The 56,905-nt window shown below is 70.3% G+C and carries 49 protein-coding genes and 5 tRNA genes (1 of these 54 cut by a window edge); 16 read left to right on the top strand and 38 right to left on the bottom strand.

The genetic code is table 11. The features are described 5' to 3' along the window. The 9 genes from mutM to ACFU9P_RS15770 all read right to left on the bottom strand — a co-directional run. Window positions 1–686: the 5' portion of a bifunctional DNA-formamidopyrimidine glycosylase/DNA-(apurinic or apyrimidinic site) lyase gene (gene mutM / locus ACFU9P_RS15810; RefSeq protein ID WP_384080780.1), read on the bottom strand. The gene continues 175 nt to the left of window position 1, outside the view; only the first 686 of its 861 coding nucleotides appear in the window; its start codon is at window positions 684–686; the stop codon falls past the left edge of the window. Window positions 687–786: 100 nt separating this feature from the next. Then, window positions 787–1,695, bottom strand: a complete 909-nt coding sequence (gene rnc, locus ACFU9P_RS15805) for a ribonuclease III (protein ID WP_384080777.1) — start codon at window positions 1,693–1,695, stop codon at window positions 787–789. A 19-nt stretch (window positions 1,696–1,714) separates the two neighbouring features. Next, the gene (rpmF, locus tag ACFU9P_RS15800; protein ID WP_030753522.1) at window positions 1,715–1,888 is read right to left on the bottom strand and encodes a 50S ribosomal protein L32; all 174 of its coding nucleotides are present in this window, start codon (window positions 1,886–1,888) and stop codon (window positions 1,715–1,717) included. 2 nt (window positions 1,889–1,890) lie between these two features. After that, on the bottom strand, window positions 1,891–2,529 hold the full coding sequence (locus tag ACFU9P_RS15795) for a DUF177 domain-containing protein (protein WP_376372024.1): 639 nt from the start codon (window positions 2,527–2,529) through the stop codon (window positions 1,891–1,893). A 209-nt stretch (window positions 2,530–2,738) separates the two neighbouring features. After that, entirely contained in the window at window positions 2,739–3,920 is a 1,182-nt protein-coding gene (locus tag ACFU9P_RS15790; RefSeq protein ID WP_384080774.1) for an ATP synthase F0 subunit B, read from the bottom strand. Between the two features lie 98 nt (window positions 3,921–4,018). Next, window positions 4,019–4,498, bottom strand: coding sequence for a pantetheine-phosphate adenylyltransferase (gene coaD, locus ACFU9P_RS15785; RefSeq protein WP_198533724.1), 480 nt, complete (start codon window positions 4,496–4,498; stop codon window positions 4,019–4,021). 26 nt (window positions 4,499–4,524) lie between these two features. Beyond that, window positions 4,525–5,109, bottom strand: a complete 585-nt coding sequence (gene rsmD, locus ACFU9P_RS15780) for a 16S rRNA (guanine(966)-N(2))-methyltransferase RsmD (RefSeq protein ID WP_384080772.1) — start codon at window positions 5,107–5,109, stop codon at window positions 4,525–4,527. 174 nt (window positions 5,110–5,283) lie between these two features. Beyond that, a complete protein-coding gene (recG, locus tag ACFU9P_RS15775; RefSeq protein WP_384080769.1) occupies window positions 5,284–7,509 on the bottom strand; it encodes an ATP-dependent DNA helicase RecG in 2,226 nt (741 codons plus the stop codon). 82 nt (window positions 7,510–7,591) lie between these two features. After that, a complete protein-coding gene (locus ACFU9P_RS15770) occupies window positions 7,592–9,256 on the bottom strand; it encodes a DAK2 domain-containing protein (RefSeq protein ID WP_384080766.1) in 1,665 nt (554 codons plus the stop codon). 268 nt (window positions 9,257–9,524) lie between these two features. Between ACFU9P_RS15770 and rpmB the strand changes: the two genes are divergently transcribed. Next, complete coding sequence (rpmB, locus tag ACFU9P_RS15765) at window positions 9,525–9,710, top strand: 50S ribosomal protein L28 (RefSeq protein ID WP_078877327.1); 186 nt, start codon at window positions 9,525–9,527, stop codon at window positions 9,708–9,710. 134 nt (window positions 9,711–9,844) lie between these two features. On the opposite strand, the gene thiD is transcribed toward rpmB, so the two are convergent. Together thiD and ACFU9P_RS15755 are read right to left on the bottom strand one after the other, a co-directional pair. Beyond that, window positions 9,845–10,678: a bifunctional hydroxymethylpyrimidine kinase/phosphomethylpyrimidine kinase gene (gene thiD, locus ACFU9P_RS15760; protein WP_384080762.1), complete on the bottom strand. Its 834-nt coding sequence runs from the start codon at window positions 10,676–10,678 to the stop codon at window positions 9,845–9,847. Between the two features lie 103 nt (window positions 10,679–10,781). Continuing rightward, entirely contained in the window at window positions 10,782–11,753 is a 972-nt protein-coding gene (locus ACFU9P_RS15755) for a thiamine-phosphate kinase (RefSeq protein WP_376371400.1), read from the bottom strand. A 185-nt stretch (window positions 11,754–11,938) separates the two neighbouring features. Here ACFU9P_RS15755 and ACFU9P_RS15750 point away from each other — a divergent pair, with 185 nt between their 5' ends. Further along, complete coding sequence (locus ACFU9P_RS15750; protein WP_046495896.1) at window positions 11,939–12,172, top strand: Lrp/AsnC family transcriptional regulator; 234 nt, start codon at window positions 11,939–11,941, stop codon at window positions 12,170–12,172. 20 nt (window positions 12,173–12,192) lie between these two features. Continuing rightward, on the top strand, window positions 12,193–12,675 hold the full coding sequence (locus tag ACFU9P_RS15745; protein ID WP_384080757.1) for a DUF3515 domain-containing protein: 483 nt from the start codon (window positions 12,193–12,195) through the stop codon (window positions 12,673–12,675). A 29-nt stretch (window positions 12,676–12,704) separates the two neighbouring features. On the opposite strand, the gene ACFU9P_RS15740 is transcribed toward ACFU9P_RS15745, so the two are convergent. The 3 genes from ACFU9P_RS15740 to ACFU9P_RS15730 all read right to left on the bottom strand — a co-directional run bounded on the left by ACFU9P_RS15740 (window position 12,705) and on the right by ACFU9P_RS15730 (window position 15,718). Continuing rightward, the gene (locus ACFU9P_RS15740; RefSeq protein ID WP_376371405.1) at window positions 12,705–13,877 is read right to left on the bottom strand and encodes a D-alanine--D-alanine ligase family protein; all 1,173 of its coding nucleotides are present in this window, start codon (window positions 13,875–13,877) and stop codon (window positions 12,705–12,707) included. 90 nt (window positions 13,878–13,967) lie between these two features. Then, entirely contained in the window at window positions 13,968–14,969 is a 1,002-nt protein-coding gene (locus tag ACFU9P_RS15735; protein WP_384080753.1) for an NAD(P)H-dependent glycerol-3-phosphate dehydrogenase, read from the bottom strand. Then, on the bottom strand, window positions 14,966–15,718 hold the full coding sequence (locus ACFU9P_RS15730) for a lysophospholipid acyltransferase family protein (RefSeq protein ID WP_376371410.1): 753 nt from the start codon (window positions 15,716–15,718) through the stop codon (window positions 14,966–14,968). Before ACFU9P_RS15730 ends, ACFU9P_RS15735 begins: the two co-directional genes overlap by 4 nt. Window positions 15,719–15,875: 157 nt before the next feature. Here ACFU9P_RS15730 and cofC point away from each other — a divergent pair, with 157 nt between their 5' ends. Both cofC and ACFU9P_RS15720 read left to right on the top strand, forming a co-directional pair. Beyond that, a complete protein-coding gene (cofC, locus tag ACFU9P_RS15725) occupies window positions 15,876–16,565 on the top strand; it encodes a 2-phospho-L-lactate guanylyltransferase (protein ID WP_384080749.1) in 690 nt (229 codons plus the stop codon). A 63-nt stretch (window positions 16,566–16,628) separates the two neighbouring features. Beyond that, on the top strand, window positions 16,629–16,832 hold the full coding sequence (locus tag ACFU9P_RS15720; RefSeq protein WP_376371415.1) for a hypothetical protein: 204 nt from the start codon (window positions 16,629–16,631) through the stop codon (window positions 16,830–16,832). Between the two features lie 102 nt (window positions 16,833–16,934). On the opposite strand, the gene ACFU9P_RS15715 is transcribed toward ACFU9P_RS15720, so the two are convergent. From ACFU9P_RS15715 to leuC, 4 genes are all read right to left on the bottom strand, one after another. Further along, a complete protein-coding gene (locus tag ACFU9P_RS15715) occupies window positions 16,935–17,585 on the bottom strand; it encodes an HU family DNA-binding protein (protein ID WP_046495910.1) in 651 nt (216 codons plus the stop codon). Between the two features lie 143 nt (window positions 17,586–17,728). Further along, window positions 17,729–17,956, bottom strand: a complete 228-nt coding sequence (locus tag ACFU9P_RS15710; protein WP_376371419.1) for a hypothetical protein — start codon at window positions 17,954–17,956, stop codon at window positions 17,729–17,731. 114 nt (window positions 17,957–18,070) lie between these two features. After that, complete coding sequence (gene leuD / locus ACFU9P_RS15705) at window positions 18,071–18,679, bottom strand: 3-isopropylmalate dehydratase small subunit (RefSeq protein WP_376371422.1); 609 nt, start codon at window positions 18,677–18,679, stop codon at window positions 18,071–18,073. Between the two features lie 2 nt (window positions 18,680–18,681). Continuing rightward, entirely contained in the window at window positions 18,682–20,121 is a 1,440-nt protein-coding gene (leuC, locus tag ACFU9P_RS15700) for a 3-isopropylmalate dehydratase large subunit (RefSeq protein WP_376371425.1), read from the bottom strand. Window positions 20,122–20,303: 182 nt separating this feature from the next. Here leuC and ndgR point away from each other — a divergent pair, with 182 nt between their 5' ends. Beyond that, entirely contained in the window at window positions 20,304–21,020 is a 717-nt protein-coding gene (gene ndgR, locus ACFU9P_RS15695; RefSeq protein WP_058942291.1) for an IclR family transcriptional regulator NdgR, read from the top strand. A gap of 140 nt (window positions 21,021–21,160) precedes the next feature. Here the strand turns inward: ndgR and ACFU9P_RS15690 are convergent. The 9 genes from ACFU9P_RS15690 to ACFU9P_RS15650 all read right to left on the bottom strand — a co-directional run bounded on the left by ACFU9P_RS15690 (window position 21,161) and on the right by ACFU9P_RS15650 (window position 25,051). Beyond that, window positions 21,161–21,233 (bottom strand) — tRNA-Glu (locus ACFU9P_RS15690). 16 nt (window positions 21,234–21,249) lie between these two features. Beyond that, window positions 21,250–21,321, bottom strand: a tRNA-Gln gene (locus tag ACFU9P_RS15685). 26 nt (window positions 21,322–21,347) lie between these two features. After that, window positions 21,348–21,420, bottom strand: a tRNA-Glu gene (locus ACFU9P_RS15680). A 61-nt stretch (window positions 21,421–21,481) separates the two neighbouring features. Then, a tRNA-Glu gene (locus ACFU9P_RS15675) sits at window positions 21,482–21,554 on the bottom strand. Between the two features lie 19 nt (window positions 21,555–21,573). Further along, window positions 21,574–21,645: transfer RNA gene (locus tag ACFU9P_RS15670), tRNA-Gln, on the bottom strand. An 86-nt stretch (window positions 21,646–21,731) separates the two neighbouring features. After that, on the bottom strand, window positions 21,732–22,454 hold the full coding sequence (locus ACFU9P_RS15665) for an HAD family hydrolase (RefSeq protein ID WP_384080743.1): 723 nt from the start codon (window positions 22,452–22,454) through the stop codon (window positions 21,732–21,734). Between the two features lie 31 nt (window positions 22,455–22,485). Continuing rightward, entirely contained in the window at window positions 22,486–23,958 is a 1,473-nt protein-coding gene (gltX, locus tag ACFU9P_RS15660; RefSeq protein ID WP_384080740.1) for a glutamate--tRNA ligase, read from the bottom strand. Continuing rightward, window positions 23,951–24,733, bottom strand: a complete 783-nt coding sequence (locus tag ACFU9P_RS15655) for a fumarylacetoacetate hydrolase family protein (protein ID WP_376371434.1) — start codon at window positions 24,731–24,733, stop codon at window positions 23,951–23,953. Before ACFU9P_RS15655 ends, gltX begins: the two co-directional genes overlap by 8 nt. Window positions 24,734–24,877: 144 nt before the next feature. Further along, window positions 24,878–25,051, bottom strand: coding sequence for a hypothetical protein (locus tag ACFU9P_RS15650; RefSeq protein WP_376371437.1), 174 nt, complete (start codon window positions 25,049–25,051; stop codon window positions 24,878–24,880). A gap of 572 nt (window positions 25,052–25,623) precedes the next feature. Here ACFU9P_RS15650 and ACFU9P_RS15645 point away from each other — a divergent pair. The 8 genes from ACFU9P_RS15645 to ACFU9P_RS15610 all read left to right on the top strand — a co-directional run bounded on the left by ACFU9P_RS15645 (window position 25,624) and on the right by ACFU9P_RS15610 (window position 36,166). After that, window positions 25,624–29,331, top strand: a complete 3,708-nt coding sequence (locus tag ACFU9P_RS15645; protein WP_376371440.1) for a nitrate- and nitrite sensing domain-containing protein — start codon at window positions 25,624–25,626, stop codon at window positions 29,329–29,331. Window positions 29,332–29,340: 9 nt separating this feature from the next. Then, a complete protein-coding gene (locus ACFU9P_RS15640) occupies window positions 29,341–29,754 on the top strand; it encodes a roadblock/LC7 domain-containing protein (RefSeq protein ID WP_030351794.1) in 414 nt (137 codons plus the stop codon). Window positions 29,755–29,864: 110 nt separating this feature from the next. Further along, a complete protein-coding gene (locus ACFU9P_RS15635) occupies window positions 29,865–30,269 on the top strand; it encodes a DUF742 domain-containing protein (RefSeq protein ID WP_376371442.1) in 405 nt (134 codons plus the stop codon). Further along, window positions 30,250–30,831 (top strand): ATP/GTP-binding protein, encoded by a 582-nt coding sequence (locus ACFU9P_RS15630; protein WP_189282429.1) that lies wholly within the window; start codon window positions 30,250–30,252, stop codon window positions 30,829–30,831. Before ACFU9P_RS15635 ends, ACFU9P_RS15630 begins: the two co-directional genes overlap by 20 nt. A 340-nt stretch (window positions 30,832–31,171) precedes the next feature. Then, a complete protein-coding gene (locus ACFU9P_RS15625; RefSeq protein WP_384080735.1) occupies window positions 31,172–34,462 on the top strand; it encodes a nitrate- and nitrite sensing domain-containing protein in 3,291 nt (1,096 codons plus the stop codon). A gap of 10 nt (window positions 34,463–34,472) precedes the next feature. Next, complete coding sequence (locus tag ACFU9P_RS15620; RefSeq protein WP_026057603.1) at window positions 34,473–34,886, top strand: roadblock/LC7 domain-containing protein; 414 nt, start codon at window positions 34,473–34,475, stop codon at window positions 34,884–34,886. 100 nt (window positions 34,887–34,986) lie between these two features. Then, on the top strand, window positions 34,987–35,604 hold the full coding sequence (locus ACFU9P_RS15615) for a DUF742 domain-containing protein (RefSeq protein WP_376371447.1): 618 nt from the start codon (window positions 34,987–34,989) through the stop codon (window positions 35,602–35,604). Further along, window positions 35,585–36,166, top strand: coding sequence for an ATP/GTP-binding protein (locus ACFU9P_RS15610; RefSeq protein WP_031229389.1), 582 nt, complete (start codon window positions 35,585–35,587; stop codon window positions 36,164–36,166). Before ACFU9P_RS15615 ends, ACFU9P_RS15610 begins: the two co-directional genes overlap by 20 nt. Window positions 36,167–36,294: 128 nt before the next feature. Here the strand turns inward: ACFU9P_RS15610 and ACFU9P_RS15605 are convergent, their stop codons facing one another. From ACFU9P_RS15605 to ACFU9P_RS15590, 4 genes are all read right to left on the bottom strand, one after another. After that, a complete protein-coding gene (locus ACFU9P_RS15605) occupies window positions 36,295–36,498 on the bottom strand; it encodes an acyl-CoA carboxylase subunit epsilon (protein WP_066949407.1) in 204 nt (67 codons plus the stop codon). 47 nt (window positions 36,499–36,545) lie between these two features. Beyond that, window positions 36,546–38,129: an acyl-CoA carboxylase subunit beta gene (locus ACFU9P_RS15600; RefSeq protein WP_376371450.1), complete on the bottom strand. Its 1,584-nt coding sequence runs from the start codon at window positions 38,127–38,129 to the stop codon at window positions 36,546–36,548. Window positions 38,130–38,280: 151 nt separating this feature from the next. Beyond that, window positions 38,281–40,557: a polysaccharide lyase 8 family protein gene (locus ACFU9P_RS15595; RefSeq protein ID WP_384081031.1), complete on the bottom strand. Its 2,277-nt coding sequence runs from the start codon at window positions 40,555–40,557 to the stop codon at window positions 38,281–38,283. 178 nt (window positions 40,558–40,735) lie between these two features. Continuing rightward, window positions 40,736–41,245 carry a hypothetical protein gene (locus ACFU9P_RS15590; protein WP_046500436.1) on the bottom strand — a complete coding sequence of 170 codons (510 nt, stop codon included), beginning with the start codon at window positions 41,243–41,245 and terminating at the stop codon, window positions 40,736–40,738. Window positions 41,246–41,450: 205 nt separating this feature from the next. Between ACFU9P_RS15590 and ACFU9P_RS15585 the strand changes: the two genes are divergently transcribed. Continuing rightward, entirely contained in the window at window positions 41,451–42,074 is a 624-nt protein-coding gene (locus ACFU9P_RS15585) for a YceI family protein (protein WP_384080730.1), read from the top strand. A gap of 115 nt (window positions 42,075–42,189) precedes the next feature. Here the strand turns inward: ACFU9P_RS15585 and ACFU9P_RS15580 are convergent, their stop codons facing one another. The 5 genes from ACFU9P_RS15580 to ACFU9P_RS15560 all read right to left on the bottom strand — a co-directional run bounded on the left by ACFU9P_RS15580 (window position 42,190) and on the right by ACFU9P_RS15560 (window position 51,335). After that, window positions 42,190–43,539 (bottom strand): hypothetical protein, encoded by a 1,350-nt coding sequence (locus tag ACFU9P_RS15580; RefSeq protein ID WP_384080728.1) that lies wholly within the window; start codon window positions 43,537–43,539, stop codon window positions 42,190–42,192. Between the two features lie 169 nt (window positions 43,540–43,708). Further along, window positions 43,709–46,795, bottom strand: a complete 3,087-nt coding sequence (locus ACFU9P_RS15575; RefSeq protein WP_384080725.1) for a glycoside hydrolase family 3 N-terminal domain-containing protein — start codon at window positions 46,793–46,795, stop codon at window positions 43,709–43,711. Window positions 46,796–46,877: 82 nt separating this feature from the next. Then, on the bottom strand, window positions 46,878–48,761 hold the full coding sequence (locus tag ACFU9P_RS15570; RefSeq protein WP_384080722.1) for a discoidin domain-containing protein: 1,884 nt from the start codon (window positions 48,759–48,761) through the stop codon (window positions 46,878–46,880). Between the two features lie 146 nt (window positions 48,762–48,907). Continuing rightward, window positions 48,908–50,323 (bottom strand): GH1 family beta-glucosidase, encoded by a 1,416-nt coding sequence (locus ACFU9P_RS15565; RefSeq protein ID WP_384080719.1) that lies wholly within the window; start codon window positions 50,321–50,323, stop codon window positions 48,908–48,910. A gap of 34 nt (window positions 50,324–50,357) precedes the next feature. Next, window positions 50,358–51,335, bottom strand: a complete 978-nt coding sequence (locus ACFU9P_RS15560) for a LacI family DNA-binding transcriptional regulator (RefSeq protein WP_376371465.1) — start codon at window positions 51,333–51,335, stop codon at window positions 50,358–50,360. Between the two features lie 304 nt (window positions 51,336–51,639). On the opposite strand from ACFU9P_RS15560, the gene ACFU9P_RS15555 reads away from it, so the two are divergent. Further along, complete coding sequence (locus tag ACFU9P_RS15555; protein WP_376371468.1) at window positions 51,640–53,538, top strand: ricin-type beta-trefoil lectin domain protein; 1,899 nt, start codon at window positions 51,640–51,642, stop codon at window positions 53,536–53,538. Between the two features lie 45 nt (window positions 53,539–53,583). On the opposite strand, the gene cimA is transcribed toward ACFU9P_RS15555, so the two are convergent. Continuing rightward, complete coding sequence (cimA, locus tag ACFU9P_RS15550) at window positions 53,584–55,191, bottom strand: citramalate synthase (RefSeq protein ID WP_384080715.1); 1,608 nt, start codon at window positions 55,189–55,191, stop codon at window positions 53,584–53,586. A 396-nt stretch (window positions 55,192–55,587) separates the two neighbouring features. Then, window positions 55,588–56,676: a branched-chain amino acid aminotransferase gene (locus tag ACFU9P_RS15545; RefSeq protein WP_384080712.1), complete on the bottom strand. Its 1,089-nt coding sequence runs from the start codon at window positions 56,674–56,676 to the stop codon at window positions 55,588–55,590. Window positions 56,677–56,905: the final 229 nt, after the last annotated feature.

Genomic DNA, 56,905 nt, shown 5'->3' with positions numbered 1-56,905 from the left:
CTGTCGAAGCTGGTGCCGCCGGCCGCGAGCGCCTCGTTCATCACCTCGCGGATCCGTGCGAGCAGCTCGACGGAGCGGGGCCGGGCCAGGGTCGCGGTGAGCCGCTCGTAATGCAGCTTCGCGCGCCAGAGCGCCTCGTCCGCGTAGATATTGCCGACGCCGCTGATCAGCGACTGGTCGAGCAGTGCGCGCTTGACGGTGGTACGGCGCTGCCGCAGCGCGGTGTGGAAGGCGTCGTCGTCGAAGGCCGGGTCGAGCGGGTCCCTGGCGATATGTGCGATGACATCGGGCAGGCCGTCCGGGGTGGTGTCGTGGAGCGAGAGACCGCCGAAGGTGCGCTGGTCGACGAAGCGCAGCTCCGTACCGAGGCTGTCGGCGAAGCGGAGCCGGATCCGCAGATGCTTCTCGTCGGGGGCGTCCTCAGGTCGGACGAGAAGCTGGCCGCTCATCCCGAGATGCCCCAGGATCGCGGTGTCCGAGTCGGCGAGAGGCAGCCACAGGTATTTGCCCCGGCGGCGGGCCGTACCGATGGTGTGGCCCTTGAGGCGGGCCGCGAAGTCCTCGCCGCCCGCGAGATGGCGCCGGACCGCGCGCGGGTGCAGCACCTCGGTCTCGGCGACGGTCCTGCCGCCGACCCAGCGCTCCAGTCCACGCCGGACGACTTCGACCTCGGGCAGCTCGGGCAAGGGGACTCCTCGGACTCCTCAAAAGTACGGCGGCGGTACGGCGTACGCCCCTCGCGCCGGACGACGGTGCGAGGGGCGTACGGGAAGGGAGCGCGGCCGGTCAGGCGGCCGGGTCGGCGGGTGCCTCGTCCGGCGGTGCCGGCTGCGAAGGGGTGTCGGCGGCCCCTCCACTACCGGAACCCCCGGCACCTTCACCGGGCCCGGCCTCTTCACCGGGCCCGGCGGCGGTGGCGTCGGTCCCGGCTTCGGCGGCCGCATGCTCCGCCGCCGCCCGGTCGTCCGCCGCGGTCCTGATCGCCCGCCACGCGGACTCCGCCGCCTGCTGCTCCGCTTCCTTCTTGCTGCGGCCGGTGCCGGTGCCGTACGAGACACCACCGACGCGGGCGGCAGCAGTGAAGGTCTTCTCGTGGTCGGGACCCGTTTCCGTGACGAGATACTCGGGAACTCCGAGGCTCTCCGCCGCGGTCAGCTCCTGGAGACTGGTCTTCCAGTCCAGGCCGGCCCCGAGGTTGGAGGACTTCTCGATCAGCGGGTCGAAGAGCCGGTGTACCAGCTCGGACGCCGCGTCGAGGCCCTGGTCGAGATAGACCGCGCCGATCACCGCTTCCAGGGTGTCGGCGAGGATGGACGCCTTGTCCCGGCCGCCCGTGCCCTCTTCGCCCCGGCCAAGCCGGATGAAGGAGCCGAGTTCCAGGCCGCGGCCCACTTCCGCCAGCGCACGTGAGTTGACCACCGCGGCCCGGAGCTTGGCCAGTTGGCCTTCCGGCAGATCGGGGTGGGTGCGGTACAGCGTGTCCGTGACCACCAGTCCGAGCACCGAATCCCCGAGGAATTCGAGCCGCTCGTTGGTGGGCAGACCGCCGTTCTCGTACGCGTACGAACGATGGGTCAGCGCACGGACCAGAAGGGCGGTCTCGAGCTGATACCCGAGCCGCCCTTCCAGAAGCGTGTGGGACGAGGCCGAACTGACATTGTCTGGCTGCTTCTTGTCAGGGGACAGTTCAGACATCGAGCCTCTCACCAGCCGCTCAGACCTCGAGGACCTGGCGCTTGTTATAGGTGCCGCAGCTCGGGCACGCGATGTGCTGAAGCTTCGGCTCCTGGCAGCGCTCGCACGCAACCAGGGTGGGGACCGCAGCCTTCCACTGCGACCGGCGGTGGCGCGTGTTGCTGCGCGACATCTTCCGCTTCGGAACAGCCACGGCTACTTCTCCTGCTTCTCGTCGGCGCCCGAACCGGCGCCGCCCATGTTGTCCTTCTCGCCGTCCTTGACGGTCTCGGCGAGTCCCTGCAGTGCCGCCCAACGGATGTCGACGGCGTCATGGTGGTGGCCCGGGCTCTCGTCCAGCCTGATCCCGCACTCGGAACACAGGCCGGCGCAGTCCTCCCGGCACACCGGCTGCATCGGCAGTGCGAGTACCACCGCGTCACGCAGCACCGGTTCGAGGTCGAACAGTCCGTCCTCGATGAAGAGCCTGTCCTCGTCGTCCTCGGCGTCGTCGTCCGGTTCCGCACGGGTGCGGCCCCGGTCATCGGCGTCGTGGTACGAGAACAGCTCCTGGAAGTCCGCCGCCACCTCCTGGCGCAGCGGCTCCAGACACCTTACGCACTCCCCCTCGACGGCCGCACGGGCGGTGCCCGTCGCGAGCACTCCCTCCATGACGGATTCGAGGCGGAGGTCCAGCTCCACGGGCGCGCCCTCGGGCGCTCCGATCACCCCCGCGATACCGAAGTCCTTGGGGGCGGGTGCCGAGCGGGTCAGCTTCTGGAGCGCACCGGGGCGCCGCCCCAGCTCGTGTGTGTCGAACACGAGGGGGTTGCGGTGGTCGAGGCGCGCGTTCAGGACTTTTCCCGCTTTCGGATCGTTGAGGGGGCCGCTGCGTCGCGGAAGCGAAACGGGCAGCCTGGGCCGCGGTCTTACACGCGACCGAAGAGCCAGGGTACTGGACCGGCCGCCATAGGCCCAATCCGGTCCTCCCGGCACATCGGGCCCCGCATCAGGTCCCGTGACCGCCGGAGCCGGCCCCGGGTGAGCCCTCGGCCGGCGCCGGGTCAGCGACCCTGCTCGTACCGGCGGAGCTGCTCCATGTCGATCATGCTGGTGTCGAAGAAGCTGGTCTCGTCGAGGGAGCCCTGCTGGCCGGCGGGCGCGGGCAGCGCCGGAAGTTCCGGCTGGGGCGCGGCCGGCTGCTGCCAGGCGTAGTTCGGGTCATAGTTCGGGTCGTACCCCTGGCCCTGCGGCTGGCCCTGACCGTAGTCCTGCTGCTGGTACGCGTACGGGTCCTGCTGGTAGCCGTAGGCGTCCTGCTGCTGGTAGCCGCCGTAGCCCGCGTCGGCTGCGGCGTACGCGGGGTCCTGGTACCCCGTCTCGGCGTACCCGGTGGCGGCGGGCTGCGCGTAGGCGGGCGCGGGATCCGCGTACGGCTGCTGCGCCGGTACGGGCGGGACCTCGGCCGGGACCACGGGGGCGGCGGGGGTGGCGGGGATGTCCGCGAGGCCCGCGAGATAGTCCTCGTCGCTGCCGCGCCCCTGCGGGCCCGCCGCGTCCTGCGCCGCCATGTGCGCCCCGAGGTCGTCCGAGGCGGTACGGCCGTGCAGCTTCTGGCGGCCCCGTCCGACGGCTTCGAGGGTCTTGGACAGCACGGCCTCGAAGGCGCCGAGCTTGGCGTCCACATAGTCGTCGGCGCGCCGGATCAGGGTGTCGGGGTCGGCGCTGTACTCGGGGGCGTCATCGGCGTCGTCCGCGTCACCGCCGTCGGGCGAGCCGTATCCGTGCGCGTCGGCGCCCGGGCCGCGGCCGAGCAGCTTCTCCCGGCCCCGGTCGACGGAGCCGATGGTCTTGGTGAGGACGACCTCGAAGTTGGCGAGCTTGGAGTCGACGTAGTCGTCCGCCTCGGCACGGATCTCCTCGGCCTCCCTGCGGGCCTCGTCGAGGATCCTGGCCGCCTCGTCCTGGGACTGGCGGGCGACCGCGGTGTCGGAGACGAGCGCGGTGCGCTGGGCGTGCGCCGCCCCGATGATGCGCTCGGCCTCCTGCCTGGCCTGCTCGGCGAGCTGCTCATGGCCGCCGAGCAGCTCCTGGGCCTGGGCCAGCGACTGCGGGAGCGCTTCCCGTACCTCTTCGAGCATCGCGAGCAGCTCGGCGCGGTTCACCACACAGGACGCCGACATGGGCATGGAGCGGGCGCTGCCCACCGTGTCGACGATCTCGTCGAGCTTCTTCTGCACGTCCACCGGTGCTCGCCACTCTCTCAGACTGGTTGGAAGACGGACGCATCGACTGTAAGGCCACGGCGATCCCGTCCGACACCGGGTGACGCGCAGTCAGCCCCTCACCGCTTGCCGAGGCGTTCCATCAGGGCCGTGTGGACGGCCGGGGGCAGCAGGTGGGAGACGTCTCCGCCCCAGGTCGCAACCTCTTTGACCAGGGAGGACGACAGGAAACTGTAGGTCGGGTTGGTGGGGACGAACAGGGTCTCCACACCGGACAGGCCGTTGTTCATCTGGGCCATCTGCAGCTCGTAGTCGAAGTCGCTGACGGCCCGCAGCCCCTTCACGATGGCGGGGATGTCGCGCTCCTTGCAGAAGTCGACCAGCAGACCATGGAAGGCCTCGACCTCGACATTGCCGAATTCGGCGGTGACCTCACGGATCAGCGCGATCCGCTCCTCGATGGTGAACAGGCCCTTCTTGGACTGGTTGATCATTACCGCGACGTGTACGACGTCGTACAGCTTGGAGGCGCGGGCGATGATGTCGAGATGTCCATTGGTGATGGGGTCGAAGGACCCCGGACAGACGGCGCGGCGCAACTGAACTCCCTCGCTCTCCGGTCCGGTCATGGTGCGGCTTCGCACGCTGAGGCGGCGCGACCGTACCAAAGCGTTCCCTCGCCGTAGCGACGGGACCGCAGTGGCGTGAAACCCTCCGGCCAGCCGAACTCCCCACTCCTGGTGCTCCGTTCCACGGTGGCGACGGCATCGCCGCTGAGCCACCCCCTCGTGCGGAGTGTGAGCAGGATCTCCCGAAGATCGTCGTCGGTGACGGCGTACGGCGGATCGAGGAACACCAGGTCGTACGGGGTGTCCGGAGCGGGTCCCTGGACGATCTGCTCCGCCCTGCCCGTACGGACCTCCGCGCCGGGCAGTCCCAGCACCCGTACGTTCTCCCGGACCGTACGGGCGGCACGGCTGTCCGCCTCGACGAGGAGGGCGTGGGAGGCGCCGCGCGAGAGCGCCTCCAGGCCGACGGCGCCCGAGCCGGCGTACAGGTCGGCGATCCGGACGGAGTCGAGGGTGCCGAGGAGCGACTGCCAGGTGGAGAAGAGGCCCTCGCGCGCCCGGTCGGAGGTGGGGCGGGTGCCGTTGCCGGGCGGTACGGCGAGGCGGCGTCCGCCGGCGGCACCGGCGATCACGCGGGTCATGGGTGTCGGGTCCTCGGGTCGTGGGCGGGAGGTCCGGGGGATCCGGGAGATGGAGGTCCGGAGGATCCGGGGGATCAGGTACGTCCAGGAAGTCTCGCCCCCACGATATGACGTACGCACCGACCGGGCCCGGCCGGTTCTCACATGGCCGGTCGGCCCAGGACCCAGCCCTTGTCAGCCCTTGTCGAGGAACTGCTCGCGTTCCGTGTCCAGCAGCGCCTCCAGTGCCGTACGCAGCTCGGGCGAGTCCGTCAGCTCCGGGTCCCGGACGACCACCGCGGTGGCCTCTTCGCGGGCCGCCGCGATGACCTCCTCGTCGTCTATGACCGCGAGCATCCGCAGCGACGAACGCGCCCCGGACTGGGCCTGGCCGAGGACATCGCCCTCGCGCCGTTGTTCGAGGTCGATACGGGACAACTCGAAGCCGTCGAGCGTGTCGGCGACCGCGCGGAGCCTGGCCCGGGCGGGGCTCGCCTCCGGCATGTCGGTCACCAGCAGGCAGAGGCCGGGCGCCGAGCCCCGGCCGACCCGGCCGCGGAGCTGATGGAGCTGGGAGACACCGAACCGGTCCGCGTCCATGATCACCATCGCGGTGGCATTGGGGACGTTCACCCCGACCTCGATGACCGTGGTCGCGACCAGGACGTCCACCTCACCCGCGGCGAAGCGGCGCATCACGGCGTCCTTGTCGTCCGGCTGCATCCTGCCGTGCAGAACCTCGATACGGAGACCGGCCAGCGGCCCCCTGGTGAGCTGCTCGGCGACCTCGACCACGGCCAGCGGCGGCCGCTTCTCCGCGTCCTCGGCGGCGGCCTTCTTCGCCTTCTGGGTCTTCTGGGCCTTGTCGCTCTCCTCCTCGTCGTCGCCAATGCGCGGGCAGACCACGTACGCCTGATGGCCCTTGCCGACCTCCTCGCGCACCCGCTCCCAGGCGCGCGCGAGGAAGTGCGGCTTGTCCTGGGCGGGCACCACATGGCTGGCGATCGGGGAGCGCCCGGCCGGGAGCTGGTCCAGTACGGAGGTCTCCAGATCGCCGAAGACCGTCATCGCGACCGTACGGGGAATGGGGGTGGCGGTCATGACCAGCAGATGCGGCGGCTGCTTGCCCTTGGAGCGCAGCGCGTCGCGCTGCTCCACACCGAAGCGGTGCTGCTCGTCCACCACGACCAGCCCCAGATCGTGGAACCGCACCTTGTCCTCGATCAGGGCATGCGTGCCGATCACGATCCCGGCCTCGCCGGTGACCAGGTCGAGCAGTGCCTGGCGGCGCGCGGCGGCGCCCATGGAGCCGGTGAGCAGCACGATCTTGGTGGCGTGCTCGGCGCCGCCGAGCATCCCGCCCTGGGCCAGCTCGCCCATCATCTCGGTGATCGAGCGGTGGTGCTGCTGGGCGAGGACCTCGGTGGGCGCCAGCATGGCGGCCTGGCCGCCCGCGTCGACGACCGTGAGCATCGCCCGCAGCGCGACCAGGGTCTTGCCGGAGCCGACCTCGCCCTGGAGCAGCCGGTGCATGGGGTGTTCGGTGGCGAGATCCGCGAAGATCTCGCCGGTGACCTTGCGCTGGCCGTCGGTGAGGGTGAAGGGCAGCCGCGCGTCGAACGCGTCGAGCACCCCGTCCGCCACCGGCTTGCGGGCCACCGCGGGCAACTGCGCGTCGGCGAACCGGCGCCGGGCGAGGGCGACCTGGAGGACGAAGGCCTCGTCCCACTTCAGCCGCTGGCGGGCGTCCTCGATGTCCGCCTTGGTGTCGGGCCGGTGGACCTTGAGCAGCGCCTCGGGCAGCGGGACGAAGCCCCTGCCCTCGCGCAGCGCGGGCGGCAGCGGGTCGACGGCCTCGGCGGCCCTGGGCAGTACCGCGTCGACCGCCTTGGTGATCTTCCAGGACTCCAGCCCCTTGCAGGCCGGATAGATCGGGATGAGCTTGCCCGCGAAGTCGTCCACGGCGCTCGCCGCGTCCGCCACGGTGTCCGCGCCCTCCCGGCCCAGCGGCACATAGGTGGGGTGCGCGAGCTGGAGCTTGCGGTTGAAGACCGAGACCTTGCCGGCGAACATCCCCCGGCTGCCGGGCGGGAGTTCCTTGTGCGGCTTGTGGATTCCCCTGCCGAAGAAGACGAGTTGGAGCCGGCCGCTGCCGTCGGTGAGGGTGATCTCCAGCCGCTGGCCCCGGCCCTGGTTGAACGTCAGGATCCGCGAGTCGGCGACCTGCGCGACCACCGTGACGTCCTCGTCCAGCGGCAGATCGGCGAGCGTGGTGAGCTGGCCGCGCTCCTCGTACCGCCGGGGGTAGTGGTGCAGCAGGTCGCCGACCGTATGCAGGCCGAGCTGCTCGGCCATCACCTTCGCGGTGGCGGGGCCGAGCGACTTCTTGAGGGGTTCATCCAGCGCGGACACGCGTTCCATTGCACACCACACCACTGACATGCGTCGCACACCCCAGCATTCCCGCAGGTCACAGCCGTGCCGCAGCGGGCGCCCGCAGGTGCTACTCGACGCCGACCAGCAGGGGTACGGACTGCCGGCCGCCCCGGTAGACCACCGTGTCGACGGCCAGATACCCGTCCCGTACGTACTCCTCCAGGCGGTCGGCGAGCGCGTCCGGCACATCCTCGCCGAGCACCAGGGTCACCAGTTCGCCGCCGGCCGCCAGCATCCGGGAGAGCACCGCCTCGGCGGTGGCGGCGAGACCGGCGCCGATCACCGCCACATCGCCGTCGATCAGTCCGAGGACATCGCCGGCCTGGCAGATCCCGGCCATGGTCCAGGACTGCCGTTCGGCGACGGCCAGTTCGGCGTAGCGGGTGGCCCCGGCGGCGGTGGTCATCGCGACCACGTCCTCGTCGAAGCGGCGCTCGGGCTGGTGCACGGCGAGCGCGGCGAGGCCCTGGACGGCGGCCCGGGTGGGGATGAGGGCGACCCGTACCCCGTCGGCACGCGCCTGCTCCGCGGCGGCGGCCGCGGTGTGGTGGAGCCCGGTGTCGTTCGGCAGCAGCACCACCTCGCGGGCGTGCGCGCGCCGGATCGCCTCGACCAGCTCGCCGCTGGCGGGCGGCTCCCCGGGGCGCGCGAGCACGGTCGTCGCGCCGGCGTCCGCGCACAGCCCCGCGAGCCCCTCCCCCGGGACGACCGCGACGACGGCCCGCTGGGTCCGCGCGGTCCGCTCCTCGGCGGCGGCGCCGAAGTGGCTGATGCGGATCCGGTACGGGCGGCCCGCCTCCACCCCGGCCTCCACCGCGGCGCCCGCGTCATCGACATGGACATGGACGTTCCACAGCCCGTCGCCGCCGCCGATGACCAGGGAGTCGCCCAGCCGGTCGAGCCGGTCCCGCAGCCGGGCCACGGCGCTGTCGTCCGCCTCCAGCAGATAGATCACCTCGAAAGACGGCCCTTCGTCGGCCGGGCAGGGGGTGACCGCAGTGACCGTGGCGGGCGCGGCGTGCTCTTCGGAACGGCGCTTCCGCAGTGGGAAGGCGGCCGGTGCCTCGCCTGTGACCGACTGCACGAGCGCGCCCAGGACCGCGAGCAGTCCGCTCCCGCCCGCGTCGACGACACCGGCGCGCGCGAGTACGGCGAGCTGGTCCGGGGTCGCGTCGAGGGCGGCGCGCGCTCCGGCGTACGCGGCTCGTACGGTGGCAGCCCCATCGCCGGGCGCCCCGTCCCGCGCCCCTCGCTCCGCCACCGCCGCTTCAGCCGCCTCCGCCGCCGCGGAGGCCACGCTGAGCATGGTGCCCTCGACGGGATGGGCGACGGCCGCGCGGGCCAGCCCGGCGGCCCGCCGCAGCGCCGCCGCGATCCGGTCCCCGGCGGGGCTCCCGTCCGGCGCCGGGGCGGTCAGCACCTCGGCCATCCCGCGCAGCAACTGCGCCAGGATCGTCCCCGAATTCCCCTTCGCCCCGATCAGCGCGCCATGGGCCATGGCCCGTACGGCATCGGCCGGTCCCGGCACGGTCGCACCGGTCTCGTGCGCCGCGAAGACCGCCTCGACCGCCTGCGCCGCGGACTCCACGGTCAGATAGAGATTGGTGCCGGTGTCACCGTCCGCGACCGGATAGACATTGATCGCGTCGATCTCCTCGCGCTCCCGGCCGAGGGCCTCCAGCGCCAGTGAGCACCAGTTCCGCACCTCTGCGGCATCGAGGGTCTGCGGCACCTGATGGTCCTCCTTGAGCGGCCTGGAAGCGGGCTGCACGCAGGGTAGCCCGCGTGCGGCGGGCGGGAGCCCGGGCGGCGGTACGGATCGGGGCCGGTCGGGGCCATGGTAGTTTCGTGGTGCTGAGGCAGGCGTTGTATGCTGCTTCGGTTGCCCGGCGAGAGTCGGGCCATTCCCCCGGCAACGCCACATCGGTCACTGATTCCGAGTCACTGATTCCGGCCGCCGGATATCTCTGTACGTGCATCTGAAGTCTTTGGAGTGACCCGTGGCTGCCAACTGCGACGTCTGCGGCAAGGGGCCGGGCTTCGGCAACAGCATTTCGCACTCGCACCGCCGTACGTCCCGTCGCTGGAACCCGAACATCCAGCGTGTGCGTGCCGTGGTCGGTCGGACGCCGAAGCGGCTCAACGTCTGCACCTCGTGCATCAAGGCCGGCAAGGTCTCGCGCTGACGCCCGCGTCGTAGCGCAGCCCCTGCGGTTGCCTTGAAAAGCCGGTCCACCTCGGTGGACCGGCTTTTTGCCATGCCGCCGCGGCCGTATACAGCGCGGCGTAGTACAGCGCAGCCATGCACAGCGCGGCGCTCTCAGACCGTCCCCCGGAAGCGCCAGGCGTGATCCACCGGGCCGATGCCCGCGCCCAGCGGGAAGCCGTGCTCGATCGCCCCCGTCACATACTCCTTGGCGGCGACGACCGCCTCCACCACGCCTTTCCCGCCCGCCAGCCCGGCGGCGACCGCCGACGCGAGCGTGCAGCCGGTGCCATGTGTGTGCCGGTTGTCATGGCGCGGCGCCCGCAGCCAGTGCTCCTCGCTGCCGTCGGTGAGCAGATCGACCGCGTCGCCCGGCAGATGCCCGCCCTTGATCAGCGCCCAGCGGGGCCCGAACTCCAGCAGCGCGTCCGCCGCGCGCCGCAGGTCCGCCTCGCCCTCCACCCGTACCCCGGTGAGCTGGGCCACCTCGTCCAGATTGGGGGTGGCGACCGTCGCGACCGGCAGCAGCAGGGTCCGTACGCCGTCCAGCGCCGAGGCGGCCAGCAGCGGATCACCGTGCTTGGACACCCCGACCGGATCGACGACCACGGGTGCGCCGGTGTCGGCGAGGAGTCCGGCGACGGTCTCGACCAGTACGGCGGAGGAGAGCATTCCGGTCTTCACCGCCTGGACACCGATGTCGTCGACGACCGCCCGGTACTGGGCCCGTACCGCGTCCACGGGCAGCTCCCAGGCACCGTGCACACCGAGGGAGTTCTGTGCCGTGACGGCGGTGAGGACGCTCATGCCGTGCACGCCGAAGGCCAGCATGGTCTTGAGATCCGCCTGGATGCCGGCACCGCCGCCGGAGTCGGATCCGGCGACGGTCAGCACACGGGGAGGCACGGACGGGAACGCTGGTCCGGGTACGGATACGGGTATCGCCATGGGCCCGAATCTACTGCCCCTCCGCTGCCCCGGATCCGCCGCCCGCTGCCCCCGGTCGCCGCCCGCGAGTCCGCCGCCGGTCGCCCTGCCGGTGATCCTCGATCTACCGGTGGTCCTCGATGTCCCCGAAGTGGTCCCAGCCACCCTTGCTGGTCCAGGGCGCCCCGTCGACCGTCACCTGCGGCAGCGCCGAGACATTGAGCACCTCGCCGATCACCTTCCAGCGGGCCGGCAGCTTCACATCGGGCGGGAAGGTGGCGACGATCGCGTGGTCCTCGCCCCCGGTCAGCACCCACTGGAGCGGATCGATGCCGACGGCCTGGCCGATGTCGTTCATCTGCGAGGGGATGTCGATCAGTCCGGAGCGCAGATCGATACGGACCTTGCTCGCCTCCGCGATATGCCCGAGGTCGGCGACCAGCCCGTCGCTCACATCGGTCATGGCGGTGGCGCCGAGCCCGGCCGCCGCAGGGCCCGCGTGGTACGGGGGTTCCGGTCTGCGGTGCGCCTCGACAAAGGCGCGCGGCGAGCGGAAACCGCGCGAGAGCACCGCGTGCCCCGCCGCCGACCAGCCCAACCAGCCGGTGTACGCGACGACATCGCCGGACCGGGCTCCGGACCGGGTCACCGGCTCATGGTTGCGGAGATCGCCGAGGGCGGTGATGGCGATGGTGATGGTGTCTCCCCGTACGACATCGCCGCCCACCACCGCCGCGCCCGCGACCTGGCACTCGTCCCTGATGCCGTCCATCAGCTCGGTGGGCCAGGTCACCGGCAGTTCGGCCGGTACGACCAGTCCGAGCAGCAGCGCGGTGGGCACCGCGCCCATCGCCGCGATGTCGGCGAGGTTCTGCGCGGCGGCCTTGCGCCCCACGTCGTACGCCGTCGACCAGTCACGGCGGAAGTGCCGCCCCTCCAGCAGCAGATCCGTACTCGCCACGACCCGTCGGTCGGGCGCGGCCACGACCGCGGCGTCGTCGCCCGGCCCGAGCCGGACCGCCGGGGTGGTGGTGAGCCGGGACGTGAGTTCTCTGATGAGTCCGAACTCCCCCAACTCGCCCACGGTTCCCTTCACCGAGACTCCCCTCTCGTCGCCGGGCCGCGTCTGCGGTCGCGGTCCCTCGGATACGTCAACTTCTGTGTGCCGTACGCCGCCCCGTGGGCGCCACCGGGCCCCCGGGTCTCCCCGCGGCCCGCGGCGACGCGATACCGTGGCGTCCCTTCTCCCCACATGATCCTCGTGGCCGCCCTGGAGGTTCCGTGGTACAGGCGTACATCCTTATTCAGACCGAGGTGGGCAAGGCGACGACCGTCGCCGAGACCATCGCCAAGATTCCGGGAGTGACCCAGGCCGAGGACGTCACCGGTCCCTACGATGTGATCGTGCGCGCTCAGGCGGACACCGTCGATGAGCTGGGCCGCATGGTGGTCGCCAAGATCCAGCAAGTGGACGGCATCACCCGCACCCTGACCTGCCCGGTCGTGCACCTCTGACCCCCGTTTACCCTTGGCCGGTGACCCGTTCCCGCCGCAGGCTATCCGGCCGCCGTTCCGCCCGCCTGTCCGCCGTCGTCCTGCTGGCGGCAGCGGCGGGCTGTGCCTCTCAGGACGCGCCGTCGGTCGCGGTTCCCGCTCCGCCCCCGGGAGAGGCGGCGCTGTGCCGGGCTCTGCACGGGGAACTGCCCGGCAGCATCGGGGATCTCGGCCGGAACGATCCCGAACCGCGCTCCGAACTGACCGCCGGGTGGGGGGACGCCGCGATCGTACTGCGCTGCGGCGTCCCCCGGCCCGACGGGATGAGCGATCCCCAGGCGAAGGCGGTGGAGGCGGACGGCGTCAACTGGATGCTGGAGGAGCGGGACTCGGGGCCGCGGTTCACCACCACGTACCGCAAGACCTATGTGGAGGTCACGCTGGACGCGCGGTTCGCGCACGACTCCACTCCGCTCGCGCGGCTGGCGGGGCCGGTCGCGAAGACGATCCCGCCGAGCCTCTAGCGCCCGTCCGCCGCTGACTCGGGAACGGGTCAGCGCAGACCGGTCGGACGGCGCAGCGCCGCCTGGATCAGCCGGTCGATCAGCTCCGCGTACCCCACACCGCTCTCCTGCCACATCCGCGGATACATGGAGATCGGCGTGAAGCCGGGCATCGTGTTGATCTCGTTGATCACGAACTCGCCGTCCTCGGTGAGGAAGAAGTCCGCGCGGACCAGCCCTTCGCAGGACGCCGCCTCGAACGCCTCGACGGCGAGCCGCCGTACCTCCGCGGTCTGCTCCTCGGTCAACGGCGCGGGCACCAGACCGGTGGCCGAGTCGATGTACTTGGCCTCGAAGTCGTAGAAGTCGTGCGCGGTGACCGGCGGGATCTCGGCGGGCACACTGGCCCGCGGCCCGTCCTCGAACTCCAGCACCCCGCACTCGATCTCGCGCCCGCGCAGCAGCGACTCGACGAGGATCTTGGGGTCATGGCGCTGTGCCTCGGCGATCGCCTCGTCGAGCCCCGAGGGGCCGTCGACCTTGGTGATGCCCATGGACGAGCCGGCGCGCGCGGGCTTCACGAAGAGCGGCCAGCCGTGCTCCGCCGCGAAGTCCACGATCTTCCTACGGGCACCCGCGCCCTTGGCGCCGTCGGGACCTTCCTCCCATTCGCGGGGCCTGATCACCACATACGGGCCGACCGGCAGCCCGAAGGAGGTGAACACCCGCTTCATGTACTCCTTGTCCTGCCCGACGGCCGAGGCCAGGACCCCGGCGCCGACATAGGGGACGCCGGAGAGTTCGAGCAGCCCCTGGAGGGTGCCGTCCTCACCGTACGGACCGTGCAGTACGGGGAAGACGACATCGACCTCGCCCAGCGCCTTGGGCACGGAGCCCGGCTCGCTGTAGACGACCTCGCGGTTGCCGGGATCCACGGAGAGGACGACCCCGCCCTCCGTGGACTCGGCGAGCTGCTCGACGCTGGGCAGGGCGCGGTCGGCGATGGCCATCCGCTCGGGGTCGTCGGCGGTCAGCGCCCAGCGGCCGTCGGTGGTGATCCCGATGGGCAGGACGTCGTACTTCGTACGGTCGATGGACCGCAGTACGGCTCCGGCCGTGACCACCGAAATGGCGTGCTCGGAGCTACGGCCGCCGAAGACGACGGCCACGCGCGGCTTGCGGAGCTGCTGCTCAGGGCTCTGGGAGGAGTTCTCGCTGCTCATATCGCGATGAGCGTACCTGGTGGTAGCGCGTGAGTCAGCGTTGCTCGCGGCCGAGTCAGCGGCGCCCGCCGGCCGGCCGCACCCGCCGGGTCAGAGGCGCTCGGGCTTGGCGCTGCGCCCCATCAGCTCCTTGACCGCGACGAGCGGCGACTTCCCGTTGTGGACGATGTCCACGACCGTCTCCGTGATCGGCATCTCGACGGCGTGGCGCCGGGCCAGATCGAGCACGGACTCGCAGGACTTGACGCCTTCGGCGGTCTGGCTGGTGACCGCGATGGTCTCCTGGAGGGTCATCCCGCGGCCGAGGTTGGTGCCGAAGGTGTGGTTGCGGGAGAGCGGCGAGGAGCAGGTCGCGATCAGATCGCCCATGCCGGCGAGGCCGGAGAAGGTGTGCGGGTCGGCGCCCATGGCGAGCCCGAGCCGGGTGGTCTCGGCGAGACCGCGGGTCATCAGCGAGGCCTTGGTGTTGTCGCCGAGCCCCATGCCGTCGGCGATGCCGACCGCGAGACCGATCACGTTCTTGACCGCGCCGCCGAGTTCGCAGCCGACCACATCGGTGTTGGTGTACGGGCGGAAGTACGGGGTGTGGCAGGCGGACTGGAGCCGCTGGGCGACCGACTCGTCACGGCAGGCGACGACGGCGGCGGCCGGCATCCGGCCGGCGATCTCCTTGGCGAGATTGGGTCCGGTGATCACCGCGACCCGCTCGGCCGGTGCCTTGGCGACCTCCTCGATCACCTCGCTCATGCGCTTGGCCGTGCCGAGTTCGACGCCCTTCATCAGCGAGACGAGCACCGTGTCGGAGGGCAGGACGGGCGCCCAGGCCGCGAGGTTGCCGCGCAGTGTCTGCGAGGGCACGGTCAGTACGGTGAACTCGGCGCCGGCCGCGGCCTCGGCCGGGTCGGTCGTCGCCCTTACACCTACGGGGAGTTCGAAGCCCGGCAGATAGTCGGGGTTGGTCCGGGTGGTGTTGATGGCGTCGACGACTTCCCCGCGGCGGCCCCAGAGCGTCACCTCGCATCCCGCGTCGGCGAGGATCATGGCGAATGCCGTGCCCCACGAACCCGCTGCGAAGACCGCGACCCGCGTCACTTGGACCCCTCTTCCGCGGCTTTGCGCCGCTGTTCCGCCCGGGCCTTGCGATGGTCGTACAGGGCCTCGGGCACCGGCTCTCCGCGTACCTCGGAGAGCAGTTCCGTGATGGCGGCCATGATGACCTCGGTCGCCTCACGGAGCAGTTCGGGGGTGGGTTCCTGGCCTTCGAACCGGGAGAGATCGACCGGCGGGCCGGCCAGGACCTTCAGCGTCTTGCGCGGAAAGAACTGGAAACGGTTCTCCTTCGCGTACGGCGGCATCGCCAGATTGGCGCCCCACTGCGCGACGGGAATGACCGGGGCCTTGGTGAGCAGGGCGACCCGGGCGGCGCCGGTCTTGCCGGTCATCGGCCACATGTCGGGGTCGCGGGTGAGGGTGCCCTCGGGGTAGAAGGCGACGCATTCCCCGCGCTCGATGGCGTCGACGGCGGCGCGGAACGCGTCCAGCGCGTCGGTCGTCTCGCGGTAGACGGGAATCTGTCCGGTGCCCCGGAGCATCATGCCGACAAAGGAGCCCTGGAAGAGTCCGGCCTTCGCCAGGAATCTCGGCACGCGTCCGGTGTTGTACTGGAAGTGCGCGTAGGAGAGAGGGTCCAGATAGGAGTTGTGGTTGACCGCGGTGATGAATCCGCCGTCAGCCGGAATATGCTCCGCACCCCGCCAGTCCCGCTTGAACAGAACGACCAGCGGTGGTTTGGCGATGACGGCCGCCAGGCGGTACCAGAAGCCGATTCTGCGGCGGGACACTCGGACACCTTCCTCTTCGCGCCTGGCTCACTGCCCGGCTGCCGGGGGTCAAGTGTCGCCCCGGGCCCCTGCTCTGTCGAGAACACCGTACGCCCCGCTTCCTGGACCGGCCCTGTGGGCCGTCACGGTGCCGGGCCACAATAGAGGGCCGATTCACATGGACGGAGAGTTCGCCACGGACACCGACCCGACCTCGCGCTGGTCCCTGGTCGTTCCGCTGAAACCCCTGCGGCTGGCCAAGAGCAGGCTCGCCGTGGCCGCGGGCGAGGCCCTGCGGCCACGGCTCGCGCTGGCCTTCGCGCAGGACACCGTGGCCGCCGCGCTGGCCTGCCCGGCCGTACGGGATGTGGCGGTCGTCACGGACGACCCGACGGCGGCGGCGGAGCTGGCCGCGCTGGGCGCGCGCATTGTGCCGGACTCCCCGGCGGACGGCCTCAACGCGGCGCTGGCGCACGGCGCGCGGGCGGTCAGGGCGGGGCGCCCACGGGCCGCGGTGGCCGTGCTCAACGCCGATCTCCCGGCGCTGCGTCCCGCGGAGCTGGGCGCGGTCCTGGCGGCGGCGGAACCATTTCCGCGCGCTTTTCTCGCGGACGCCGCCGAAATCGGTACGACATTGCTGACGGCTGCCGCGGGCACGGAATTGAATCCCGCTTTCGGCGGTCCGTCCCGCCTTCGGCATTTGTCCTCGGGCACGGTGGAAATTGTCCTGGCCGGGGTGGATTCCGTACGGCGTGATGTGGATACCGGCGCCGATCTGCTGGTGGCCGCGGAGCTGGGTCTCGGCCCGCACACGGCTCTGCGGTACGCGGCGCACGGCCCGCTTCCCGCGCACCGGCCGGGAATCTGAACGGCCGGGGCCCCGGGCCGCGCAGGCACCGCACCGGCGCGGGAGCGGCGGTACGCTGCGGCCATGCAGGCCACTTCGTACACCTACGACTCCGAAACCCGCGCCGGGAGCGTGCTGCTGGACGACGGCACCCCGGTGGAGTTCGACGCGGCGGCGTTCGACGCCGGCGGGCTGCGGATGCTGCGGCCGGGGCAGCGCGTACGGATCGACACCGAGGGCGAGGGCGCGTCGCTGCGGATCACGCTGGTGACGCTGTACACGTTCTGACGCGCGTGTTCCGGTACTTCCGGTGCTTCGGGCACCTCTGAGACGCCGCGGGCCGGGCTCCCCGAGAGGAGCCCGGCCCGGCGCGTGTGGCTCTGTAACCGCTCACTTCCCCCTGGTCACGGTCTTCTTCGCGGTGGTGGTCCGTGCGGCCGCCTTCCTGGCGGGCGCCTTCTTGGCCGTGGCCTTCTTGGCCGGCGCGGTCTTCTTCGCGGTGGCCTTCTTGGCCGTGGCGGTGGCCTTCTTGGCGGTCTTCTTCGCCGCCGTGGTCTTCTTCCCTGCCGTCTTCTTCGCGGCTGTCGTCTTCTTGACCGCGGTCTTCTTCGCCGCGGTGGTCTTCTTGACCGCGGTCTTGCGGGCCGCGGCCGTCTTGGCGGTGGCCTTCTTGGCCGCGGCCTTCACGGTCGTACGGGCGGAAACCCCGCCGGAGAGGCTGCCCTTGGGGGCCTTCTTGACGGCCACATCGTTCTTGGGGAGCTTCTTCGAGCCGCTGACCAGGTCCTTGAACCCCTGTCCTGCGCGGAAGCGGGGCACCGAGGTCTTCTTGACCCGGACGCGCTCACCCGTCTGCGGGTTACGGGCGTAGCGGGCCGGGCGGTCGACCTTCTCGAACGAGCCGAAACCGGTGACCGAGACGCGGTCACCGGCGACGACCGCGCGGACGATGGCGTCGAGTACCGCGTCGACCGCGTCCGCGGCCTGCTGACGGCCGCCTACCTTGTCCGCAATCGCTTCTACGAGCTGCGCCTTGTTCACGTCTTCCCCTTCGGAGACATTGCCAGAACGAAAGTGTTCAAGCTTTTTCGCACGTTAGGCAGATATATACCGCAAATCAAACACGAAACGGGCTAATCACCCTAGTGCCGCAACGAAGTCGACCTGGCGGAGATCCGCGGAGGTCAGTCACCTTCGGGAAAACGACCCTCGTCGAGGTCCTTCATCAAGCGGTCCAGACGCCTTGCCGCGTCCGGGAGATCGTGCTTCGCCGCGGCCGTGATGACCAGCAGCTTCCGCGAGAGCGCCATCCGTACACTCTCCGGGACTTGCAGCGTGCGCACCCTTGTGTGCGCTTCCTTCAGTTGTTCGGCGACCAACCCGTAGAGCTTGAGTTGGCTGTCGCGTTCCATGCACCGATTGTGCCATCTGGGGCGAGTTGTCGCCCGAGGGGGGCTCAACAAGCGAGCGCACCCCCTGCCGGAAGGCAGGGGGTGCGCTCGGGGAAAGGCGCTGATCAGGCCTGATCAGGCGGTAATGGTCCGTGGTTTGAAGGACGGCCTGGCGGCTTCGTAGGCGGCGATCTCCGCTTCGTTCTGAAGGGTGAGGCTGATGTCGTCGAGCCCGTTGAGCAGCCGCCAGCGGGCGTTCTCGTCCAGCTCGAAATCGGCGGTGAGCCCGGCCCCGTCGGGCGCGGCGGCCCTGACCTGGCGCGCTTCGAGGTCCACGGTGATCTCGGCCTTGGGGTCGCTCTCGGCGATCTCCCAGAGGGCGTCGACGACCGGCTGGTCCAGAACCACGGTCAGCAGACCGTTCTTGAGCGAGTTGCCGCGGAAGATATCGGCGAACCGGGAGGAGATGACGGCCTTGAAACCGTAGTTCTGGAGGGCCCACACGGCGTGTTCGCGGGAGGAGCCGGTGCCGAAGTCGGGCCCCGCCACCAGGACCGTGGCGCCCGCGTACCGGGGCTGGTTGAGCACGAACTCCGGGTCCTTGCGCCAGGCCTCGAACAGCCCGTCCTCGAAGCCGTCGCGGGTGACCTTCTTGAGCCAGTGCGCCGGAATGATCTGGTCGGTGTCGACGTTGCTGCGGCGCAGCGGGACCGCGCGTCCGGTGTGGGTGGTGAAGGCTTCCATGGTTATCGCGCTCCAGCGGGCGTAGGGGCGCCGGCACCGGCGTCGGACAGATCGGCGGGCGAGGCGAGGTGGCCCAGGACGGCGGTGGCGGCGGCGACCTGGGGGGAGACGAGATGGGTACGGCCGCCCTTGCCCTGCCTGCCCTCGAAGTTGCGGTTCGAGGTGGACGCGGAGCGCTCGCCGGGCGCGAGTTGGTCGGGGTTCATGCCCAGGCACATCGAGCAGCCGGCGTGCCGCCACTCGGCGCCCGCGCCGGTGAAGACCTTGTCCAGGCCCTCCTCGACGGCCTGGAGGGCGACCCGTACCGAACCGGGGACCACCAGCATCCGTACGCCGTCGGCGACTTTACGGCCGTCCAGGACCGAGGCCGCCGAGCGCAGGTCCTCGATACGGCCGTTGGTGCACGAGCCTACGAAGACGGTGTCCACGCTGATGTCGCGCAGCGCCTGCCCGGCGGTCAACCCCATGTATTCCAGGGCCCTTTCGGCGGCGTGCCGCTCCGAAGCGTCCTCGTACGAAGCGGGGTCGGGGACGTGCGAGGAGAGCGGCGCGCCCTGGCCGGGGTTGGTGCCCCAGGTGACGAACGGGGCCAGTTCCGTGGCGTCGATGAAGACCTCGGCGTCAAAGACCGCGTCGTCGTCGGTGCGCAGCGTCTTCCAGTACGCGACCGCCGCGTCCCAGTCCTCGCCGCGGGGGGCGTGGTCGCGGTCCTTGAGATAGGCGAAGGTGGTCTCGTCGGGGGCGATCATGCCCGCCCTGGCGCCGGCCTCGATGGACATGTTGCAGATGGTCATCCGGGCCTCCATCGAGAGCTTCTCGATGGCCGGGCCGCGGTATTCGAGGATGTAGCCCTGGCCGCCGCCGGTGCCGATCCTGGCGATCACGGCGAGGATCAGGTCCTTGGCGGTGACGCCGTCGGGGAGTTCGCCGCCGACGGTGACGGCCATGGTCCTGGGGCGGGCCAGCGGCAGGGTCTGGGTGGCGAGGACATGCTCGACCTGGCTGGTGCCGATGCCGAACGCCAGCGCGCCGAAGGCACCGTGGGTGGATGTGTGGCTGTCGCCGCACACCACGGTGGTGCCGGGCTGGGTCAGTCCGAGCTGCGGGCCGACGACATGGACGACGCCCTGCTCGACATCGCCCAGCGGGTGCAGCCGTACGCCGAAGTCGGCGCAGTTCTTGCGGAGCGTCTCCAACTGGACCCGGGAGACCGGGTCCGCGATGGGCTTGTCGATGTCGAGGGTCGGGGTGTTGTGGTCCTCAGTCGCGATGGTGAGGTCGAGCCGCCGGACCTGCCGGCCGCTCTTACGGAGGCCGTCGAAGGCCTGGGGGCTGGTCACCTCGTGCAGCAGGTGCAGATCGATGAAGAGAAGGTCGGGCTCGCCCTCCGCGCGCCGGACGACATGGTCGTCCCAGACCTTCTCCGCGAGTGTCCTACCCATCGCTTTCCCTCCGGCCGGTCCGTCGTGGCCGGCGCTCCTAGAGATATGTGGGCCCGCGTCCGCTCTCCCCGTGCCCGGACGCCGGCTGGGGGCCCGTGGTCCGCGGGCCGTACCCACCAGGTTGGCAAGTTCCCCGCGAAAAGGAACTTGCGTTTCACAGAGTGAGACGCGAGTATCGTTTCATGGACAACTCTAGCGGCGTCGGCGTTCTCGACAAGGCGGCTCTGGTATTGAGCGCTCTGGAGTCCGGTCCGGCCACCCTGGCCGGGCTGGTCGCGGCGACCGGGCTCGCACGGCCCACGGCCCACCGGCTGGCCGTGGCACTGGAACACCACCGGATGGTGGCGAGGGACATGCAGGGACGGTTCATTCTGGGCCCCCGGCTGGCGGAGCTGGCCGCCGCGGCCGGCGAGGACCGGCTGCTGGCCACGGCGGGGCCGGTGCTCACGCATCTGCGGGATGTGACGGGCGAGAGCGCGCAGCTCTACCGGCGCCAGGGTGACATGCGGATATGTGTGGCGGCGGCCGAGCGGCTGTCCGGACTGCGGGACACGGTGCCGGTCGGCTCGACCCTGACGATGAAGGCGGGCTCCTCGGCCCAGATCCTGATGGCCTGGGAGGAGCCGGAGCGGCTGCACCGGGGTCTTCAGGGGGCCCGGTTCACGGCGACGGCGCTCTCGGGCGTACGGCGCAGGGGGTGGGCCCAGTCGATCGGCGAGCGCGAGCCGGGGGTGGCCTCGGTCTCGGCGCCGGTGCGCGGTCCCTCGAACCGGGTGGTCGCCGCCGTCTCGGTATCCGGACCGATCGAGCGGCTCACCCGGCATCCGGGCCGTATGCACGCGCAGGCCGTGATAGACGCCGCGGGCCGGCTGAGCGAGGCACTGCGCCGCTCGGGCTGAGGCCTTTCCGTACTCCCGCTCCCGCCCCGGGGTCCAACAGGCGCTTCGGCGGCGGGGGTTGAGCGGGGGTGAGTACGGAGCCGCTGAGTCCGGAGCACGCAAAAAAGCCCTTCGCGTACGAAGGGCTTTCTCTGCTTCTGTACCCCCGACCGGATTCGAACCGGCGCTACTGCCGTGAGAGGGCAGCGTGCTAGGCCGCTACACAACGGGGGCGTGGACCGAGGTCCCGCTGGGCTACCAGGACTCGAACCTAGAACAACGGAACCAGAAACCGTCGTGTTGCCAATTACACCATAGCCCATGGTCGTTCAAGTCTTCTCAGACCCGTACCCCCGACCGGATTCGAACCGGCGCTACCGCCTTGAGAGGGCGGCGTGCTAGGCCGCTACACAACGGGGGCCCTGGCGATCCTGCATCGACGCGGCCGGGTGCGACCCGACGGCATCGGAGAGAAGGATCTGTACCCCCGACCGGATTCGAACCGGCGCTACTGCCGTGAGAGGGCAGCGTGCTAGGCCGCTACACAACGGGGGCGTTGCAGAGAAGATCTGCGCTGGGCTACCAGGACTCGAACCTAGACTAACGGAACCAGAAACCGTCGTGCTGCCAATTACACCATAGCCCACCAAAACACAACCCCCATACGGGGGCTCATTTGGCTTGCGCTCCCGGCCGGACCTGTCGGCCTTTCCGGGCGGCGCAGGAAGAACATTACCCGATCGCGGACACCGCTCCAAAACGAGTATCACCGCGCAGTAGAGCGGGAAGCTGGCCGAGATCGGTGATCCGTACCAGCTCAGGACGCCCGCCCACGCCCGCCCGGTCCAGCCAGACCCCGGCGAGTCCCGCGGCGACGGCCCCGCCCGCGTCGATGTCCGGCTCATTGCCCACGTACGCCACCTCGTGCGGGTCCAGCGCGAGGGTGTCGCAGGCGGCGTGGAAGGCGGCGGCGTCGGGCTTCGATACGCCCAGCTCAGCGGCGCAGAGGACGGCCTCGAAGTGATCACGTACCCCCAGCGCGGACAGCTTGCGGTCCTGGACGTGGATGCTGGAGTTCGAGAGGACGGCCTGGCGGTAGTCGGGCGCGAGGCGGTCGAGCACGGCAACGCTGTCGGGGAACAACGTCCAGGCGGCTTCGTAATGAACGATGTACCGGTCGAACCAGTCGTCCGCCTCGGCGTCGCCGAGGTCGTCGGTGCCGACGAAGGCACGGACCCGGTCCCGCCGCTGCCCCTGGAAGCCGGTCTCCCCCGCGGAGAACCGCGCCCAGTGCAGATCGGTGATCTCCCGCCAGCGCGTGAGGGCCTGGTCGACGGATTCGAATCCGTCGTCCAGGCCCTCGGCCACGAGATGGTCCCGCATTCCGACGCGGTCGGCGCGGGAGTAGTCGAACAGGGTGTCGTCGATGTCCCACAGCACTGCGCGAATAGGCATACGACTGACGGTACCTCTCACCCCGGAACGGCTACGCCCGCAGCTTGGCCAGGGCCGCGTCGATGCGGGTCAGTGTGCGGTCGCGGCCCAGGAGTTCCAGGGACTCGAAGAGCGGGAGGCCGACCGTACGGCCCGTGATCGCGACACGGACCGGGGCCTGGGCCTTGCCCAGTTTGAGGCCGTGCTCCTCACCCGCCGCCAGCACCGCGTTCTTGAGCGCCTCCGCGGTCCACTCCGCCTCGGCGATCTTCGTACGGGCGGTCTCCAGCAGCGCGTCCGCGCCCGGCTTCATCGCCTTCGCCCAGGACGCCTCGTCCTCCGCCGGCTCGTCCAGGAAGAGGAAGTCGACATTGGCGGTGATGTCCGAGAGCACCGTGAGCCGGGTCTGCGCCAGCGGCGCCAGCGCCTCGAAGGCCGCCGTGTCGAAGTTCTCCTGCGGCCAGGGCGCGTGCGGGGCCTTCAGCCAGGGGCCGCACGCCTCGATGAACGTCTTTCCGTCCAGCAGCCGGATGTGATCGGCGTTGATCGCCTCGGCCTTCTTCAGATCGAACCGCGCCGGATTCGCATTGACGTCCGCGATGTCGAACGCGGCGACCATCTCGTCCATCGAGAAGATGTCCCGGTCCGCGGCGAGCGACCAGCCCAGCAGGGAGAGGTAGTTGAGCAGCCCCTCGGGCAGGAACCCGCGCTCCCGGTAGAGGTTCAGGGAGGACTGCGGGTCGCGCTTGGAGAGCTTCTTGTTGCCCTCGCCCATGACGTAGGGGAGGTGCCCGAAGGACGGGATCTCCTTCGCGAGGCCCAGCTCGATCAGCGCCTTGTAGAGCGCGATCTGGCGCGGGGTGGACGACAGCAGGTCCTCGCCGCGCAGTACGTGGGTGATCTCCATCAGCGCGTCGTCGACCGGGTTGACCAGCGTGTACAGCGGCGCGCCATTGGCGCGGACGATGCCGTAGTCCGGGACGTTCTCCGGGGTGAAGGTCAGCTCGCCGCGGACCAGGTCCGTGAAGGTGATCGGCTCGTCGGGCATCCGGAAGCGGACGATGGAGGTGCGGCCCTCCGCCTCGTACGCCGCCCGCTGCTCGGCGCTCAGATCGCGGCACTGCCCGTCGTACCCGGAGGGGCGCCCCGCCGCGCGGGCCGCCTCGCGGCGCGCGTCCAGCTCCTCGGTGGTGCAGTAGCAGTGGTACGCGTGGCCGGCGGCGAGCAGCTTGTCCGCGGTGTCGCGGTAGATGTCCATCCGCTGCGACTGGCGGTACGGCGCGTGCGGGCCGCCCACCTCGGGGCCCTCGTCCCAGTCGAATCCGAGCCAGCGCATCGAGTCGAGGAGCTGCTCGTACGACTCCTCGGAGTCGCGCGCCGCGTCGGTGTCCTCGATACGGAAGACCAGGGTGCCGCCGCTGTGCCGGGCGAAGGCCCAGTTGAACAGGGCGGTGCGGACCAGTCCCACATGGGGGTTGCCGGTCGGCGAGGGACAGAAACGTACACGGACGGGTCCGTTAGCCACGCTTGATCACCTTGTTGGTGAGAGTGCCGATGCCTTCGATGGTGACGGCGACCTCGTCGCCGACGCTGAGGGGGCCGACCCCGGCGGGGGTGCCCGTGAGGATGACGTCGCCGGGGAGCAGCGTCATGGCCTCGGTGATGTGGACGATCAGGTCCTCGACGGAGCGGATCATGTCGCTCGTACGGCCGAGTTGGCGCTGTTCGCCGTTGACCGTGCACTGGATGGTCAGGTCCGAGGGGTCGAGATCGGTCTCCACCCAGGGGCCTAGCGGGCACGAGGTGTCGAAGCCCTTGGCGCGGGCCCACTGGTTCTCGGCGCGCTGGGTGTCGCGGGCCGTGATGTCGTTGGCGCAGGTGTAGCCGAGGATGACGTCCTTGACGCGGTCGCGGGGGACTTCGCGGCACATCCGGCCGATGACGACGGCCAGTTCGGCCTCGTAGTGGACCTCGTCGGAGAAGGACGGGTACTCGATGGCGTCGCCGGTGCCGATGAGCGCGGTCGTGGGCTTGAGGAAGACGACCGGGACGTCGGGGACCGCGTTGCCCAGCTCGGCCGCGTGCTCCGCGTAGTTGCGGCCGATGCCGAGGATCTTGTTGCCGATCACGGGTGGCAGGAGGCGGACCTTGCTCAGCGGGACCTTGGTGCCGGAGAGCTCGAAGTCGGCGTACGGGATGCCCTTGATGATGTCGAGCACAAGGCCGGCCGGGTCGCTGCCCTCGCCCTCGACCGCGCCGAAGGCGACATTGCCGTCGATGGAGAATCTGGCGATGCGCACGGGATGCTGCCGCCCCTCATTACTTGCCGGCTGTTCCGGAGACTGACGCTCCAGGCTAGCGCGGGGGGCGTACGCAACGGCCACCTCGGATGCCCGGGGTGGCCGCTTCGCGTATTACAGTGCGAGTGAGAAGTGGATCAACGATCACTCGGCGGGCGCGACCATCAGAGTCGTACGGCGGGGGTTGGCGGTCCGGTTGGGCAGGGCGACGGGGTGCTCCTGGTGCTCCGCGGGTGCCATCTCCTCGGCGTCCTTCAAATGCGCCAGAGTGGTGCGCCGGGGGTTGGCGGTGCTGCGGAACATCATCGTCGTCTTCATCTGTGGTGTCAGACCTTGTCGGGAGCGGGGCGCGGGGCGCCACTTGTCGGATGTGCCATCTCTGTAAAGCGTCAGGCTAAACATCCGATTCCCCGCCACCGCCGGGATCCAGCAGCGATCTCCGTGTGAGTTTCCTCACGACTCGCCGGGCATTTCCCCCATTACGGTCACTGATCGTTGACCATGGAATCGGACATTGAGCTACTGAACGTTACATTCCGCTCCTGATCATGAGGACTGGGACACCCCCCACCCGTAAGCGGGACGTCAATAAAAGTCCGTTTCCTCCGTGAACCATTTCTACGGCTCGTGACCCGGTGCTCACACGGCGTCATTCAAGCCATGGGCCCTCCCGTGGCCCTTGTTGGAGATCCTGCACTGTGCTGGAATTCCCCCCACCGCCGCGGGTTTACAAGCCGGCGCGCAGGGGCGCAACGCAGCGCCGAGTGGCGGCGGGGAAGGGGAGCAGCGCCGGTCACTCACGACCACCATGGGGAGCGTTCTGCGCCCCACGACGCCGACACCGCCCCGCCGTTCGCGGAGGGGCGCCTGGTCCAGAGGTTGCGACGCTAGTGCAGGGACGTTTCAAGAGGGATAGCAGTGCTGCGGCGGAGCAGGAGCCCCGCGGCGGAACCGACCGCGGCTCCTCGCCCCAGCACACCCAGAACCCGGGACCGGCACCCTCGGGCGAGAGTGGCGGCAGAGGCGGGTCCGCCGGGGCCGCACCGGGTGCGGGCGGGCCTCCGGCGCCGCCCAAGCCCGTGACGCCGCCGGTGACTTCGGTGCCGGGTGAGGTCGGGCCGAGGATCGCGCTGCGCAACTGGCGTATCAGCACGCGCCTGGTGGCGCTGCTGACACTGCCGGTGGTCGCCGCGACCTCGCTGGGCGGGCTCCGTATCAACCAGTCGCTGAATGACATTCAGCAACTGGAGCATATGCAGCTCCTCACCAAGATGACCAAGGAGGCGACCAGCCTCGCCGCCGCGCTCCAGGCGGAACGTGACGAGTCGGCAGGTCCGCTCACCAACGGCGAGTCGCCCGACGACTACAAGGTCAAGAACCGCCGTACCGCGACCGACCGGGCGAAGCGGGCCTTCCTCGACGCCACGGTCGACATCGGCAACACGGACGGCGACGAGGCGCTGGAGAGCATCCGCTCCAACGTCAACCAGATCGCCACCCAGGTCAACAAGATCAACGACATCCGCAAGGGCGCGTACACCTCGGAGTCGGACTCGCTGACCGTCGACGCGTACAGCGGACTGATCGACTCACTGCTGAGCCTCTCGCAGGACATGGCGCAGGCGACCAGCAACCCGGACATGATCAAGCGGACCCGCGCGCTGGCCGCGTTCTCGTCCGCCAAGGAGTACGCCTCCATCCAGCGGGCGATCATCGCCGCCGCGCTGCCGGCCGACCCGAAGACCAAGGGCAAGCTCACCGACAGCGACCGGCTGTACGGTCTGGCCGCGCAGACCAAGGAGCGGAACGCCCTCACCTCCTTCAGCTCGCTGTACGAGTCGATGGGCGGCGACGCCGAAGAGCTGATGGCGCCGCTCAACGGGAACGGCAACCCTGAGATAGGCCAGGCCGAGAAGTACGCGGAGCGTGTGCTCAACACCCCCGACGGCATGGCGCAGCAGCCCAACCGCTCGTATCTGGACTGGACCGACCAGGCGTCCACCCGGATCAACGCGATGAAGACCATCGAGGCCACGCTGCTGGGCGAGATGGAGGGCAAGGCCCGCGAGCTGCGCACCCAGTCGCAGCGCGACGCGCTCATCAACGGTGCGGTCATCCTGCTGGTGCTGGGTGTCTCGCTGGCCGGCGCCTTCGTGGTGGCCCGGTCCATGATCCGCTCGCTGCGCCGGCTCCAGGACACGGCCACCAAGGTCGCCCAGGACCGGCTGCCCGAGCTGGTCAAGCAGCTCTCCGAGTCGGACCCGCAGGATGTCGACACCTCCGTCGAGTCGGTCGGTGTGCACTCCCGGGACGAGATCGGACAGGTCGCCGCGGCCTTCGACGACGTGCACCGCGAGGCGGTCCGCCTCGCCGCCGAGCAGGCTCTGCTCCGGGGCAACGTCAACGCGATGTTCACCAACCTCTCGCGCCGCAGCCAGGGTCTGATCCAGCGTCAGCTCTCGCTGATCTCCGAGCTGGAGTCGCGTGAGGCGGACCCGGACCAGCTCTCCTCGCTCTTCAAGCTGGACCACCTCGCGACCCGTATGCGCCGTAACGGCGAGAACCTCCTCGTCCTCGCGGGCGAGGAGCCCGGCCGCCGGTGGACCAGGCCCGTACCGCTGGTCGACGTGCTCCGTGCCGCGGCCTCCGAGGTGGAGCAGTACGAGCGCATCGAACTGGCCTCGGTCCCCGCGACCGAGGTCGCGGGACGCGTCGTCAACGACCTCGTGCACCTGCTCGCCGAGCTGCTGGAGAACGCGACCTCGTTCTCCTCGCCGCAGACCAAGGTCCGGGTCACCGGTCACGCGCTGCCCGACGGGCGGGTGCTGGTCGAGATCCACGACACCGGTATCGGTCTGTCCCCCGAGGACCTCGCGGCGATCAACGAGCGGCTGGCCTCGCCGCCGACCGTGGACGTCTCCGTATCGCGCCGCATGGGTCTGTTCGTGGTCGGCCGGCTGTCCCTGCGCCACGGCATCAGGATCCAGCTCCGGCCCTCCGACTCGGGCGGTACGACCGCGCTGGTCATGCTGCCGGTCGATGTCGCGCACGGCGGCAAGAAGGCTCCGGTGCCCGGCCGTCCGGGTGCCGGTCCCGGCGGCCAGAACGCGGTCGGCCAGGCGCCCGCCGCGGGCGGCCAGCTGACCGGCGGGCCCGGTACGGCCGGTGGCGGCAGGCCCGGTCTCGGCGCGGGACCCGGCGGTGGCCCCGGGCTGCTGGCGGGCGCGAGCCCGCGCGCCGCGCTGCCGTCCCGGGACGGCTCGGGCGGTGGCCAGGGCGGACCGCAGGATCCGCAGCGGCAGGGCTCCGGCCAGTCCAGCATCTTCAGCCAGAACGCCTTCGGCGCGCCCGGCCAGGGCCAGGCCGGTCCCGGACAGGGCGGTGGCCAGGGCCGTAACGACCAGTTCGGCGGCCAGGCCGGGCAGAACCCGAACCCCCAGCAGGGACCGGGCGCCAGGGCCGGCCAGGGCGGCGGCGACCGCAACGGCTTCAGCGGCCGCGCCCAGAACGCCTTCCAGCAGGGCGGCGCCCCCGACCGCGGCCGGCAGCTTCCGCCGCCCGGCGGACCGCGCGCCGAACTGCCGGGCGGGAACCCGCAGCCGCAGCGCCAGCAGACCACGAGCTGGGGCAGCGACCAGCAGCCGCAGGGGCAGCACCCCTCGCTGGACGCCCCGCGCGGCCACGAGGAGCACGACACCTCCGGCCAGTACGCGAGGCCCGACCAGCAGGGCCCCGGCTCCACGGCCGAGTTCCAGCGCCCGGACTTCGGCGGGCCCCGGCCGGACGCGAACACGGGACGCGGCGGACCGCAGGACGCGGGTGCCACGGCCCAGTTCCCCCGTCCGGACTTCAACGCCCCGGCGGGCTACGACGCCCCGCAGAACGGGTACGGCGGCGCCCAGTCGGACTTCCGTACCCCCGCGGAGTACAACAACGCCCCGCAGCAGCGGGACTACAGCCCCCAGCAGGACTACAACGCCCAGCGCCCCGGAGGTCCGGGCGCGCAGGGCGGCTACCGGCCGCAGGGCCTGCCGCCGCAGCAGCAGCCGGAGGCGCTGCCGCCGGCCGGTCCCGGCGACGGCCGCACCCCGCTGTACGACACCCTGGAGACCAACTGGTTCCACGGGCACGGGCAGCAGGGCGGCGGCCAGCAGTACCAGCAGCAGCCACCCCAGCAGCCCCAGTCCCAGCAGCCCCCGATGCCGCGCCGCGACATCCAGGGCTCCGGCACCAACGGCTCGGGCTTCCCGGGTCTGAATGCCAACGGTTCGGGCGCCCGTGGCGCGGGCGTCACCTCTTCCTGGCGTACGTCGCCCAACGACGAGCTGGTACGCCAGGCCGAGCGGGTCAAGAAGCCCCAGGCGGGCGGGATCACCACATCCGGTCTGCCCCGCCGGGTGCCGCGTGCCAATCTGGTGCCCGGCACCGCGCAGGAACAGAACACCCAGGCCGGTCCGCAGGTATCGCGTGCGCCAGCAGACGTACGTGGCCGGCTGACCAATCTCCGTCGGGGTATCCAGCAGGGTCGGCAGGCCGGCAACACCGGCCCGTCGACCGGGAGTTTCAACCTCGGCACCTCTCACCAGCAGGAGCGTTAGTTGAGTCCGATGAGTCAGGCTGCGCAGAATCTGAACTGGTTGATCACCAACTTTGTGGACAACACCCCCGGGGTGTCCCACACGGTGGTGGTCTCCGCGGACGGACTTCTGCTGGCCATGTCCGAGGGCTTCCCCCGCGACCGCGCCGATCAGCTCGCGGCCGTGGCGTCCGGTCTGACCTCGCTGACCGCGGGGGCATCCCGGATCTTCGAAGGCGGCCCGGTCAACCAGACCGTCGTCGAGATGGAGCGCGGTTTCCTCTTCCTCATGTCCGTCTCCGACGGTTCCTCCCTGGCCGTACTGGCGCACCCCGAGTGCGACATCGGCCTGGTGGGGTACGAAATGGCCCTTCTGGTCGACCGCGCAGGTACGGTCCTCACCCCGGACCTGCGCGCCGAGCTCCAGGGCAGCCTGCTGCACTGAGGCTCCAAGGAACTGTCCCCCGCTCCAACCACCGTCAGGCCGCCCAACCGGCCCCCCACCGGCCAAGTCAGACGGCACGCAGACATCTTGCTGTCACGCCCGGAGGATTCATGACCCCGCCACCCGCCTCTCACGATCCGTACGGCGCTCCAGTCGACGCGTACGGTTCCGAGGGCGACCAGCCGCTGGTACGTCCGTACGCCATGACCGGCGGACGGACCCGGCCGCGGTACCAGCTCGCCATCGAGGCGCTGGTCAGTACGACGGCAGACCCGGCGCACCTCGCCACTCTGCTCCCTGAGCACCAGCGGATCTGCCACCTGTGCCGTGAGGTCAAGTCCGTCGCGGAGGTGTCGGCTCTGCTGACGATGCCGCTGGGCGTCGCGCGCATCCTGGTCGCGGACCTGGCGGAGGCGGGCATGGTGGCCATCCACCAGCCGGGCAACGGAGAGGCCGGCGGCACGCCGGATGTGACACTGCTCGAAAGGGTGCTCAGTGGACTTCGCAAGCTCTAGCGGCGGAGCGGCTCGGTCGACCACCAGCGCGAAGATCGTGGTGGCGGGCGGCTTCGGCGTGGGCAAGACCACGTTCGTCGGCGCCGTCTCGGAGATCAACCCGCTGCGTACCGAAGCCGTCATGACCAGCGCCTCCGCAGGCATCGACGACCTCACCCACACCGGAGACAAAACCACCACCACCGTGGCCATGGACTTCGGACGCATCACCCTCGACCAAGACCTCATCCTCTACCTCTTCGGCACCCCCGGACAGGACCGCTTCTGGTTCATGTGGGACGACCTCGTCCGCGGCGCCATCGGCGCCGTCGTCCTCGTCGACACCCGCCGCCTCGCCGACTGCTTCCCCGCCGTCGACTACTTCGAAAACTCAGGACTCCCCTTCGTCATCGCCCTCAACGGCTTCGACGGACACCAGCCCTACACCCCCGACGAAGTACGCGAAGCACTCCAGATCGGCCCCGACACCCCCATCATCACCACCGACGCACGCCACCGCGCCGACGCCAAAAGCGGACTCATCACCCTCGTCGAACACGCCCTCATGGCACGACTCAAGTAGACGTCCGGGTACGGCAGTTGCCGTACCGAGCAGGGGGAGGCGGGCCATGTCCATCGACATAGCCCGCCTCCATGTTCATAACATTTCGACAGAGAATTCACGGACACCGGACACCCGACGCACTCGTCCGGTGCCACTGCGCTCACATCAGCCCCGCCTTTTGACGGGGCTCGCTCTTTTTGCCCGTATTGCGTGAGGCTTGGACCACTCGGAATGGCTGATTCCTGCTGTTTGGAATGGGGCCGTTCCTCGTGCTGCAATTCGACAACTCCCGAGTAGTACGGCCCCGAACAGAACACGGCACAAACGTAGGTGCCGACGCCGAGAGGTTGTTGGTCGAGTGAGGCGAAGCAAGACGAGCTCCGCGGAGCAGCAGGCGCGGGGCAACTTCACCCCGCCGCCGCGCGCAGCGGTGCCGCCTGCGGTCGCCACCGGTTCCCCGCCGGCGGCCGGCAGCACCAGTCCGCTCTCCCCGCGCAACTGGCGGGTGCCGACCCGGCTGAACGCCATCCTCCTGATTCCTGTGCTGGTCGGTCTGGTGATGGGCGGCTTCCAGGTCAAGGCGGCCGTGGACACCTGGCAGGAGGCCCAGGACGCCGAGCGGACGGCTCTGGTCGTACGGGCCGCCGCCGAGTACGGGCAGGCCCTGCTCAACGAGCGAGATCTGACCGCGCAGCCGCTGCTGACCGGCGAGGGCGACGCCGCGGTGGTCACACAGACGCGGGCGGCCACGGACGCCGCGAAGAAGAAGTTCGACCTGGCTGTCCGGGACATGCCCGCGAAGCAGGGTCTGGAGCGCCGGCTGAGCCTGTTCCGGGCGGAGGAGCCGAAGCTCGCCGCCATCAGGAAGAGCGCGTACATCGAGGCGGTCGAGACTCCGGACAAGAGCGGCGGCAACGGCGGTCCGGTGGCGACGGAGGAGGGGTATGTGCTGGTCCAGCACTCCCTCATGGAGTTCGCCAACGAGCTGGGCCTGGGCACCGGCAACATCACCAGCTACGGCCGTACCGTCTACGCGATCCAGCTGGCCAAGGCCGCCGAGTCGCTCCAGCGCTCCATCGGCATGCATCTGCTGGTCAGGCCGAACCAGACGGAGAACGTCAGGAACGGCCAGACCATCGCCTTCTCCTCGTACGCCTATCTGGAGGACATCGCCGTCGGCGAGTACGTCTCCGGCGGTACGGAGGCGGATACGGCCAGGCTCCAGGAGGTGATGGCGGAGAAGGCGGCCGAGGGCGCCAAGAAACTCGCTGCGGCCCAGCAGCAGGCGGCGGCCAAGGGCGAGGACTTCACCGCCCCGCCGAGCAAGGAGGGCTCCGTCCTGGACGGCATGGTGGCGGAGATCGCCACCGGGGACAGCCCCGAGCGGCTCGCGCAGCGCGGGGTGACGCCCGAGGCCTGGATGGCCGCCTCCACCGCCAAGTTCGACGGTTACACGGTCCTGGAGAAGGACCTTGTCGACAAGGCCGTGGCGGACGCGGCGCAGATCTCGGACAACGCCAGGAACAACGCCATCACCATCGGCGCCACCGTGGTCATCGCGCTGCTGGCCGCGTTCATCCTGGCCGGGATGATGGCCCGGCAGATGAGCCGTGCGATGCTGGGGCTGCGTACGGCCGCCTTCGGTATCGCCGAGCAGCGGCTGCCGATGCTGGTCGACCAGCTCTCGCGGACCGAGCCCGGCCGGGTCGACACCCGGGTCCAGCCGATCCCGATCGACTCGCGCGACGAGATCGGCGAGGTGGCCCGCGCCTTCGACCAGGTCCACCGCGAGGCGGTCAGGCTGGCCGCCGAACAGGCCATGCTGCGCGGAAACGTCAATGCCATCTTCACCAACCTCTCGCGCCGCAACCAGTCGCTGATCGAGGGGCAGTTGACCCTCATCTCCGACCTGGAGAACAACGAGGGCGACCCGGACCAGTTGGAGAACCTCTTCAAGCTGGACCACCTCGCGACCCGTATGCGCCGCAACGGCGAGAACCTCCTCGTCCTCGCGGGCGAGGAGCCGGGCCGCCGCTGGAACCAGCCGGTGCCGCTGGTGGACGTCCTGCGCGCCGCCTCCTCGGAGGTCGAGTCGTACGCCCGTATCGAGCTGACCGGCGTCCCCGAGACGGAGATCCACGGCCAGTCGGTGACCGACCTGGTCCATCTCCTCGCCGAGCTGCTGGAGAACGCCACCACCTTCTCCTCGCCGCAGACCAAGGTCAGGGTCACCGCGACCCGGCTGCCCGACGGCCGGGTGATGATCGAGATCCATGACAAGGGCATCGGTCTGACCGCCGAGGACTTCGCGGACATCAACCACAAGCTGGCCAACCCGCCGACCGTGGACGCCGCCGTCTCGCAGCGCATGGGCCTCTTCGTGGTCGGCAGGCTCGCCGACCGGCACGGTATCCGCGTCCAGTTGCGCCCCTCGGGCGAGCAGGCCGGTACGACCTCGCTGGTGATGCTCCCCGACGCGATCACCCATGGCGGGGGCGGCGAACCGGCCCCGGCCGACGACTTCACCGTCTCGCAGATCATCCCGGACCAGCAGATCCCGGCCGGGGAGCAGGTCTTCGACACCGGCACCCCGATGCTGACCGCCGCGGAACTGGGCTTCGACGACTCGCGGTACGACGACCCGCCTGGCGGCTCGGACCAGCAGGCCGACAGCCGCACGCTCGACCCGGTCAACCGCACCCTCAAGCGCGAGGAGCGGCGGGCCGCGCTGGGCGGCCCCGGGACCGCGGAGCAGCCGGTCTTCCAGGACCCGGCCGTGCACTACCGCGAGGAGGTCGACGGGCAGTACGTGCCGCAGGAGGCCTCGTCGTCGTACGAGCAGGGGTACGCCGCTCCCCAGGCGGCCATGGACACCGGCTATCCGCAGCCGGCCGGCTACGAGGACTTCCAGGAGTTCCAGGAGCCCCCGGCGCAGCCGTACGCGGAGGCCGCGCCCCAGCCGTACGCGGAGCCGTATGCGGAGGCGCCCCAGCAGGGCGACTGGGCCGGTCAGAACGCGTTCCAGGACGTGTACGGGACCGAGCGGGGTACGGAACCGGAATCGGCCCCCGACGCTCCCGCGAACGCCCGCGACCGCGTAGGCTTCGACCGTCCGGGCCCGTCCCCGAGCAGCAGTCATACGCTGACGGACGCGGGTCTGCCGCGCCGGGGCAGCAGCCAGCCGCCACAGCGGTGGCAGCAGACGGGACAGGACAGCGGAACGGCTGGATCAGCCGGACCTGCCGTACCACCGGCCGCGCCCGCCGCGGAGACTCCGCAGAACGGCCTCGGCAGCAACCTGGCCGACGGGTTCGGCGGCAGTCGGGGCAACGGGCAGAGCGAGGCGGCCGGTTCCGATGACTGGCGGTCGAGGAACGACGAGCGCTGGCAGCGGGCCGAGAAGCTCCGTGAGCCCAAGGCGGGCGGGATCACCGCGTCGGGGCTCCCCCGGCGGGTGCCCAAGGCCAATCTGATCGAGGGAGCGGCGGAGCAGACCCCGCAGGGCGGCACCCAGGTCTCCCGGGCCCCCGAGGACATCCGCGGCAGGTTGAGCAACCTGCGGCGCGGTGTCCAGCGGGGCCGCAACGCGGGAGCGGACACGAACGGACCGGGCCACGGCCCGGGCAGTACCTACAACCAGGAGCGTTAGTGTGAGCCCGATGAGCCAGGCGGCGCAGAATCTGAACTGGTTGATCACCAACTTTGTGGACAACACCCCCGGGGTGTCCCACACCGTGGTGGTCTCCGCCGACGGACTCCTGCTGGCCATGTCCGAAGGTTTTCCCCGCGACCGCGCCGATCAGCTCGCGGCCGTGGCGTCCGGTCTGACCTCGCTGACCGCGGGGGCGTCCCGGATCTTCGAAGGCGGTGCCGTCAACCAGACCGTCGTCGAGATGGAGCGCGGTTTCCTCTTCATCATGTCCATCTCGGACGGGTCCTCCCTGGCCGTCCTCGCGCACCCGGAGGCCGATATCGGCCTGGTGGGATACGAGATGGCGCTTCTGGTCGACCGCGCGGGCACGGTCCTCACCCCGGACCTCCGGGCCGAACTCCAGGGAAGTCTGCTCAACTGAGAGACAGTGCGCTGCTCGCCACCGCACCATTAAGGTGCGGTGGCGCGGATTCACAGGACCGTCAGCATCGGCCCGGCGACCGGCAGTCGGAGGAGGAAACGTGGCTACACCCCCAGACGGACATCCCTATGACTACGACGGTGCGCGGCGGGCCCCGGGCAACCCCGTGCGGAACCGCTTCAACTTCCCCTCCGCGCCCAGCGGTCAGCCCGGCGGCCAGGGCGGCGGACCACCCCGGCAGGAGCCTTACTACCCCCAGCAGCGGCCGTACGAACCGCCGCGGAGGCAGCCGTACGACGAACCGCGGCAGCCCCGTATCCAGCCGGTGGAGCCGCGCCGCGCCCCGGAGGAGCCCGCTCCCTCCATGGGCACCACGCACAACCCGCTGGTACGTCCGTACGCCATGACCGGCGGCCGGACCCGGCCGCGGTACCAGCTCGCCATCGAGGCGCTGGTCAGCACGACGGCCGATCCGTCAAGGCTGCACGGGCAGTTGCCCGAGCACCAGCGGATCTGCCGGCTCTGTTTCGAGATCAAATCGGTCGCCGAGATCTCGGCGCTCCTCTCCATCCCCCTCGGCGTGGCCCGGATCCTCGTAGCCGACCTGGCGGAGGCCGGACTTGTCGCCATCCATCAGCCCGGCGGCGACGAGGCCGTCGGTGGCCAGCCAGACGTGACACTGCTCGAAAGGGTGCTCAGTGGACTTCGCAAGCTCTAGCGGCGGTGCAGCCCGCTCAACCACCAGCGCGAAGATCGTGGTGGCGGGCGGCTTCGGCGTGGGCAAGACCACGTTCGTCGGCGCCGTCTCGGAGATCAACCCGCTGCGTACCGAAGCCGTCATGACCAGCGCCTCCGCAGGCATCGACGACCTCACCCACACCGGAGACAAAACCACCACCACCGTGGCCATGGACTTCGGACGCATCACCCTCGACCAAGACCTCATCCTCTACCTCTTCGGCACCCCCGGACAGGACCGCTTCTGGTTCATGTGGGACGACCTCGTCCGCGGCGCCATCGGCGCCGTCGTCCTCGTCGACACCCGCCGCCTCGCCGACTGCTTCCCCGCCGTCGACTACTTCGAAAACTCAGGACTCCCCTTCGTCATCGCCCTCAACGGCTTCGACGGACACCAGCCCTACACCCCCGACGAAGTACGCGAAGCACTCCAGATCGGCCCCGACACCCCCATCATCACCACCGACGCACGCCACCGCGCCGACGCCAAAAGCGGACTCATCACCCTCGTCGAACACGCCCTCATGGCACGACTGCGGTAAGTCCCGCGCGGCGCACCGCCGTAGACACCCGAAGGCCCCCGCACTCGACGAGGAGTGCGGGGGCCTTCGGTTTCGTACGGCCTTCGTGGAGGCTTCGTACGGCGCTGGTGCAGCCGACCTTGCGGCTGTCAGCCCTGCCAACTGTGCGGGGCGCGGAAACCGGGCGTGCGCTCAAGACGGCGCCAGCCGGCCGTGGAGCGGCCGTGGTGGGCCGGGGCGTCCTGCCGGGCCGCGGCGCGGGCCATCAGGACGGCGGTGATGGCGGCCAGCTCCTCGGGGCCGGCCTGCCCCTTCTCGACGCGCAGCAGGGATTCGTTCGTGGATTCGCTCATGGAGGTCGTGTCTCCGTCTTCTCGGCGGGAGGGCGCGGGGCGCAGGGTCACTGCGGGGGGTTGCCGTGCTTGCGGGACGGCAGGTCGGCGTGCTTGGTACGGAGCATCGCGAGCGCGCTCGCGAGCACCTCACGGGTCTCCGCGGGGTCGATCACGTCGTCGACCAGTCCGCGCTCCGCCGCGTAGTAGGGATGCATCAGCTCGGCCTTGTACTCCTTGACCATGCGGGCACGCATGGCCTCCGAGTCCGCGGCTTCCGCGATCTGCCTGCGGAAGATGACATTGGCGGCACCCTCGGCGCCCATCACCGCGATCTCGTTCGTGGGCCAGGCGTAGGTGAGGTCGGCTCCGATGGACTGGGAGTCCATCACGATGTACGCGCCTCCGTACGCCTTGCGCAGGATCAGCGAGATCCGGGGCACGGTGGCGTTGCAGTACGCGTAGAGGAGTTTGGCACCGTGCCGGATGATCCCGCCGTGCTCCTGGTCGACACCCGGCAGGAACCCGGGCACGTCCAGCAGCGTCACGATCGGGACATTGAAAGCGTCGCACATCTGGACAAAGCGCGCAGCTTTCTCGGACGCCTCGATGTCCAGCACGCCGGCCAGGGACTGCGGCTGGTTGGCGACGATGCCGATGACCTGTCCGTCCAGCCGGGCCAGGGCGCAGATGATGTTCCGCGCCCAGCGCTCGTGGACCTCCAGGAAGTCGCCCTCGTCAACCAGCTCCTCGATGACCTTGTGCATGTCGTACGGGCGGTTGCCGTCGGCGGGCACCAGATCGAGCAGCACGTCGGAGCGGCGGTCCACCGGGTCCTCGGAGACGACCGTGGGCGGGTTCTCGCGGTTGTTCTGCGGCAGCATCGACAGGAGGTAGCGCACCTCGGCGATGCAGGTCTCCTCGTCGTCGTACGCGAAGTGCGCGACGCCGGAGGTCTCGGCGTGCACATCGGCGCCGCCGAGGCCGTTCTGGGTGATCTCCTCGCCGGTGACCGCCTTGACGACATCCGGTCCCGTGATGAACATCTGCGAGGTCTCGCGGACCATGAACACGAAGTCGGTGAGGGCCGGGCTGTAGGCCGCGCCGCCCGCGCAGGGGCCGAGCATCACACTGATCTGCGGGATCACGCCGCTCGCACGGGTGTTGCGCTGGAAGATCCCGCCGTAGCCGGCGAGCGCGGAGACGCCCTCCTGGATCCGGGCCCCTGCGCCGTCGTTGAGCGAGACCAGCGGGGCACCGGCCGAGATGGCCATGTCCATGATCTTGTGGATCTTGGTGGCGTGCGCCTCGCCGAGGGCGCCGCCGAAGATCCGGAAGTCATGCGCGTACACGAAGACCGTCCGGCCCTCGACCGTGCCCCAGCCGGTGATGACACCGTCCGTGTACGGCTTCTTGGCCTCCAGGCCGAAGCCGGTGGCGCGGTGCCTGCGGAGCTGCTCGACCTCCTTGAACGACCCCTCGTCGAGCAGCAGCTCGATGCGCTCACGCGCGGTCAGCTTGCCCTTGGCCTTCTGGGCCTCGGTCGCGCGGTCGCTGGGGCCCCGGCGGGCCGCCTCGCGCAGGGCGTGCAGTTCGGCCACACGCCCCCGGGCATCGGTGGGCTCGCCCGGCGTCTCGTCCACTACGGTCATGTCCCAACCCTACGAACAGCACCGTGAAAACACGCCGTAGACTCCACACAGTCTCCTGGCGGTATTCCTGGTGGGCCTGGACAGAACCCGGCACGATGCGGGGTTCCCGGACAGCAAGGTACCCCTGGCTCTTGTGGGATTCCCCTAGATGTCAGATCAACGCCACCTGGCACCGACGCTCCTCGCAGGCCGTGCCGGGGGTGATCCTCAGCCGTAGCGTACGGCCCGCCGAGACCACCTCGACCCCCGGGCCGACGGCCAGGACCCGGCGTACTCTCCGGTCCCAGACGACCTCCAGCGGCCGTCCGGAGCGCGGGGGTTCGCTTATACGGAGCGTGGCGGTACGGCCCCGGACCACGGCCAGCACGCTCGCGGGGGCGGTCGCGGTGAGCGGTCCCGCCGTACCGGGCCGCCAGAAGTTGACGGCCGTACAGCCGAGCGGGTGAAGCTCCACCCCCTGCCGGTCGGCGTCGTTGGCGAGGATCCGCAGCCAGTGGGGGTCGGCGGCGCGGGCCGCGAGCGCCCGCCGGGACGCGCCGGGCATCAGCAGATAGGTGTAGGTTGCGCCGGTGGGATCGGTGCCGTGATCGATCCAGAGGGTCCGGTAGCGGCGATTACGCCGTTCGGGGGAACCTCCGGTGTTGATGTCGCTCCAGGAGCCGGTGCGGTCCTCGGCGAGGGTCCTGAGCGGGGCGCCGCCGGGGAAGACCCAGCCGCCGTGGCCCGCCAGATGGGCCCAGCGGGGGCGCGGTCCGTGGTCGAGGGTGAAGGTGTCCGTACCGTTCTCGCCCAGGTTGCGGTTGTCGACAACCGTCTCCACCGGCACCCCGTCCGTGCAGGTGATTCCGGCGCCCAGACAGATGACGGCGTCGTCGGTGAAGAACCAGGACTTGCGTGCTTCGAGGGTGGAGCCGAGGCCCTTGAGATGCTGGCCGACGGCGGCGAAGGTCCCGTCGGTCACGCCGCCCACCCACCGCACGTCCGGCTTGGGCTCGCCCCACTCACCGCCCTCACGGTCCGCGAGCCGCCGGGTGGACACGGTCGTACCGGGCAGGCGGTACGGGTCGGCGGTGGGCCAGAACCAGTCGGTGTACTGGTCGTTGCCCCGGTCGGCGCACCACCACGAGAGCATCCCGGCCCCGGTGTGCCAGCCGCGCGGATTCTCGCCGTTGCCGCACTCGTAGTGCGCGATCCGCTCGGAGGCCATGGAGAGGGCGGCGGCCCAGCCCCGCCCCCGGTGCACGGCCCGGTCCATCGCGGCGAAGAGGGTGTGGCCGGCGGGCTCGGGGACGGCGGGCACGGGCGAGGCGGCGACGGTGTGCAGCCGGGCCAGATCGGCGACGTCGAACTGCGGGGCGGTGAGGACGGGCGCCACGGTGTCCCGCTCGATCCAGCCCTTGACCAGCCCGGTCCAGCGCTCCCGCTCGGCGGCGGACGCCCCGCCCGCGAGCAGCGGCAGGGCCGCGATCAGCGCCTGGCCGTGGAAGTGGTCGCTCCGCAGCACGCCCCGGTCCTCGCCGGCGAGCCAACCCCGGCTGATGGCACGGCCGTTGACGCAGTCCATCATCAGACCGTTGTAGATCAGCGGTGCGAAGGCGCGTTCCACGCTGTCGAGTACGTTCTGCCGTGCCGGGTCGGTGACGGCCCACGAGGACCCGGCGAGCAGGGAGAAGAGCCGACCGAGGCCGTCGAGCAGGACCTGTCCGTACGTTCCGGAGTAGGCCACCCAGGTGTGCTGGACGAACGAGCCGTCGGCGTAGAGGCCGTCGCCGCCGGTGACATACGGGAAGACGGGCGAGAGCGCGTCCCGGGCGAGGGCGGTCTTGGCGGGGGCCCGGCCGAGGATGCCGCGCAGGGCGACGGAGCGGCAGAGGTCGACGCGGTTGGCGCCGGTGCTGATGCCCGAGTAGTCGGCGAGAAGGGCGTCGGGAACGAAGTGGTCGACGGCCGCGCAGGCCGCCGCGCGCCGCTCCTCGGTGAGGTGCTCGTACAGGACGGCGATGATGTCCATGAGCAGGCGGGGGCTGCCGATGCGCCACTCCCACCAGTTGCCGTACGGGGTGGTGGCCGGGTGGTACACGGCGGTGGAGAGATGGGCGAGGCCGCGCAGGATGTCGGCGAGGAGGCCTTCGTCGCCGGTGAGGCCGGTGCCGGGCTGGGCGTAGGCCCGGGTCATGGTCCAGAGCCGGTCATAGCTGCGCGTGATTCCGGCGGGCGGATCGAAGGGATGTCCGGGCCAGAGATGCCCGACGGCCGGCGCCATGGACCGCCGGAAGCCCGCGGCCTGCGTACCGGTCGCCGCGAGCCGCGAGGCATAGGGCTCGGCGGCGGGGTCATAGCCCGTACCGAGCTGGAGTTCCGCCCACCGCCGCCGCAGCGCCTCGAACTCGTCGGCGGGGTCGGGCTGTTCGGGCACGAGGGCGCCCATTGCGACGGCCAGCAGGGTACGACGGGACCAGGCGGCTGGCTGCGACACGGGAACCTCCGCGATCGGCAGGGGCACGGACCACACAAGTGCACCAGGTCCGTCCGGCCGCCGGTTTGTCCTCAATCGCCGGACTGGCTTGAATTAGCCCGTCCGGCGCTTGAGGACACCGCAGAGCCGGTCAGCAGCCGCCGCAGTTGTAGTACGTGACGTCCCAGTGGTTGCCCTCGTCCGCGTAGAGGTTGCCCGCGCCCGACTGCCACTGCGGGTACCCGTCACCCCGCGGCCCGATGTACGTGAAGTTGTTCTTGATGTAGTTGGTGAGGCAGGTGGCCTTGGCGAAGTCGAGCTTGTAGCCGTTCCAGTGCGAGTACGTACCGCTCGCGTGGCCCGTCTCCGTACCGCCCGTGATGTTCAGCGCGCAGCCGCTCGCGCTCTTCAGGGTCTGCGCGCCCTGGGCCGTGGCCAGGTTGAGCTGCTCGAACGACGTACAGGTCGGGTTGTTGCGGTTGGAACAGCCGCCGGAGGACGACCAGGTGATGCCGCGTGAGCTGAACATCGAGGTCGCGGTGGCGTGCGAGATCTTGGTGGCCGCCTGGGCGTCGCCGGCCGAGGTCAGAACACCGAATCCGGGGGCGAAGAGCGCGCCCAGGACCAGCGCGAACGCGGTGAGGTACGAGCGGAGCTTCATGGGGGGATTGCCTCCTGCTGGGAGCCGTTGATGTGGGTGGGGCAGCGGTGCAGGTGGTAGCGCACCGATGGTGCCCGAGATCTACGCGCGTCCGCCAGGGTGCGGGGAACTCGATCGGATGACATTGTTGAAGATTGAACGAGGGAGGTCTAAGGTTGGCGCCGATTGAAGGTTTAAAACTCGTCACTCGCACTCAGGAGGAACCATGGCCCTCTTCGGCCGCAAGAACGACAGCACCGACGCCTCGGCCACCGCCACCGTCGAGGTGGACCCGGCGCTCGCCGCACTGACCGGCGAATACACCATCGACCCGGCGCACAGCACCATCAGCTTCACCGTCCGGCACGCGATGGTCACCAATGTCCGCGGCTCGTTCACCGAGCACGAGGGCTCGCTCAGCCTGGACGGCTCGAACCCGGCCGCCTCGACCGCCTCGATCGAGGTCTCCATCGCCAGCGTCGACACCGGGATGCCCGACCGCGACGGCCACCTGCGCAGCGCCGACTTCTTCGACGCGGAGACCTTCCCGAAGATGTCGTTCCGCTCCACCGCGGCCGAGCAGCTCGACGCCGAGACCTACCGGGTCACCGGCGATCTGACCATCAAGGACGTCACCAAGCCGATCACCATCGACCTGGAGTTCCAGGGCTCCGCCACCGATGTGTACGGCAATGAGCGCGTCGGCTTCGAGGGCACCGCGTCCATCCTGCGCTCCGACTGGGGCCTGACCTGGAACGCGGCGCTGGAGACCGGCGGGGTCATGGTCAGCGACAAGGTCAAGCTGAACTTCGACATCTCCGCGATCAAGAAGGCCCCCGAGGCCGCCTGAGGCCGGCGCGAGGCGAGCGAGGAGACCGGCGGGGGCGCGGCTTCCGGCCCGGGGCGCGGCTCAGAGCCATACGTACGGACTCGTACGCGGACTCAGAAGCCCTGAAACCCCGGGCTCAGAACCCGCCCCCGCCGTCGAATCCTCCGCCGCCTCCGAAGTCCCCTCCCCCGCCGAACCCGCCACCGCCGAAGTCACCCGGGTCGTAGTTCCCTCCCGAGTAGTCGCCTCCGGCGTAACCGGTGTAGTCGCCGCCGCCGTAGTCCGCGGCGTAGCCGGGGGTCGCCATCAGCGAGCCGAGCATCGTGCCCACCAGCAGCCCCGGCAGCAGCCCGCCGCCGAAGTAGCCGCCGGCCCAGGGTCCGTACACCGGTCCCGCCTCCCAGTACGGCCGGGGGCCGCTCGCGGTCTCGACCGTACGGGCCAGCGGGTCGTCGCCGTCGGCCAGCCGGGCCGCGTCGGCGGCGCAGACCGGGACGGTACGCCGTACCCCGGCGGGCGGCGCCCACTCGGCGTCGGTGGTCGAGGGGCCGTGGCGCGGGTCGAAGAAGCAGGGCGAGCGGCGCTCCGGCAGCGGGGCGCCCTTCCTGCGCGCGTCGAGCAGGGCCAGCGAGAACCGCCCGTCCTCCAGCGCCTCCGTCACCCCGCGCACATCGTCGGGCCGCTGGGCGGAACCCATCAGGGACTTGGCCTTCTCGTACGCGTCGAGGGAGCGCTCGTAGTCGGTGCGCATCGCGTCGTCGGCGCCCGCCTCGGCCGGGTGGAAGTCGAGCCGGTCCAGTTCCTCGCCGAAGGCGGTGATGTCCTCGTCGACGACGACCCGCAGCTTCTCCAGCGCCTCCCGCTCCCGCTCGATCCGCCTGCTGCGGTTGCGGCGCGCTACGGCGTACGCGCCCGCGCCGCCCACCACGACCACGGAGCCCAGCACGATCAGCCCGGTGGACGAGTCGCCCGTACCGCCCGATCCTGTGGTGTCCCAGGAGGCCGGGGCGTGGCCGCGGATCTGCGGGAGCGCCTGGTCGACGAAGTTGTTCAGCTCGGTCGCGGCGTCGACGGGTCCGCCCGCCTTGACCGCGTCGGTGAGGTTGCGGACCGCCTGGTGGGGCAGTACGGCGGAATCGGCGCCCGCGTTGAAGCCGTCGCCGAGCCGGATCGCGTACAGACCGGTGATACCGGTCTCGGTCCGTACGGTGTTGAGCACGGTGGCGGCGGGGTACGCGGCGGTGTCCGGCAGGACCGCCACGAAGAGCGGCTTGTCGGCGTCCTTGATCTTCTTCGCCAGGGCCTCGGCCTCGGTGGTCGAGAGCTGGCTCCTGGCCGCCGGGTCCACATAGACGGGCCCGTCCTTGAGCGCCTCGGCGACGGTCGCGGGGCCGGTGGCGGCCTCGGCGGCGGGCGCGATTCCCAGGGCTGCGGCGGAACCGGCGAGCAGCACCCCGGACAGTGTGGAATACAGCCTCGTCCTCATACATTGACGCTACCCGAAACCCGCCAAGATGGGGCAGGGGTGAGCAAAGGCGTAAGCGGAGCGAAAGAATTACGGCAGGGGCGGCATGGGCAGCGGACCCGGAGAGCAAAGGGTGAGGCACCCGGACCCGTGGGTCCGAGTGCCTCACCCATGGGGGTTCCCCGGCTGATCAGGCCGCCTTGTAGGCCGCCGTCAGCTTGGCCACCGCACCGGTCAGGTCTCCGGTGAGCAGCAGATGGTCCGCCTCCGCGAAGGGCTTCGCCGAGGCGGCGGTGATGTTCCCGCCGATCTTCTGCTGGACGAGCAGCCTGGCCTGGCCCGCCAGCTCCTTGGCCTGCGGCGACGAGCCGAGGCCCGCCTTCTGGAGCACCGTGGCCGCGACCCCGATCGCCGCGAGCGTCAACTGCCCGCCGCCAGGCGGCTGCTTGAGGGTGGTCAGCCCCCAGCCGTACGGGAACTGCGGGTCGTAGGAGGCGTCACCGACATTGATCGGCAGCGACTCGACCGACTTGGGCCAGGTCAGCGGAAGCTGTCCGGTGAACGCCCGCTTGCCGTAGAGGACATCGGCCACGCCGTCGCCCTCGCTGCCCGGCAGCCAGCCCGCCACCAGCGCGTCGATCTCGCCGAGCCGGTCACCGATGAGCTGCGGCCGGCCGGAGATGATCAGAACCGCGCACTTCATGGCCGCGCAGACCGTGTCGACGGCCTTCTTGTCCTCCGCGGACAGCTCCAGGTCATGGCCGTTGCCGACATCGCCCTGCCCTTCGGCGTACGGCTTCTCGCCGACGACGACCACCCCGACGTCATGTCCGGCGGTGGGTGCTGAGGCGTCCCGCGAGTAGGTCAGGGAGCCGGGCGCGGCCTTGCGCATGCCTTCCAGGACGGTCGTCCCGGTGGTGGTCGGTCCTGAGCCGCCCTGCCAGGTGATGGTCCAGCCGCCCATCTGGTTGCCCAGGTCATCGGCGTTGGAGCCCGCCACGTACACCTTCTGCGACGGCTTGAGCGGCAGGACCGCGCCGTCGTTCTTCAGCAGCACCTGCGACTTGGCCGCCGCCTCGCGGGCCACTGCCCGGTGCGCGGGCGAGCCGATCTGGGGCAGGTTGGTGGTGTCGGCGTACGGCTTCTCGAACAGGCCGAGCCGGAACTTCTGCTCCAGGATCCTGGAGACCGCGTCGTCGATCCTGGCCTGGCTGATCCGCCCGGCCGTGACCTCGGCCTGGAGGACCGAGGTGAAGTCCTTGTACGCCGTCGGGACCATGATCATGTCGAGCCCGGCGTTGATGGACGTACGCACGTCGCTCGGGTAGTCGCCCGGGATCTGGTCGATCGCCTGCCAGTCGCTGATGACGAAGCCCTTGAAGCCCAGCCGGTCCTTGAGCACTCCGTTGATCATGGCGCCGTCGGCGTGCATCTTGATCGCGGGCTTGCCCTCGTCGGTGATCTCCAGCGAGGAGTACGAGGGCATGACCGTGCCCACGCCCCGCTTCACCGCGTCCTTGAAGGGAGCGAGATGGATGGTCTCCAGCTCTTTTCTGGTGACCTTGGTGACGCCCTGGTCGATGGTGTACGAACCGGTCGTGGACGAGCCGTACTGGGTGCCGCCGTCGCCCACGAAGTGCTTGGCCGTCGCCAGCACCTTGTCGTTACGGTCCAGTTGGGCGCCGGAGGCCGGGCCCTGCATGCCGTTGATGACCGTGTCCATGGAGATCACCAGCGCCGGGTCCTCGCCGAAGGACTCGTACGTACGGCCCCAGCGCTCGTCCCTGGCGACGCAGAGGCAGGGCGCGAAGTCCCACGGGATGCCGGTGGCCCGTACTTCCTTGGCGGTCACCGCGCCGGTACGTTCCGCCAGCGCCGGATCGCGGGTCGCGCCTATGCCGATGTTGTGCGGCATGATCGTCGCGCCGACGACATTGTTGTGGCCGTGCACCGCGTCCACGCCGTAGATCAGCGGGATCTGGAAGCGGGTGGCCTGCGCCCTGAGCTGGAAGGCGTCGATCATCTTCGCCCAGGTCTCGGGGGTGTTGGGCGTCGGTACGGACCCGCCGCCGGAGAGCAGTGAGCCGAGGGCGTAGGTGGCGATGTCGCCCTGGGAGGTGAGCGCGTTGCGCTCGGCCTGGGTCATCTGGCCGGCCTTCTCGGCGAGCGAGAGCCGGGGCAGCAGGTCGGCCACCCGCTTCCGCACCGGCAGCCTGGGGTCGAGATACGGCAGGCCGTGAGCGTCGATCACCACCTGCGGGGTCTCGGCCGGGGCCCTGGCGCCCTCGACGGTGAGGGCGAGCGGAATGGTTTCCGCGCTCTCGCCGGCGCGGTCCTTGAGGGTCGGGACCTCAACAGTCCGGGAGGTGCCGGAGGCGGTGCCCGGCGGGAAGGTGAGCGTGCCGGAGACCGAGGTGTAGTCCTTGGCCGCCTCGGCCGTACCGCCTTCGGTGGTGTAGCCGACCGTCACCGGCTCGTCGAGCGGGGCGGAACCGGTCGTCGCGACCGAGATCCGGACCTTGGCGGTGGCGCCCTCCTCGACCGGGTACACGGCCGCGTCGGTGACGACGCTCGCGGTCAGGCTCGGGTCGGCCGTTCCGTACAGCTCCACGCCGTCCATGGCGAACCGGCCCGCCTCACCGGGCGGCAGGGTCAGCGCGTACCCCCACATCTCGGTGAGCCCGAGGACCTGGTCGATCCCGCCGACCGGCTGGTAGTCGGTGCGGTACGTGAAGTCGGTGAAGGGGATCTCGACCTGGTGCCACCCCTCCCAGTCGTCGGTGAAGGAGGTCGTCCACAGCTCGGAGGCCTCGCCGTTGGCGCCGCCGTCCTTGATCTCGAAGTTGATCCTCTTGCCCGAACCGGGCGGCAGCGGCGCGGTGTTCTGCCCGTACCACCAGAAGCGGATCCCCCGGCGGGCCGACCAGTCGTGGGCCGGCTCGTCGAAGGCGAAGTCATGGCTGAAGCCGCCGTACCCGCTGATGTGGTAGCTGCCTTCGAGGACCCGGTCGCCCTCCGGGGCGTCGGCGCGCTCCGCCAGGCTCAGCGCGGGCGGGTCGTCGGAGTCGCCGCCCCAGGTGAATATGCCGCCCTCGGGCAGGCCCGCGAAGGGGACCTCGCCCTCGAAGCGGTCGACGGCCACCGGGGCCGGATCGTCGTCCGCGGCGGCGGACGGGCCCGCTCCCGCGAGGGGCAGCAGCCCCGCCAGGACGGCGGCGGCCAGCAGCCCCGCCGTTCTGGTTCCGGCGCGGGATCGCGGTCTGACACGTACTCGCATCGTGCTCCTTGTTCGGTGGTGCTCCCGGCCGCACCGCTGCGGCCGGGAGCCGTGCTGCTGCTCTTACCGCTTACCGCGTCGGTTACTTCTGCTCGACGCGGACCCAGTCGACCTCGGCCCTGATACCGCCCTGGGCGATCCGGTCGACGCTCGACTGGGGCAGGCCCCAGTAGGGCTGGGTGACCTTGTTCCAGCCGGCCGGATAGGCGCCGCCCAGCGCCAGGTTGAGAATCACGTACTGGTTGTGGTCGAAGACCCACTTGCCCCGGGTGGACTCCAGCTTCTGGCGGGAGGTCTCCTGGACGACCACGTCGTCGACCGTGAAGCGCATGCCCTCGGGCAGCCACTCGACGGCGTAGGTGTGCCACTGGTCGGCACGTCCGCCGTTCGGGTAGTACTGCTGCTTGCCGATGTTGCCGTCGGCCGAGTAACCGGGCCCGTGCAGGGCGGTGCTGGTCCAGTCCCCGTAGCCGATGTTCTCCATGATGTCCGTCTCGCCCGAACCCGGCCACGAGACGGACGGGTTGTCGACATCGCTGCCCAGCAGCCAGAAGGCCGGCCAGAAGCCGTCGCCGACCGGCAGCCTCATCCGGCCGCTGACCTTGCCGTAGGTGAAGTCGAACTTGGTGTTGGTGTCGATACGGCCCGAGGTGAAGTCGTACGTACCGCCGCCCGGCACGGTCGTGCAGCCCTTGCAGTACTTGGACTCCAGGATCAGGGCGCCGTTCTCGGTGCGGATGTTGTTCGCCGAGTCCACATAGGCCTGGGCCTCGCCGTTGACCGAGCCCATCTCCGTACCCGTACGGACCACCCGCCACTTGCTCCGGTCCAGGCCCGAGCCGGTGAAGTCGTCGAAGAAGGTCGTACGGTATGCGCCGCCCGGGTTCTTGGGCAGCGCCGGATAGGCCGCCGCCGCGCTGCCGCCGGTGCCCCAGACCTGGAACTCGTACAGCGAGTAACCGAACTGGGCGGTCGCCGGCGCCGGGTTGTAGAAGGAGCGGCGCTCCCTGCCCAGCATCCGGATGTAGCGGGCGGTGGCCGGGGTGGCGAGGGTGATGGTGTCCCGCCGGCCGGCGGCCTCCCCCGGCGGCTTGACATCGGCGCGGCGGGCTGCGACCTCGGCGGCGGAGGGCCGGTGGACCGTACGCCAGGTGCGGTTGTCGTCGGAGACCTGGAGTTCGTAGTCGACGGCGTAGGCCGCCTCCCAGTACAGGTCGACCGCCTCGATCCGGGAGGGCGCGCCGAGGTCGACCCCGACCCAGCGGTCGGCGTTCCAGTCGCTGGCCCAGCGGGTCTGGTCGCCCCTGAGGTCCGCGGGCCAGCCGCCGTCGGTGACATAGGCGGGGGAGTTGCCCGCGTGCTGGTAGAGGTTGCCGTACGCCGGGTGGTTCAGGGCGAGGTTGGTCCGGGTGGTGGAGGCGGGCGCGGGCTCGCCCCCGTACACCTGGAAGGAGAAGAGGGAGTAGCCCCAGGCGGTAGCCCGCTGCACACCGCGCATCCGGACGTACCGGGCGGTGACTTCCTGGGGGTAGGTGTGGGCGGTGACGGTGCCGCCGGTGCCCTCGGTCTCGGTGTAGAAGCTGGTCCAGTTGGTGCCGTCGGTGGAGGCTTCGAGGACGTACTGCCTGCCGTAGGCGGCCTCCCATTCGAGCTTGACCTGGTTGACCCGGATGACGCTGCCGAGGTCGACGCGGATCCAGGCGGTGTCGGTGAAGTCGCTGGCCCAGCGGGTGGCGGCGTTGCCGTCGAAGGCTCCGCCGGGGCCCAGTTCGGGGCTCTGGGTGCCGGAGGCGGTGACGGCGGCCGGGTTGACGGCGTAGGAGGCCGCCGCCCGGTCGGTGTTCCAGGCCGCGACCGCGGCGGCGGGCCGGGCGGACTGCTGGGGTGCGGGTGCGCTGAACGCGAGCGGGGCCGACAGCGCGAGCAGCGCGGCGGTGGCGGCCACCAGAGTCGTACGCGAGGGCATCGGTGCCTCCTGTGGGGGGAGTGCGGGTGTGTGGAGCGATGTCCGTACGGGGTGGTGCGCGGTTCAGGAGGGTGCGGGGGTACGGGAGGTACAGGGGTGCTGACGTGCGGCGGTGCGGCGGTACTGGGGTGCGGCGGTACGGCGTGCTACCGCGTGGCGTCCCGCGTGAGGCGGATCGTGTCGCGGTACCACTTCGCGCTGTCCTTGAGGGTCCTGGCCTGGGTGGCGTAGTCGACGCGGACGATGCCGAAGCGCTTGTCGTAGCCGTACGCCCACTCGAAGTTGTCCATCAGCGACCACGCGAAGTAGCCGCGTACATCCGCTCCCCGCTCCCGCGCCTCGGCGACCGCCGCGATGTGGTCGGCGAGATACGCGGTGCGGTCGGCGTCGGGGACGGAGCCGTCGGCGGCGACGAGGTCGTCGAAGGCGGCGCCGTTCTCGGTGATCACGGTCGGTACGCCGTAGTCGTGCTGGAGGCCCAGGAGCAGTTCGGTGAGTTCGCCCGGGGTGATCTCCCAGTCCATGGCGGTACGGGGCAGATCGCGCGGGACGCTCCGGGTGACGGGCAGCCCGTCCGCGTCCGCCGTCGCGCCGTCCTCAGTGGTGCCGGAGAAGAGGGCGCCCCGGTAGAAGTTGACCCCGAGGACGTCCAGCGGGGTGGAGATGGCCGCCAAGTCGCCTTCCTGTACGGGGAGTTCGACCCCGTGCAGGGCCAGATCGGCGAGCACGTCCTCGGGGTAGCGGCCGTGCACGAGCGGGTCGAGATAGAGCCGCCGGCCCATTCCGTCGGCGCGGCGGCAGGCCTCACGGTCGGCCGCGCTGTCGGTCTCGGGGGTGGCGGTGCCGAGGTTGAGGGTGATGCCGAGTTCGAGCGGGCGAGTGCTGCCGGCCGCCTCGCGGATGCGCGAGGACGCCAGGCCGTGGCCGAGGAGCAGATGGTGTACGGCGTGCAGGGCGTCGCCGAAGTTCCGGCGGCCTGGGGCGTGCACACCCGCGTCGTAACCGAGCATCGCGGAGCACCACGGCTCGTTCAGCGTGGTCCAGTGGGCGACCCGGTCGCCGAGTGCCTCGTACGCCAGCATCGCGTAGTCGGCGAAGCGGTACGCGGTGTCGCGGGCCGGCCAGCCGCCCGCGTCCTCCAGCTCCTGGGGCAGGTCCCAGTGGTAGAGCGTGATCCAGGGGGTGACGTTCCTGCGGTCCAGTTCGTCGATCAGCCGCTTGTAGAAGTCCAGCCCCTTGGCGTTGGCGGGGCCCCGGCCGCCCGGCTGGATCCGCGGCCAGGCGAGCGAGAAGCGGTACGTGTCGACGCCGAGACCGGCGATCAGCTCCACGTCCTCGGGCATGCGGTGGTAGTGGTCGCACGCCACATCGCCGTGCTCACCCCGTACGACGGCGCCCGGAACCCGGCAGAAGGTGTCCCAGATCGAGGGGGTCCTGCCGTCCTCGGCAGCCGCGCCCTCGATCTGGTAGGCGGAGGTGGCGACGCCCCAGCGGAAGCCGGCCGGCATTCCGGGGACCGCCACGGCGGGTCGTACGAGCGCCTGGGGGGTGGTGGCGTTCATGGCTCTCCTGAGGGTTACGGGGCGATCTCCGGGGTTACGGGGCCGACTTCCGTACGATCAGTTCCGTGGGCAGGACCGCCGGTTCGTCCGGCGCGGACTGCCCGCCGAGATGCCCGAGCAGCATCGACGCGGCCGTCTCGCCCATCTCGCGGGCGGGCTGACGGACCGTCGTCAGCGGCGGCTCGGTGTGCCGGGCCATCGGGAGATTGTCGAAGCCGACCACCGCGATGTCGTCGGGCACTCCGCGCCCGGCGGCCCGCAGGGCCCGCAGCGCGCCGGCCGCGCTGATGTCGTTGTGCGCGAAGACCGCGTCGAACTCGACCTGTCCGGCGAGGAGTTTCTCCACCGCGAGCCGTCCCGACAGCTCGGTGAAGTCCCCCACCACGACCAGATCCGTCGGCAGCACCTCGCGGAACCCGGCGAGCCGGTCCCGTACACAGCCGAAGTGCGCCGGGCCGGTGATGACCAGCGGCCTGCGGCGCCCGTCGGCCACAAGATGGCGGGCGGCGGACGCCCCTCCCTCGCGATTGGTGGTCACGACGGACGGGAAGTCCTCGGGGTGGCTGCCGCGGTCGTCGATCAGGACGACGGGCAGGCCCTTGCGGTGCAGGCCGATGATGGTGTCGAGGGTGTTCTCCGGTTCGACGACGAGGAGTCCGTCGAAGGCGCGGGCCGAGACCTGCGTGGTGAAGTGCTCCACCGACTCGGCGCCGCGGTTGCAGGTGAAGAGCAGCAGGCCGTAGCCGGCCGCCTCGATGGTGTCGACGACTCCCTGGAGGACCTCGCCCATCCACGGCCAGGTCAGCGAGGGAACCAGCATCCCGACCGTACGGCTGCTGCCGCGGGCCAGGCCGACGGCGCCGGAGCTGGGTACGTAACCGAGTCGGTCGATCACGGCGCGCACCCGGGCCGCCGTGGTGCGGTCGACCTCCCCCTTGGTATTGATCACCCGGGACACGGTCGTCTTGCTGACGCCTGCCTGGCGGGCGACGTCGGCGATCGTGACACGCATCGGGGCCTCCGCGTCGAGGTGTTGGGACCGGTACCGCAACCGCTTCCGGAACCGGTACCGGCGTTGGCCCGTGAGTTAACCGGCGCGCAACACAGTCGTCAATACTTCACGTCGAGATTGGTCCGCACCTTTGTTACGTACCAGGCCAGTAGCAGGTCAAGGGAGTTATGCGTTCGGCTTGTGAAGACGCGGACCCTTGACGGGAGTTCGTAACAGCAGTTCACTCACGCCGCAGGGAGCGACAGCGCACGCACCGCCCCACCGCACCACCCCCCACACCTCTGCCGAGAAGGGCAGCAGTCTTATGTCGAGATCGACAGGCACCGGGCGAACAGGCACCGGGCGACGCCTGGCACGGGTTCTCCTCGCCGGAGCCCTGGCCACCGCCGGGCTCACCGGCCTCTCCGCCGGTACGGCCCAGGCCGCGGGCGAGCAGGTCAATATCTGGCTGACCACCACCGACGACGCGGCCGGACGGCATGTCACCCGCGGCCTCCAGCAGCAGACCCCCGTCACCTTCCAGGCGGGCAACGGCGGCAGCGGCACCAATATCACCGTCGACGAGGGCACCCGCTACCAGACCTTCACCGGCGGCGGCGCCTCCTTCACGGACACCGCGGCCTGGCTGATGAAGGGCAGCGGGGCGCTCTCCCAGGCGACCCGTGACGACACGATGCGGAAGCTGTTCTCGCCCACCGAGGGCATCGGGCTCTCCTTCATCCGCAACCCGATGGGCGGTTCCGACCTCGCCCGCTTCGGCTACACGTACAACGATCTGCCGGCCGGTCAGACCGACCCGACGCTGTCGCGGTTCTCGATCGCCCATGACCTCCAGGACGTACTGCCGCTCACCAAGCAGGCCAAGCAGCTCAATCCGGCCCTGTCGACGATGGCCTCGCCGTGGACGGCGCCGGCCTGGATGAAGGACAGCGGGCAGCTCAACGGCGGCTGGCTGAAGGCGGAGAACTACGGCACGTACGCCGACTACTTCGTCAAGTACCTCCAGGCCTACCGCGACAACGGCATACCGGTCGACTACGTCTCGGCGCAGAACGAGCCGACCTGCTGCGGCGGCTACCCCTCGATGAGCTGGAACGGCTCGGGTCTGGCGTACTTCACCAAGAGCGAGCTGCTGCCGAAGCTCCAGGGCGCCGGGCTCTCCACCAAGGTCCTCGCGCACGACTGGAACTGGGACACGTACGACGCGTACGCGGCGGAGACCGTCAATGACGCGGCGGTCCGCAACCACCCCAACTTCGGCGGGGTCGCCTGGCACGGCTACGGCGGCAACATCCAGAAGCAGACGGATGTGCACAACCAGTACCCGCAGATGGACGCCTTCCAGACCGAGCACTCCGGCGGCACCTGGATCGCCAACCAGCAGCGCGAGGACATGTCGAACATCATCGACTACACCCGCCACTGGGCGAAGTCGGTGACCAAGTGGTCCCTGGCGGTGGACCAGAACCGCGGCCCGCACAACGGCGGCTGCGGCACCTGCGACGGTCTGATCACGGTCCACAACGGTGACAGCCGGCACGGCCAGGTCGACTACACCATCGAGTACTACACGATGGGCCACCTCACCAAGTTCGTGAAGCCGGGCGCGCAGCGCATCGCCTCCACGGCCAGCACCACGGTCTCCAATGTGGCCTGGCGCAACCCGGACGGCTCCAAGGCGCTCATCGCGTACAACGACGGCACCGGCGCCCAGCAGGTACGGGTCAACTGGGGCGGGCAGAACTTCACCTACTCGCTGCCCGGCAAGACCTCGGCCACCTTCACCTGGGCGGGCACCCAGGCCGGCGGCTCGGACCGCAGCGGCACGCTGGTCGGGCTCGGCGGCAAGTGCCTGGACGTGGCGGGCGGTTCCAACGCCAATGGCACGGCCGTGCAGATCTACGACTGCAACACCTCCACCGCCCAGCGCTGGACCCTCAAGGCCGACGGTTCGGTCCAGGCCCTGGGCAAGTGCCTGGACGTGGCCGCGGCCTCGACGGCCAACGGGGCGAAGGTGCAGCTCTACGACTGCAACGGGTCGGGGGCACAGCAGTGGAGATACGAGTCGGGCTCGGCCGATCTGGTCAATGTCCCGGCCGACAAGTGCCTCGATGTGACGGGCAATACCTCGGCGAACGGAACCGGTACGCAGATCTGGACCTGCACCGGAGCCGCCAACCAGAAGTGGCGGCTCCAGGGCTGAGGCCTCTTGGCAGGACACAGGGCCGGGGCCGGACCGGCGGGGTATCTACTCCGCCGGTTCGACCCCGGCCCTCAGCAGTCCGTAGGTGTACGCGTCCTCCAGCGCCTGCCAGGAAGCCGCGATCACATTCTCGGCGACCCCCACCGTGGCCCAGTCGCCGGTGCCGTCCGAGGTGGTGACCAGCACCCTGGTGGTGGACTCGGTGCCGTGCCGGCCCTCCAGGATCCGGACCTTGTAGTCCACCAGCTCCAGCTTGGCGAGCTGCGGATAGATCTGCTCCAGGCCCACCCGCATCGCCCGGTCCAGCGCGTTGACAGGACCGTTCCCCTCGGCGGTCGCGACGATCCGCTCGCCCTTGGCCCAGAGCTTCACAGTGGCCTCATTGGCGTGCGTACCGTCGGGCCTGTCCTCGACGATCGCCCGCCAGGACTCCGTACGGAAGTAGTTACGGGGCCTGCCCTCCGCCTCCTCGCGCAGCAGCAGTTCGAAGGAGGCGTCGGCCGCCTCGTACGTATAGCCCCTCAGCTCGCGCTCCTTGACCCGGCCGACGACCCGGCCGACCAGATCGCGGTCGCCGCCGAGGTCGATACCGAGTTCCTTGCCCTTCAGCTCGATGGAGGCGCGTCCTGCCATGTCGGAGACGAGGGTGCGCATGCTGTTGCCGACCAGCTCGGGCGTGATGTGCTGGTACAGATCCGGGTCGACCTTGATCGCGGAGGCGTGCAGCCCGGCCTTGTGGGCGAAGGCCGAGACCCCGACGTACGGCTGGTGGGTGGAGGGCGCCAGATTGACGACCTCGGCGATGGCGTGCGAGATCCGGGTCATCTCGGCGAGCGCGCCCGCGGGCAGGACCCGCTTGCCGTACTTCAGCTCCAGGGCGGCGACGACCGGGAAGAGATTGGCGTTGCCGACGCGCTCCCCGTACCCGTTGGCCGTGCACTGCACATGCGTGGCGCCCGCGTCGACGGCGGCGAGGGTGTTGGCGACGGCGCAGCCCGTGTCGTCCTGGGCGTGGATACCGATCCTGGCCCCGGTGTCGGCGAGCACGGTGGAGACGACGGCCTGGATCTGCGCGGGCAGCATGCCGCCATTGGTGTCACAGAGGATCACCACATCGGCGCCGGCCTCGGCGGCGGTCCGTACGACGGCCTTGGCGTACTCGGGGTTGGCGCGGTAGCCGTCGAAGAAGTGCTCGCAGTCGACGAAGACCCGGCGGCCCCGTTCGCACAGGTACGAGACGGTGTCGCGGATCATCTCCACGTTCTCGTCGAGGGTGGTGCGCAGGGCCAGCTCGACATGGCGGTCATGCGATTTGGCGACCAGCGTGACCACCGGGGCGCCCGACTCGACCAGCGCCCTGACCTGCGGGTCCTCCGCCGCCTTCGCTCCCGGCCGGCGCGTGGCGCCGAAGGCGACGAGCTGAGCGTGCCGGAACTCGATCTCCTGCCGGGCGCGGGCGAAGAACTCGGTGTCGCGCGGATTGGCGCCGGGCCAGCCGCCCTCGATGAAGCCCACGCCGAACTCGTCCAGGTACCGGGCGATGGCCAGCTTGTCGGCGACCGTCAGATTGATGCCTTCGCGCTGTGCGCCGTCGCGGAGCGTCGTGTCGAAGACATGGAAACTGTCGTCGCTCTCCGTGGACCGATTGGTCATGATGGGTTGCTCCTGTCGAGTGGATGGTCTGGCTCCACTTGCCCCCATCGTCGCGCGCCGTCCGCCTTCCGCCGGGGTGGGGCCGGAAAACGAAAAAACCTCTCGCGGGTGCGAGAGGTCTGCGCGCGGGTCTGAGGCACGGTGCCCGCGCCGTACATGGTGGTACGGGGCGGTCACTGCGGACCGGCGCGCTTGCTGCCGATAATCATGGCGAGCGAGAGCACGGGGCGATTTTTGCATGTCTTCCGTGACTGGGCTGAACCGTCTCACTATACGGTCGCGGCCCGCTCCGCCGCAGTTCGGGAGTGGTACGGCCACACGGGACCGGGCCGGGGCGGTACGGCAGCGCGGGCCCGTCCCCGGTCGGGGCGGGCCCGCGTGAGTGTACGGACCGGATCAGCCGAGGTCGTGCATCCAGCCGTGGGTGTCGGGCACCACACCCCGCTGGATGTCGAGCAGCGCCGTCCGCAGCTCCATGGTGACCTTGCCCGGCTCGCCGCCCGACTGGGTCCACTCGCCGGCCGCCGACTTGACCAGGCCGACCGGGGTGATCACCGCGGCCGTACCGCAGGCGAAGACCTCGGTGAGGGTGCCGTTCTCGGTGTCGCGGCGCCAGTCGTCGGTGGAGATCCGGCCCTCCTCGGAGGTGTAGCCGAGGTCGCGCGCCACGGTGAGCAGCGAGTCACGGGTGATGCCCGCGAGCAGCGACCCGGTCAGCTCGGGGGTGACGATGCGGTCCCCGTACACGAAGTACAGGTTCATCCCGCCCATCTCCTCGACCCAGCGGTGCTCCAGCGCGTCCAGCCAGACCACCTGCTCGCAGCCCTTCTCGGCCGCCTCGGCCTGCGCGAGCAGGGACGCCGCGTAGTTGCCGCCGGTCTTGGCGAAGCCCATGCCGCCGGGGACGGCCCGGACGTAGTTCTCCGAGAGCCAGACCGAGACGGGCTTCACCCCGCCGGGGAAGTAGGCACCGGCCGGGGAGGCGATGACCAGGAAGAGATACTCGTTCGCCGGGCGCACCCCGAGGCCGGTCTCGTTGGCGAACATGAACGGCCGCAGATAGAGCGACTCCTCACCGCCGTGCGCGGGCACCCATGCCTTGTCCTGCTGGACGAGCGCGTCGCACGCGGCGATGAACGTCTCGACCGGCAGCTCGGGCATGGCGAGCCGGCGGGCGGAGCGCCGGAAGCGCTCGGCGTTGGCCTCGGGCCGGAAGGTGGCGACCGTACCGTCGGGGCGGCGGTAGGCCTTGAGCCCCTCGAAGATCTCCTGCGCGTAGTGCAGCGCCATATTGGCCGGGTCGATCGAGAGCGGCGCGTACGGCACGAGCTGCGCGTCGTGCCAGCCCCTGCCCTCCGTCCACTTGATCGTCACCATGTGATCGGTGAAGTGGCGGCCGAATCCCGGGTTGGCCAGGATCGCCTCCCGCTCGGCGGCGGACAGCGGATGCGAGGAGGGCTTCAGCTCGATCGTGGGCGTGGTCATGAATACTCGTCCTTCACCGGTTGTATGTGCCGGACCGCCTCACGCCACTGCTTGTGCTAGGACGTCCGAGCATTACCGTATGCCGCGGCCCACGCAGATTATCGCGCGGGCGCCGCGGCGTAGGAACACAGCGGACGAACGGGGTGGATGCGGCCCGGGGCTGGATGGTCGTACTACCCGCCGGATCGGTGGTGCCCGGTGGCCGCACAGCACAGCCGCCGGGTTACGA

This window comes from Streptomyces sp. NPDC057617, assembly GCF_042800555.1.
GTDB lineage: Bacteria > Actinomycetota > Actinomycetes > Streptomycetales > Streptomycetaceae > Streptomyces.
The sequence above is the reverse complement of the archived record's forward strand: the minus strand, read 5'-3'. Positions and strand labels throughout refer to the sequence as shown.

What these genes read in the sequence shown, in the direction of transcription:
- rnc (WP_384080777.1), bottom strand. Translation starts at nt 1,695, where the DNA reads ATGTCTGAACTGTCCCCTGACAAGAAGCAGCCAGACAATGTCAGTTCG.
- rsmD (WP_384080772.1), bottom strand. Translation starts at nt 5,109, where the DNA reads ATGACCCGCGTGATCGCCGGTGCCGCCGGCGGACGCCGCCTCGCCGTA.
- recG (WP_384080769.1), bottom strand. Translation starts at nt 7,509, where the DNA reads ATGGAACGCGTGTCCGCGCTGGATGAACCCCTCAAGAAGTCGCTCGGC.
- thiD (WP_384080762.1), bottom strand. Translation starts at nt 10,678, where the DNA reads ATGGCGATACCCGTATCCGTACCCGGACCAGCGTTCCCGTCCGTGCCT.
- ACFU9P_RS15740 (WP_376371405.1), bottom strand. Translation starts at nt 13,877, where the DNA reads ATGAGCAGCGAGAACTCCTCCCAGAGCCCTGAGCAGCAGCTCCGCAAG.
- cofC (WP_384080749.1), top strand. Translation starts at nt 15,876, where the DNA reads ATGGACGGAGAGTTCGCCACGGACACCGACCCGACCTCGCGCTGGTCC.
- ACFU9P_RS15720 (WP_376371415.1), top strand. Translation starts at nt 16,629, where the DNA reads ATGCAGGCCACTTCGTACACCTACGACTCCGAAACCCGCGCCGGGAGC.
- ACFU9P_RS15710 (WP_376371419.1), bottom strand. Translation starts at nt 17,956, where the DNA reads ATGGAACGCGACAGCCAACTCAAGCTCTACGGGTTGGTCGCCGAACAA.
- leuD (WP_376371422.1), bottom strand. Translation starts at nt 18,679, where the DNA reads ATGGAAGCCTTCACCACCCACACCGGACGCGCGGTCCCGCTGCGCCGC.
- leuC (WP_376371425.1), bottom strand. Translation starts at nt 20,121, where the DNA reads ATGGGTAGGACACTCGCGGAGAAGGTCTGGGACGACCATGTCGTCCGG.
- ndgR (WP_058942291.1), top strand. Translation starts at nt 20,304, where the DNA reads ATGGACAACTCTAGCGGCGTCGGCGTTCTCGACAAGGCGGCTCTGGTA.
- ACFU9P_RS15665 (WP_384080743.1), bottom strand. Translation starts at nt 22,454, where the DNA reads ATGCCTATTCGCGCAGTGCTGTGGGACATCGACGACACCCTGTTCGAC.
- ACFU9P_RS15650 (WP_376371437.1), bottom strand. Translation starts at nt 25,051, where the DNA reads ATGAAGACGACGATGATGTTCCGCAGCACCGCCAACCCCCGGCGCACC.
- ACFU9P_RS15640 (WP_030351794.1), top strand. Translation starts at nt 29,341, where the DNA reads ATGAGTCAGGCTGCGCAGAATCTGAACTGGTTGATCACCAACTTTGTG.
- ACFU9P_RS15635 (WP_376371442.1), top strand. Translation starts at nt 29,865, where the DNA reads ATGACCCCGCCACCCGCCTCTCACGATCCGTACGGCGCTCCAGTCGAC.
- ACFU9P_RS15620 (WP_026057603.1), top strand. Translation starts at nt 34,473, where the DNA reads ATGAGCCAGGCGGCGCAGAATCTGAACTGGTTGATCACCAACTTTGTG.
- ACFU9P_RS15605 (WP_066949407.1), bottom strand. Translation starts at nt 36,498, where the DNA reads ATGAGCGAATCCACGAACGAATCCCTGCTGCGCGTCGAGAAGGGGCAG.
- ACFU9P_RS15600 (WP_376371450.1), bottom strand. Translation starts at nt 38,129, where the DNA reads ATGACCGTAGTGGACGAGACGCCGGGCGAGCCCACCGATGCCCGGGGG.
- ACFU9P_RS15595 (WP_384081031.1), bottom strand. Translation starts at nt 40,557, where the DNA reads ATGGGCGCCCTCGTGCCCGAACAGCCCGACCCCGCCGACGAGTTCGAG.
- ACFU9P_RS15590 (WP_046500436.1), bottom strand. Translation starts at nt 41,245, where the DNA reads ATGAAGCTCCGCTCGTACCTCACCGCGTTCGCGCTGGTCCTGGGCGCG.
- ACFU9P_RS15585 (WP_384080730.1), top strand. Translation starts at nt 41,451, where the DNA reads ATGGCCCTCTTCGGCCGCAAGAACGACAGCACCGACGCCTCGGCCACC.
- ACFU9P_RS15580 (WP_384080728.1), bottom strand. Translation starts at nt 43,539, where the DNA reads ATGAGGACGAGGCTGTATTCCACACTGTCCGGGGTGCTGCTCGCCGGT.
- ACFU9P_RS15575 (WP_384080725.1), bottom strand. Translation starts at nt 46,795, where the DNA reads ATGCGAGTACGTGTCAGACCGCGATCCCGCGCCGGAACCAGAACGGCG.
- ACFU9P_RS15570 (WP_384080722.1), bottom strand. Translation starts at nt 48,761, where the DNA reads ATGCCCTCGCGTACGACTCTGGTGGCCGCCACCGCCGCGCTGCTCGCG.
- ACFU9P_RS15565 (WP_384080719.1), bottom strand. Translation starts at nt 50,323, where the DNA reads ATGAACGCCACCACCCCCCAGGCGCTCGTACGACCCGCCGTGGCGGTC.
- ACFU9P_RS15560 (WP_376371465.1), bottom strand. Translation starts at nt 51,335, where the DNA reads ATGCGTGTCACGATCGCCGACGTCGCCCGCCAGGCAGGCGTCAGCAAG.
- ACFU9P_RS15555 (WP_376371468.1), top strand. Translation starts at nt 51,640, where the DNA reads ATGTCGAGATCGACAGGCACCGGGCGAACAGGCACCGGGCGACGCCTG.
- cimA (WP_384080715.1), bottom strand. Translation starts at nt 55,191, where the DNA reads ATGACCAATCGGTCCACGGAGAGCGACGACAGTTTCCATGTCTTCGAC.
- ACFU9P_RS15545 (WP_384080712.1), bottom strand. Translation starts at nt 56,676, where the DNA reads ATGACCACGCCCACGATCGAGCTGAAGCCCTCCTCGCATCCGCTGTCC.